The organism is uncultured Thiodictyon sp., from assembly GCF_903946935.1.
Taxonomy (GTDB): domain Bacteria; phylum Pseudomonadota; class Gammaproteobacteria; order Chromatiales; family Chromatiaceae; genus Thiodictyon.
This window is the reverse complement of record NZ_CAJAXH010000222.1, coordinates 1-57671: the sequence shown is the minus strand read 5'-3', so window position 1 is coordinate 57671 and position 57671 is coordinate 1. Positions and strand designations below refer to the sequence as shown.

Annotated in this window: 57 protein-coding genes (1 of these 57 running past the window's edge); 29 read left to right on the top strand and 28 right to left on the bottom strand. The window is 62.8% G+C overall.

The genetic code is table 11. The annotated features are described in order from the left end of the window. The 4 genes in view from QZX93_RS19710 to QZX93_RS19695 are tightly spaced (at most 15 nt apart) and all read right to left on the bottom strand, a layout consistent with a single transcriptional unit that may run on beyond the window. Positions 1–148 carry the 5' portion of an antibiotic biosynthesis monooxygenase gene (locus QZX93_RS19710; protein WP_295393351.1) on the bottom strand. 146 nt of this gene lie to the left of the window's left edge, so 148 of the gene's 294 nt are visible here — the first part of the coding sequence; the start codon lies at positions 146–148; the stop codon falls past the left edge of the window. Positions 149–161: 13 nt separating this feature from the next. Then, the gene (locus QZX93_RS19705; RefSeq protein WP_295393350.1) at positions 162–737 is read right to left on the bottom strand and encodes a CDP-alcohol phosphatidyltransferase family protein; all 576 of its coding nucleotides are present in this window, start codon (positions 735–737) and stop codon (positions 162–164) included. 15 nt (positions 738–752) lie between these two features. Then, positions 753–1190, bottom strand: coding sequence for a DUF29 domain-containing protein (locus tag QZX93_RS19700; RefSeq protein ID WP_295393349.1), 438 nt, complete (start codon positions 1188–1190; stop codon positions 753–755). 2 nt (positions 1191–1192) lie between these two features. After that, on the bottom strand, positions 1193–2443 hold the full coding sequence (locus QZX93_RS19695) for a S1 RNA-binding domain-containing protein (protein ID WP_295393348.1): 1251 nt from the start codon (positions 2441–2443) through the stop codon (positions 1193–1195). Between the two features lie 181 nt (positions 2444–2624). Between QZX93_RS19695 and QZX93_RS19690 the strand changes: the two genes are divergently transcribed. The 6 genes from QZX93_RS19690 (at position 2625) to QZX93_RS19665 (ending at position 7501) form a co-directional block, all read left to right on the top strand. Beyond that, positions 2625–3212, top strand: a complete 588-nt coding sequence (locus QZX93_RS19690; protein ID WP_295393347.1) for a DJ-1/PfpI family protein — start codon at positions 2625–2627, stop codon at positions 3210–3212. A gap of 9 nt (positions 3213–3221) precedes the next feature. Further along, positions 3222–3653 carry a gamma-glutamylcyclotransferase family protein gene (locus tag QZX93_RS19685; protein ID WP_295393346.1) on the top strand — a complete coding sequence of 144 codons (432 nt, stop codon included), beginning with the start codon at positions 3222–3224 and terminating at the stop codon, positions 3651–3653. Positions 3654–3684: 31 nt separating this feature from the next. After that, entirely contained in the window at positions 3685–4146 is a 462-nt protein-coding gene (locus tag QZX93_RS19680) for an OsmC family protein (RefSeq protein ID WP_295393345.1), read from the top strand. A 3-nt stretch (positions 4147–4149) separates the two neighbouring features. After that, a complete protein-coding gene (locus QZX93_RS19675; protein WP_295393344.1) occupies positions 4150–5874 on the top strand; it encodes a RyR domain-containing protein in 1725 nt (574 codons plus the stop codon). A 59-nt stretch (positions 5875–5933) separates the two neighbouring features. Beyond that, positions 5934–6836 (top strand): polysaccharide deacetylase family protein, encoded by a 903-nt coding sequence (locus QZX93_RS19670; protein ID WP_366760778.1) that lies wholly within the window; start codon positions 5934–5936, stop codon positions 6834–6836. A 455-nt stretch (positions 6837–7291) separates the two neighbouring features. Further along, complete coding sequence (locus tag QZX93_RS19665) at positions 7292–7501, top strand: cold-shock protein (RefSeq protein WP_295393342.1); 210 nt, start codon at positions 7292–7294, stop codon at positions 7499–7501. Between the two features lie 240 nt (positions 7502–7741). Here QZX93_RS19665 and QZX93_RS19660 read toward each other — a convergent pair whose 3' ends face one another. Both QZX93_RS19660 and QZX93_RS19655 read right to left on the bottom strand, forming a co-directional pair. After that, complete coding sequence (locus tag QZX93_RS19660; protein WP_295393341.1) at positions 7742–8299, bottom strand: cache domain-containing protein; 558 nt, start codon at positions 8297–8299, stop codon at positions 7742–7744. Between the two features lie 53 nt (positions 8300–8352). Next, the gene (locus QZX93_RS19655) at positions 8353–8916 is read right to left on the bottom strand and encodes an acetate uptake transporter (RefSeq protein WP_295393340.1); all 564 of its coding nucleotides are present in this window, start codon (positions 8914–8916) and stop codon (positions 8353–8355) included. Between the two features lie 245 nt (positions 8917–9161). On the opposite strand from QZX93_RS19655, the gene QZX93_RS19650 reads away from it, so the two are divergent. Then, a complete protein-coding gene (locus QZX93_RS19650) occupies positions 9162–9974 on the top strand; it encodes an ABC transporter permease (protein ID WP_295393339.1) in 813 nt (270 codons plus the stop codon). Positions 9975–9976: 2 nt separating this feature from the next. Continuing rightward, on the top strand, positions 9977–10714 hold the full coding sequence (locus QZX93_RS19645) for an ABC transporter ATP-binding protein (RefSeq protein ID WP_295393338.1): 738 nt from the start codon (positions 9977–9979) through the stop codon (positions 10712–10714). A gap of 103 nt (positions 10715–10817) precedes the next feature. On the opposite strand, the gene QZX93_RS19640 is transcribed toward QZX93_RS19645, so the two are convergent. After that, positions 10818–12002, bottom strand: coding sequence for an acetyl-CoA C-acyltransferase family protein (locus tag QZX93_RS19640; RefSeq protein ID WP_295393337.1), 1185 nt, complete (start codon positions 12000–12002; stop codon positions 10818–10820). A gap of 279 nt (positions 12003–12281) precedes the next feature. On the opposite strand from QZX93_RS19640, the gene phaP reads away from it, so the two are divergent. Further along, positions 12282–12710 carry a TIGR01841 family phasin gene (phaP, locus tag QZX93_RS19635; protein ID WP_295393336.1) on the top strand — a complete coding sequence of 143 codons (429 nt, stop codon included), beginning with the start codon at positions 12282–12284 and terminating at the stop codon, positions 12708–12710. Positions 12711–12750: 40 nt separating this feature from the next. On the opposite strand, the gene QZX93_RS19630 is transcribed toward phaP, so the two are convergent. Next, entirely contained in the window at positions 12751–14730 is a 1980-nt protein-coding gene (locus QZX93_RS19630; RefSeq protein WP_295393335.1) for an acyl CoA:acetate/3-ketoacid CoA transferase, read from the bottom strand. 208 nt (positions 14731–14938) lie between these two features. Between QZX93_RS19630 and QZX93_RS19625 the strand changes: the two genes are divergently transcribed. The 15 genes from QZX93_RS19625 to QZX93_RS19555 all read left to right on the top strand — a co-directional run bounded on the left by QZX93_RS19625 (position 14939) and on the right by QZX93_RS19555 (position 28565). Beyond that, on the top strand, positions 14939–16021 hold the full coding sequence (locus QZX93_RS19625) for a mammalian cell entry protein (RefSeq protein WP_295393334.1): 1083 nt from the start codon (positions 14939–14941) through the stop codon (positions 16019–16021). After that, positions 16018–16794, top strand: a complete 777-nt coding sequence (locus tag QZX93_RS19620; RefSeq protein WP_295393387.1) for an ABC-type transport auxiliary lipoprotein family protein — start codon at positions 16018–16020, stop codon at positions 16792–16794. Before QZX93_RS19625 ends, QZX93_RS19620 begins: the two co-directional genes overlap by 4 nt. 170 nt (positions 16795–16964) lie before the next feature. Next, positions 16965–17222, top strand: a complete 258-nt coding sequence (locus QZX93_RS19615; protein ID WP_295393333.1) for a plasmid stabilization protein — start codon at positions 16965–16967, stop codon at positions 17220–17222. Beyond that, positions 17219–17659, top strand: coding sequence for a type II toxin-antitoxin system VapC family toxin (locus tag QZX93_RS19610; protein WP_295393332.1), 441 nt, complete (start codon positions 17219–17221; stop codon positions 17657–17659). The genes QZX93_RS19615 and QZX93_RS19610 overlap by 4 nt, the downstream gene beginning before the upstream one ends. A gap of 118 nt (positions 17660–17777) precedes the next feature. After that, on the top strand, positions 17778–18833 hold the full coding sequence (locus QZX93_RS19605) for a Gfo/Idh/MocA family oxidoreductase (RefSeq protein ID WP_295393331.1): 1056 nt from the start codon (positions 17778–17780) through the stop codon (positions 18831–18833). Between the two features lie 199 nt (positions 18834–19032). After that, positions 19033–19644, top strand: coding sequence for an acyltransferase (locus tag QZX93_RS19600; RefSeq protein WP_295393386.1), 612 nt, complete (start codon positions 19033–19035; stop codon positions 19642–19644). A gap of 390 nt (positions 19645–20034) precedes the next feature. Continuing rightward, positions 20035–20454, top strand: coding sequence for a pilin (locus QZX93_RS19595; RefSeq protein ID WP_295393330.1), 420 nt, complete (start codon positions 20035–20037; stop codon positions 20452–20454). A 522-nt stretch (positions 20455–20976) separates the two neighbouring features. Then, the gene (locus QZX93_RS19590) at positions 20977–21453 is read left to right on the top strand and encodes a transposase (protein ID WP_295394871.1); all 477 of its coding nucleotides are present in this window, start codon (positions 20977–20979) and stop codon (positions 21451–21453) included. Beyond that, positions 21450–21914 (top strand): IS1595 family transposase, encoded by a 465-nt coding sequence (locus QZX93_RS19585; protein ID WP_366760790.1) that lies wholly within the window; start codon positions 21450–21452, stop codon positions 21912–21914. The genes QZX93_RS19590 and QZX93_RS19585 overlap by 4 nt, the downstream gene beginning before the upstream one ends. A gap of 622 nt (positions 21915–22536) precedes the next feature. Beyond that, positions 22537–22956, top strand: a complete 420-nt coding sequence (locus tag QZX93_RS19580; RefSeq protein WP_295393299.1) for a pilin — start codon at positions 22537–22539, stop codon at positions 22954–22956. A gap of 128 nt (positions 22957–23084) precedes the next feature. Beyond that, a complete protein-coding gene (locus QZX93_RS19575; RefSeq protein ID WP_295394868.1) occupies positions 23085–25070 on the top strand; it encodes a hypothetical protein in 1986 nt (661 codons plus the stop codon). A gap of 526 nt (positions 25071–25596) precedes the next feature. Next, complete coding sequence (locus QZX93_RS19570; RefSeq protein WP_295393301.1) at positions 25597–25752, top strand: hypothetical protein; 156 nt, start codon at positions 25597–25599, stop codon at positions 25750–25752. 341 nt (positions 25753–26093) lie between these two features. Beyond that, positions 26094–27047 carry a glycosyltransferase family 2 protein gene (locus tag QZX93_RS19565; RefSeq protein WP_295393302.1) on the top strand — a complete coding sequence of 318 codons (954 nt, stop codon included), beginning with the start codon at positions 26094–26096 and terminating at the stop codon, positions 27045–27047. A gap of 67 nt (positions 27048–27114) precedes the next feature. Then, entirely contained in the window at positions 27115–28011 is an 897-nt protein-coding gene (locus QZX93_RS19560) for a hypothetical protein (RefSeq protein ID WP_295393303.1), read from the top strand. Continuing rightward, positions 27993–28565, top strand: coding sequence for a class I SAM-dependent methyltransferase (locus tag QZX93_RS19555; protein ID WP_295393304.1), 573 nt, complete (start codon positions 27993–27995; stop codon positions 28563–28565). The genes QZX93_RS19560 and QZX93_RS19555 overlap by 19 nt, the downstream gene beginning before the upstream one ends. A 32-nt stretch (positions 28566–28597) precedes the next feature. Here QZX93_RS19555 and asnB read toward each other — a convergent pair whose 3' ends face one another. The 9 genes from asnB to QZX93_RS19510 all read right to left on the bottom strand — a co-directional run bounded on the left by asnB (position 28598) and on the right by QZX93_RS19510 (position 37783). Beyond that, positions 28598–30448, bottom strand: coding sequence for an asparagine synthase (glutamine-hydrolyzing) (gene asnB, locus QZX93_RS19550; RefSeq protein WP_295393305.1), 1851 nt, complete (start codon positions 30446–30448; stop codon positions 28598–28600). Then, positions 30436–31650, bottom strand: a complete 1215-nt coding sequence (locus tag QZX93_RS19545) for a glycosyltransferase family 4 protein (RefSeq protein WP_295393306.1) — start codon at positions 31648–31650, stop codon at positions 30436–30438. Before QZX93_RS19545 ends, asnB begins: the two co-directional genes overlap by 13 nt. Positions 31651–31783: 133 nt before the next feature. Further along, on the bottom strand, positions 31784–32365 hold the full coding sequence (locus QZX93_RS19540) for an acyltransferase (RefSeq protein ID WP_295393307.1): 582 nt from the start codon (positions 32363–32365) through the stop codon (positions 31784–31786). Between the two features lie 15 nt (positions 32366–32380). Then, entirely contained in the window at positions 32381–33172 is a 792-nt protein-coding gene (locus QZX93_RS19535; RefSeq protein ID WP_295393308.1) for a hypothetical protein, read from the bottom strand. Further along, positions 33169–34368, bottom strand: coding sequence for an acyl-CoA reductase (locus QZX93_RS19530; RefSeq protein WP_295393309.1), 1200 nt, complete (start codon positions 34366–34368; stop codon positions 33169–33171). Before QZX93_RS19530 ends, QZX93_RS19535 begins: the two co-directional genes overlap by 4 nt. Beyond that, positions 34361–35407, bottom strand: a complete 1047-nt coding sequence (locus QZX93_RS19525) for a hypothetical protein (RefSeq protein WP_295393310.1) — start codon at positions 35405–35407, stop codon at positions 34361–34363. Before QZX93_RS19525 ends, QZX93_RS19530 begins: the two co-directional genes overlap by 8 nt. Further along, complete coding sequence (locus QZX93_RS19520) at positions 35404–36321, bottom strand: iron-containing alcohol dehydrogenase (protein WP_295394864.1); 918 nt, start codon at positions 36319–36321, stop codon at positions 35404–35406. Before QZX93_RS19520 ends, QZX93_RS19525 begins: the two co-directional genes overlap by 4 nt. A 34-nt stretch (positions 36322–36355) precedes the next feature. Continuing rightward, entirely contained in the window at positions 36356–36601 is a 246-nt protein-coding gene (locus QZX93_RS19515) for an acyl carrier protein (RefSeq protein ID WP_295393312.1), read from the bottom strand. Continuing rightward, a complete protein-coding gene (locus QZX93_RS19510; protein WP_295393313.1) occupies positions 36602–37783 on the bottom strand; it encodes a class I adenylate-forming enzyme family protein in 1182 nt (393 codons plus the stop codon). A gap of 199 nt (positions 37784–37982) precedes the next feature. Here QZX93_RS19510 and QZX93_RS19505 point away from each other — a divergent pair, with 199 nt between their 5' ends. The 4 genes from QZX93_RS19505 (at position 37983) to QZX93_RS19490 (ending at position 43554) form a co-directional block, all read left to right on the top strand. Further along, positions 37983–39893 (top strand): hypothetical protein, encoded by a 1911-nt coding sequence (locus QZX93_RS19505; protein ID WP_295393314.1) that lies wholly within the window; start codon positions 37983–37985, stop codon positions 39891–39893. A 195-nt stretch (positions 39894–40088) separates the two neighbouring features. Then, on the top strand, positions 40089–42071 hold the full coding sequence (locus QZX93_RS19500; RefSeq protein WP_295393315.1) for a hypothetical protein: 1983 nt from the start codon (positions 40089–40091) through the stop codon (positions 42069–42071). Further along, positions 42072–43307, top strand: coding sequence for a glycosyltransferase (locus QZX93_RS19495; RefSeq protein WP_295393316.1), 1236 nt, complete (start codon positions 42072–42074; stop codon positions 43305–43307). It begins immediately after the preceding gene. A gap of 79 nt (positions 43308–43386) precedes the next feature. After that, positions 43387–43554, top strand: coding sequence for a hypothetical protein (locus QZX93_RS19490; RefSeq protein WP_295393329.1), 168 nt, complete (start codon positions 43387–43389; stop codon positions 43552–43554). Positions 43555–43580: 26 nt separating this feature from the next. On the opposite strand, the gene QZX93_RS19485 is transcribed toward QZX93_RS19490, so the two are convergent. Beyond that, positions 43581–44696, bottom strand: coding sequence for a glycosyltransferase (locus QZX93_RS19485; protein WP_295393317.1), 1116 nt, complete (start codon positions 44694–44696; stop codon positions 43581–43583). A gap of 402 nt (positions 44697–45098) precedes the next feature. Between QZX93_RS19485 and QZX93_RS19480 the strand changes: the two genes are divergently transcribed. Next, a complete protein-coding gene (locus QZX93_RS19480; protein WP_295393318.1) occupies positions 45099–46520 on the top strand; it encodes an FAD-dependent oxidoreductase in 1422 nt (473 codons plus the stop codon). A 218-nt stretch (positions 46521–46738) separates the two neighbouring features. Here QZX93_RS19480 and QZX93_RS19475 read toward each other — a convergent pair whose 3' ends face one another. The 10 genes from QZX93_RS19475 to QZX93_RS19430 form a co-directional block, all read right to left on the bottom strand. After that, entirely contained in the window at positions 46739–47665 is a 927-nt protein-coding gene (locus QZX93_RS19475; RefSeq protein ID WP_295393319.1) for a glycosyltransferase, read from the bottom strand. A 1-nt stretch (position 47666) separates the two neighbouring features. Next, positions 47667–48764 carry a UDP-galactopyranose mutase gene (gene glf, locus QZX93_RS19470; RefSeq protein WP_295393320.1) on the bottom strand — a complete coding sequence of 366 codons (1098 nt, stop codon included), beginning with the start codon at positions 48762–48764 and terminating at the stop codon, positions 47667–47669. Positions 48765–48810: 46 nt separating this feature from the next. Beyond that, the gene (locus QZX93_RS19465) at positions 48811–49824 is read right to left on the bottom strand and encodes a hypothetical protein (protein WP_295393321.1); all 1014 of its coding nucleotides are present in this window, start codon (positions 49822–49824) and stop codon (positions 48811–48813) included. Between the two features lie 181 nt (positions 49825–50005). Further along, positions 50006–51250, bottom strand: a complete 1245-nt coding sequence (locus QZX93_RS19460) for a glycosyltransferase family 4 protein (RefSeq protein ID WP_295393322.1) — start codon at positions 51248–51250, stop codon at positions 50006–50008. Positions 51251–51304: 54 nt separating this feature from the next. Next, complete coding sequence (locus QZX93_RS19455) at positions 51305–52552, bottom strand: radical SAM protein (RefSeq protein WP_295393328.1); 1248 nt, start codon at positions 52550–52552, stop codon at positions 51305–51307. Between the two features lie 114 nt (positions 52553–52666). Next, positions 52667–53962 carry an ABC transporter ATP-binding protein gene (locus QZX93_RS19450; protein ID WP_295393323.1) on the bottom strand — a complete coding sequence of 432 codons (1296 nt, stop codon included), beginning with the start codon at positions 53960–53962 and terminating at the stop codon, positions 52667–52669. Further along, a complete protein-coding gene (locus QZX93_RS19445) occupies positions 53962–54759 on the bottom strand; it encodes an ABC transporter permease (protein ID WP_295393324.1) in 798 nt (265 codons plus the stop codon). The genes QZX93_RS19450 and QZX93_RS19445 overlap by 1 nt, the downstream gene beginning before the upstream one ends. A 46-nt stretch (positions 54760–54805) precedes the next feature. Beyond that, complete coding sequence (locus QZX93_RS19440) at positions 54806–55723, bottom strand: class I SAM-dependent methyltransferase (RefSeq protein WP_295393325.1); 918 nt, start codon at positions 55721–55723, stop codon at positions 54806–54808. A gap of 129 nt (positions 55724–55852) precedes the next feature. Further along, positions 55853–56878: a UDP-glucose 4-epimerase GalE gene (galE, locus tag QZX93_RS19435; protein WP_295393326.1), complete on the bottom strand. Its 1026-nt coding sequence runs from the start codon at positions 56876–56878 to the stop codon at positions 55853–55855. A 344-nt stretch (positions 56879–57222) separates the two neighbouring features. Continuing rightward, a complete protein-coding gene (locus tag QZX93_RS19430; RefSeq protein ID WP_295393327.1) occupies positions 57223–57411 on the bottom strand; it encodes a hypothetical protein in 189 nt (62 codons plus the stop codon). Positions 57412–57671 lie beyond the last annotated feature (260 nt).

The following is a 57671-nucleotide window of genomic DNA, read 5'->3' as shown; positions in this document are numbered from 1 at the left end:
CGGGCGCCCAACGGGTCGGGCGGCCAACCGTGACCGACACCAGACCAGGCTGAGACCTGACGGCCGGAATGGAGACCGACAGGAATTTGCCCTCGAATTCCAGATGCAGCGCACGCGGCACCGTGACGCGAAAAACACGAACAATCATCTCTGTCCTCCGCTCACCCGGCGCCGGCGCAACTCCGTAAGCGCCAAGCGTGAAAAACCGTCGGCACATCGATGCGTGACTCCCGCAATACCAGCGAGACGGCCAGATCTTCCAAGCCCGCCAGGATACCGAGCGAGAGCACCAGCGTGATCCAGACCCCGTCGGACTGCAAGACCAGCAGCGAATAGAACGCAAGGAACAGCGCGAATCCCCACACCTTCGACGACCACAGGTGATAGCTCGCCTCGCGGCCGAATTTGGCATAGGCGAAGCCATACCGAGCAACCCCCAGCCCGACCAGCACCGCGATGAGTCCCGCATGCCGGATGATCACCTGCGGGTACAGCCACCAGAGCGCAAACAGTGCAGCCAGATGGAACAGCAAGTCCACCAGTGAATCGAGTCGCCGCAAGCCCGGCGTGACGATGTCCAGGCGCCGGGCAATGGCCCCGTCGAAATAATCTGACACCGCGGCGACGGCCAGACAGGCGGCGAAGGCGACCGGTACCGGAGCAAAGAGCGCCAGCAGGACGATAACCGGCGCCAGCCCCGCGCGCAGCAGGGTGAGCAGGAGAGGGATCTGGGTCACAATCAGCAATCGATCTTAAGTGTCTGGATAATAATCCGCATCAAGCAATTGCTGAATCGAATAGCCGCAGGTCGGCGGGAAGTCACTTTCATCCATGCCGGTCTCATCCGCCGCCCAGCGCAGCGCACTGTCGTAGGCATCCGCCAAGAGTTCGGGCAGCTTGGGCCGCAGGCTGGGGCTGTCGTCCAGGAGCCGGCCGATCCGTTTGCGTTGCTCGATCAGGGTGCGCCGCCAGCTCTTGGAGCGCTGTTCCGGCTGGTGCTGCCACTTGAGCAGGTGCTCCAGGAGCACCACCAGCCGACTCTCCAGGCTACGCAGTTCAGTCTTGCCCATGGACTCCAATTCCTCGGCAAGATTGACGGCGTCGATCTCGGAAAACCGCCGCTCGCGCACCAGCCGGGCGGTCTGCGTGGCCCAGCCGTAGAGGTCCTGGTCGTAGAGTGACTGCTGCATGCTCACCGCCGCTTATTCATGCTCTCCTGCAACAAGGCACCGAAGCTGCCCATGGTCGGCTCGGGCGCCGCGTCGGCGGGCTTGGCCGCGCCGGTGCCGGGCCCCTTCTTGGCGCCCGGCTTGGGCGCGGCGTAGTTGCTCACATCCGGGATGTCGGAGGGCTGTTTGGAGGCATCCAGGGTCAGGCTGATCCGGCGCCGCTCCATGTCGACACCCAGCACCGTCGCCTCCACGCTGTCACCGATGTTCAGCACCTCGCTCGGGTGGTTGATCCGCCGCCCGGCGGCCAGTTCGCTGATATGCGCCAGCCCATCCACCCCGGGGGCCAACTCCACGAAGGCGCCGAAGGGCTGGAGGCGGCTGACGGTGCCGGTGACCCGCGTGCCGGCCGGGAAGCTCTCCACGGCGTCCGCCCAGGGGTCGCGCGACAGTGCGCGGATGGACAGCGCAATCTTGTCGCGCCCCTTGCCGTCCTTGGACGGTTCGATGCGCAAGATCGCCACCTCCACCGCCTGGCCCTGGGTCAGGAGTTCGCTCGGGTGCTTGATGTGGCCGAAGGCGAGCTCGCTGATATGGATCATGCCCTCGATCCCGCCGATGTCAACGAAGGCACCGTAATCCTTGATGCTGGTGACGATTCCCGGAAGTGTCGCACCCTCTTTGAGCTGAGCACGGGTCTCGGCGGCGCGCTGGCGTTGTTCCTCCTCGAGGATGGCGCGGCGCGAGACCACCAGATTGGGCCGGCGACCGCCCTCGATCTTGGTGATACGGAAGTCGAGCCGTTGACCCACGAACTCGGACAGGTCCTCGACAAAGCGAATATCGATCTGGGAGCCCGGGCAAAAGCCGCGTGTCCCCGCAATCAGGACCTCCACCCCGCCCTTCACGGCCGCGGTCACCTGACCCTGCACCGGCAGGCCCTGGTGGTAGGCCTGGCGTACCTCCTCCATACCGTGGTATTTGTGGCCGTGCTGGCTGCCGAGCAGGAGAAAACCGGCGTCCGCGTCCTTGCCGGTCACCGCCGCCTCGATTGCGTCGCCCACGGCGACCTTGAGCTCACCCTCGGGTGTGCGCAGGGCCGCCAAGTCCATCCGCCCCTCGGTCTTGCCGCCTAAGTCGATGAATGCACAGTCCTCGCCGATGGCCACGACGGTGCCGCGCACCTTCTCGCCCACCTTGGGCTCGGCCTGCTTCGCCGGCTGGCCCTGGTTGAACTGCTTCAAGAGGTCTTCAAAACTATCGGAACTGGACATCACTGTGCTCTGGACGATGGGCAGGGATGCGCGCTGCGGCCCGGGCTGGGCCGCCAGGCGTGCGGTTGCGCCCAGTATACCCGCACAATCGCATCGGCTCTGAATGCGTGACCCCAACTCTTCGCACCGCCGGTGCTATAGTTTGCCACCTCACTGACATCATCACCGGTAGGTCCACCCCATGGCAGCAAAAACAATCCTGATGCTGGTCGGCGACTTCGTCGAAGACTATGAGGCGATGGTCCCGTTGCAGATGTTGCAGATGGTCGGACACACCGTCCACACGGTCTGTCCGGACAAGGTCCCCGGGGACTGCGTGCGCACCGCCATCCACGACTTCGAGGGCGACCAGACCTACAGCGAGAAGCCCGGGCACCTGTTCGCCATCAACACCGACTTCGCCCTGGTTGATCCGGCCGCGTACGACGCACTGGTCATCCCGGGCGGGCGCGCCCCCGAGTACCTGCGGCTCAACCCGCGGGTGCTCGAGATCGTGCAGCAGTTTGCCGCCGGCGCCAAGCCCATCGCCTCGATCTGTCACGGCCAGCAGATCCTGGCCGCCGCCGGGGTGTTGGACGGCCGGCACGCCACCGCCTACCCGGCCGTGCGCCCGGAGGTGGAGCGCGCCGGCGCACACTGGTGCGAGGTCAACGAGGACGCATCCAACGCCTACACCGACGGCAACCTGGTCACCGCCCCGGCCTGGCCCGCGCACCCGGACTGGATGCGCCAGTTCCTTCATGTGCTCGGCAGCCGCATCGAGGCGTGACCGGCGTCGATGCAACACCAGGTGTTCGTCTATGGCACCCTCCTGCGCGGTGAGGTCAACCACCACCTGCTGGCCGGGGCGCAGTTTCTGGGAGACCACCGGACCGCTCCCTGCTTCAGCCTGGTGCTGCTGGGCGCCTACCCCGGAGCGGTGCAGACCGGCATGACGGCGCTCGTCGGCGAGGTCTTTGCGCTCAACACGGGCGGCCTCAGGCGGCTGGATCGGCTGGAGGAATACCCCAAGCTCTACACCCGCCGGCAGTTGCCGACCCCCTATGGCCGCGCCTGGGTCTATCTCTACCGCGGGCAGCGGGGGGACCGGGCGCGGCTGCCGGGCGGCGACTGGCGCGCCTTGGTCGCGGACCCGGATTCCTGCCGCGCCGCCGGGGTGCGCCATACCCGCGATCCCAAGAACCGTCCGCGTCGAGCGCCGACGTGGTGAAATGATTCGTCCGCACGAGGGGGAGGTTCGCATGTCCGAAGACGGCCGCTTTACTATCCAACTGGAGCAGCAGGAAGGCTTCCAGATCACTGCCAAGTTCGACTGGAAGCGGGTTCCCGACCTGCTCATGGATGAGGGCCCGCCCTTGGGCGAACAGGCCGGGCCCAACGCCTCGCGGATGCTCGCGGCGGCGGCGGCCAACTGCCTTGCGGCCAGCCTGTTGTTCTGCGTCTTCAAGGAGGAGCCCCCGGCCCACTGTCTGCGGGCGGAGGCCACCTGCAGCGTGGCGCGCAATGACAAAAAGCGCCTACGCGTCACCCGGATCGAGGTCCGCTTGATCGTCGCCGACGTGGTCAAAGAGGCCCCGCGCTTTGCGCGCTGCAAGGACCTGTTCGAGGACTTCTGCGTGGTCTCCGCGAGCATCCGCCAGGGCATCCCGATGCTAGTCACCATTGAGGACCAGTCCGGCGAGGTCCTGCATCGGTCAGCATAACCCGTGCTGTTCGGTAAGCCGCCGATCTGGGTCGCCGGGGCCGAACCCCTGGTGCGGCGGATCGTTGCCGGCCTGACCCCACTGGGCCGACGCGTGCGGGTACAGCCAGTCGAGGGACTCGGCGACCTGCGGACCTGCCGGACCCTGGTCCTGGCCGATCCCCCGCAGCCGGCTGAACTGCTCGCCAGGCTGCTCGCTCAATTGAGCGGCACCCGGGTCGCGCCGCTGCGCCTGATCCTGATGCACCGAGCGGACCCGCCACCGCCCCTGCCGGACCTGGACCCGGGCGGCCCCATCGCCCTGGAGACCTTTGCACTCGAAGATCGGGCGGCGCGGGTGCTGCTGCGACGCTGGCCGCTGCACTGCGGTCTGGACCCGGTCTTCGGCCAGGTCCCCCACCTGCTACTCGTCGGCTTCGCCCCTCCGGCGCGCGCACTGTTGGCGCAGGCCCTGCGCCTGATTCCCTATGGCGAGTGGCGGCCCCGGGTCACCATCGCGGGCGGCGCGGCGCAGGTCGAGGCCGGCTTCACACTGGCCTACCCCCACGCGGGCGAGGTGGCCGAGCTCCGGTGGGTCGGGCCAGACCTGCCCGACCTGTCCCAGGCACCGCCCGTCACCCTGGTCCTGGTGTGCCCGGACCTGCCGGTCGCCGCGGCCAGCGTGGTGGCGCAGATCCGGCAACGCCTGGCCGCGCAGCAGGGTGTCTCGCCACCGATCCTGCTGGAGGTGGGGGACGCGGTCCCGTCCGGCACCCTGGCCGACTGGGATGGCCAGACCTTCCCCTTTTCCTATCTGGACGAGGCCTGCCGGCCGGCGGTGCTGTTCGATGGCCTGGGCGATGAACTGGCCAGGACCATCCACGAAAGCTACACCGACAGTATCGCCGCCCAAGGCCGCGACCCGGAACGCGAGCCGGCCGGGCGCCCCTGGTCGCGCCTATCCGCCTCCTATCGCGACGCCAATCGGCACCAGGCGGACCACCTGTGGGCCAAGCTCGCGGCGATGGACTGCCGGGCGATCCAGGAAGAGCGGGTGGATTCATTCACCTTCGCCCCCTTGGAGGCCGAGCGCCTGGCGGTGATCGAGCACCTGCGCTGGGCCGCGGATCGTCATCTGGACGGCTGGAGTTATGCCCCGGTGCGCGACAACGCCCGCCGACACCACCCCCAACTGATCCCCTATCCGGAGTTGAGCGAGCCGATGAAGGACCTGGACCGTTTCGCCGTGCGTGGCGTGCCCAACCTGCTCGCCCGCTCGGGGCTCGGGGTGGTGCGGATGCTGATCCTGGGTCTGCCGCCGCCAGTCGCGGACTGTCCCGCCGACGCGCGCCTGCAGCGGCTCGCCACGCAGGTCTGCGAGCGACTGGTCGCACGCTACCCCGACCGCTCACTGATCATCGCCGGCACCCTGGCCGATCCGGCCGCGCGCCTGGTCGCCCGCATCGCACTGGAGCGGGCCGGGGCCGGGCTCTTTCTACTCTGCCCGCGGCCGCTCGCCGAAACACTGGCGGCACAGCCGGATGAGGCCTCGCGTCGCGATCTGCTCGGGCTCCTGACCCAGGCCGAGCGACGTATTGCGCTGCCGGGGGCGGGCGAGTTGGAGCGCTGGTTCACCACCCGCGCCGAGATCGGGATCTGCCTGGGCACCGCCCCCACACCGGCGCAGACGGCCAAACAGGTGATACTGGACCCGCTCGCCGAACAGGTGGAGTGGGGATTTGAATACTGAGAGGCCAGGGCACCGTCGGCAGGCGGCAAAATTGCTGATAATGACGCCCACTAGGACCAATGATGATAAGACCCTCGACTTCATCGCGACGCGCCGCCGGGTATCGGAGACTGCGCCGGGCGTTTTTTGTCATTAACAGCCTGCTGCTGACCTTGACTGCGCCACTGACGCTCGCGGCGACCGGCCACCCGACAATCGTATCCTTGACCTTCGATGACGGTCTCATGCAGTCGGCCGCCATCGCGCCGCTGCTCGACACCGGACTCAAGGCCACCTTCTACATCAACTCCAACGCGATACGGCCGTCCGGGTCACCGGACAACAATGATTTTCTGACCAAGCAGGAACTCGATACCCTGTTTTACCGCGGCTACGACATCGGCGGGCACACCATCGACCACGTCGATCTGGCCACCCTGAGCGAGACGGCCCAGCGCCGCGCCATTTGCGATGATCTAAAGACGCTGCGCCAGTGGTATGGCGAGGCAGTGTATTCATTCGCCTACCCGTTCGCCTCCACCGGTCCCGCCACCCGCGACATTGTCGCTGGCGGCTGTCCCGGCACCTATGGCCCATTACATCGACCGCTCGGGAAATATGAGAGCGCGCGCAGCGTGGGCGCTTCAGGGGACTGCTCGACCTGTCCACCGGCAGAGGCTCTGCCCCCATCGGACCCCTATTTCCTGTACAGCAACGACAGCGTGATCGCGACCGACAGTCTGGCCACCTTGCAACGCCATGTGACGACGGCCGAGGCCCACGGCGGTTGGGTAACGCTGGTCTTTCATAAGGTCTGTGACGACTGCGACCTTTATTCAGTGAAACAGGACACCCTGGTGCGCTTCCTGTTCTGGCTGAAAGGACGCGCGGCGCGCGGCACCGCGGTGAGGACCATTCACCAGGTCATGGTGGGGGACTACCCCGGTGCCGCCCCGACCGCAGCGCCGTCGGCGCGGCCTTGATTGTTGTCCCGATCGCCGACAGAGCGTCGGCACCCGTGACATCGCGTCCGCAATCGCTTCTAGGCCCCGTGCGCCCACACCGGATCAGCCATCACAACGACACCTGAGGACCACCGCGCTCGGAAAGCGCGGCGACACACTGGGGTCTGACGCCAGACGTCTGCGCCCCTACCGTTAACCCTAAATCCGGCAGATGCTCACGCCAAGGCGCCAAGACGCCAAGAAGAAACAAAGAGATGTGCGCAGCATCTGCATCACCCTGCGGGTGAGTCGCCGAACGCCAATAACATTTTGAAAACCTTGGCGAGCTTGGCGCCTTGGCGTGAGAACGGCTCTTTCTAGGTTAACAAGCAGCGGCCGCCAAGGCGAGTTCTTGACGACACGGCCGGATGCCCAGATACTATGCCGCACCCGGTTGGGTTTTCTAATCTGTTCTCCCCTCAGAGGTCGCAAAGATGGCTAAAATGCGTGGTCAGGTCAAGTTCTTCAACGAAGCGAAAGGCTTTGGTTTCATTGCGCCGGAAGATGGTTCCAAGGACGTTTTCGTCCACTTCTCGGCGATTGCCGGCAGTGGCTTTAAGACGCTGGCCGAGGGGCAGCATGTGGAATTCGAAATCAAGAATGATCCCAAAGGCCCGAGCGCCGTCAATGTGACTGCGGTTTGAAGCAAATGCACCACCCCTAAGCCAGCGGGGACCGACCAGGCAGTCCCCATGCCCGGCTGCGTAGCGCCCCCGGCGTATGGCCCAGATAGAAGCAATGGTCGCGGCGACCGCGACCTGACGGCGAGGCGCGTTGGATGATCGTTCCGGCTGGCCTTGATCGTAATCCCGGTCGACGGCCGCGGGGCGCATAGCGCCCAACAGATGCGTGACACCGCAGGAGCGGTGTCACGAGAGGCAATGTCAGGGCACCGCCTTCTGCGGCTTGGCGGAGTCCTCGACGATCCTGCTCAGATCCGCCGGGGTCAGCTGATCGTCATAGATCCCGGCGCCGACCTGGATGTCCGACTTGAACGAGACCGGGGCGCTGTGGACATAGGAGATCTTGCGCGAGGCCTTGGCCTCACCCGGCTTCGGCCACCAATACTCGACCCAGCCACCGTTCGGATTGGCGGCCGCCTTGCACATATCCTGAAACAGTGCGTGGTCCTTGTCATCGCGCATCTGCAGGATGGGCTTACCCACCAGATCGGGGCGCAACGGGTGGGCGATCATCACATCGTCGCGGCAGCTATAGACGAACACATAGCTGTCTTTCCACACCCAGCGGGCGTCCTTGTTGTTGTTGAAATCGGAGAAACCGGCCAAGCCCTTAGCGTTGAGGTATTGGACGGCCTCCCGCACCTTGGCGACCACCTCCTGGGCGGAGGCAGACGCGGCGGGGTCCGCGGCCCAGGTCAGGGCGGGGAGGCCGCCCAGCGTCAGGACCAGGCCGGCCAGGGCACACTGCGTTTTTCCCATTGTCGAGTCCTCTTGAATCGAATCGTTCAGGATTAAGCCGAGGGGCGCCGGGCTCACACCCAGGGCTTGCCAGCGGGCAGGAGTTCGCGCCCGTAGACCTCGTTCAGGATGATGCGGGCCATCATATACCAGGCGCTCAGGGCACAGGCAATCAGGGTATAGCCGGCCACGACCGTCATTTGCGGATAGCCGAAGTGCGCCAAGTCTAACAGGATAAAGCCGGCCAACAGCAAGGTAAAGGTCATTGCCATGGCACCATGGATGCGCAATGAACCGACCCACAGGATCGCCGTGAAGAGGGTCCAGGCGACCAGGAACCAGCCCACATCCTCCGTGCTCGCCTTGTAGAGATCGTACTTATTGGCGATCAGCATGAGCGCCAGCGCGATCCAGAAGGCGCCGTACGAGGTGAAGGCACAATAACCGAAGTTATTGCCGGTCTTCTGCTCCTGCAGGCCGGCGGCGAGTTGTGCCATACCGCCGAAGATGAGCCCGAGCCACACCACCGGCCCAATACTGGGCATCCAGCCCACGTTATGGAATTGCAGCACCAAGGTGGTGAGACCGAAGCCGGCGAGACCGACCACGGCCGGATTGCCGAGTTTTTGTTCTGCCATTATTTCATGCCCAAATACTTAAAAGAGGAAAAACCCTCCTGCGCCGACGGCAGGCGAGCGGATGTTAACCGATATTCAACCGCTCGCCTTACTCTTCTCTTGCGCAACCGCCCAGGGCGACCCGCGCGGTTGCAGCGGACGCCTTGGCCGTTCCCCCACCCCGCCCTCCCCCACAAGGGGGGAGGGGGAATTGGAGCGCGCTCCCGGCGCGACTTTCGCTTGAAAGGCGATAAACTGGTACGGCCATGAACCAACCCCATCCGCTCCCCGCCGCCGCGCAACCGTCGCCACCCTTCACCGGGCCCGCGGGCTGGGTCGCGGGCCTGGGGCTGGCGGCCATCGTCCTGGTCAACTGCCTGGGCCTGTATCTGCGCATCCTGGCCGGGCGGGCGCGGCTCGACGTGCCGGCCTTCGCCGCCGCACTGCGCCAGTCGGGGCTATCCATCCTGCCCGCGATGACCCTGGTCGCACTCGCGGTGGGCGCCATCCTGGGGCACCAGACCGGCTCGCTCCTGCGGCGCTTCGACGTGCCCCAGTTGGTGCTCCTGTCCACCACCTACGCGGTCGTCATGGAGCTGGTCCCGATCCTGGTCGGCATCCTGGTCGCCGGCCGTGCCGGGGTGAATCTGGCGGTGCGTCAGGCCACCCTGTCGGTCAGCGGCGAGGTCGATGGGCTCCTGGCCATGGGCATCGATCCCATCGAATACACCTTGGGGCCGACCCTGCTCGCCATGCTGATCATGAGCTTCGCCTTTGCGATCTGGGCCAGCCTCATGACCTTCCTCGCCGCCTTCCTGTGGCTGTCGATGGTGGCGGCGGTACCGCCGGCCCTGTTCCTGGATGCATTCACCAGCGTCATCACACCCGTGGACCTGCTGGAGGCAATCGGCAAGCCCATGCTCTTCGCGCTGCTGATCGCGCTCATCGCCACCGTCAACGGCACTGCCGCCGGGCGCGACCCGCAGGGTATCGGCGCGGCGGCCACCCGCACCATGGTGGGGGCGGTCGCCGCCATCCTGGTCGCGGACCTGGTCGTCATCCTGCTGACCCGGCCCTGAGCATGACCGCGGCCTTGGAACTGACCGGGGTCTTCCAGCACGTCGGGCAACGCTGCGCCCTGGCGGGGATCGACCTGCGGGTACCGGAAGGGGCCTGGCTACTGCTCGTCGGCCGTAATGGGGCGGGTAAGAGCCTCCTCACCCGGCTCATCCTGGGACTCGACACGCCGTCCGCGGGAGGCGTCCGTATCCTTGGCCAGGACTTGCAGTCCCTGGACAGCCGCGCCCTGGCGACCCTGCGGCGACGCCTCGGGGTGGTGTTGCAAGGTGGCTCGCTGCTGGAGGACCGCAGCGTGATCGAAAATCTGGTCCTGCCGCTGCGCGGTCGGCTCGGCGGGCGGCCACAGATGGCGCGGGCCGCGCGGCTGGTAATCGCCTCGCTGCGCCTCGACGGGCTGGAGAATCTACTGCCGCGCTCGCTCTCACTGGGGCAGCGGCGCCAGGTGGAGCTGGCCCGGGCACTGATCCATCGGCCGGACCTGCTGGTCTGGGACGGGTTGAGCGACGGGCTGGACCCGGCCGCCATCTTCGACACCCTGGCGGTCCTGCGGGCGCAGCGAGTCAATCGCCCATTGACCCTGATCGCCACCGACAACCGGGCCGATGCCCTGGGCGACGGCTGCGATCAGGTGGGGGTGCTGGAGCGCGGGCGGCTGATCTTCCACGGCCCACCAAAGGCACTCGATGCGGCGCTGCCGCAACGGCTCGATCTGCGCTATGTGCTCACTGGGCGGCCGTAGGGCGGTGCGCCAGTCGCGGAAAAAACATTCCGGACGGGGCGAATGCCCCCGTCCCGCAGGAAACAGTCGGGCCGGGGCCCGACCGCCGCGGCAGCGCGTGAGATCAGCCCAGGCGCTCGAAGATGGCCGCGATACCCTGACCGCCACCGATGCACATGGTCACCAGGCAATACTTGCCGCCGACACGTTGCAGCTCGTACAGGGCCTTGGTGGCGATGAAGGCGCCGGTGCAACCGATCGGATGGCCCAGGGCGATGGCACCGCCGTTCGGATTGGTCTTGACCGGGTCGAGCTCCAGGACCTTGGCGACCGTCAACGCCTGGGAGGCGAAGGCCTCGTTGGACTCGATGACATCCATCTGGTCGAGGCTGAGGCCGGCCTTCTTCAACGCCATACGGGTGGCCGGGATCGGACCCTCGCCCATGACCTCGTTGGGCACACCGGCAACGGCATAGGAGACCAGACGGGCCATCGGCGTGTGGCCGGCCTGGGCGGCAACATCGGCGGCGGCCAACACGAAGAAGGCGGCGCCGTCGTTGATGCCGGAGGCATTACCGGCGGTGACGGTCCCGTCCTTCTTGAAGGCCGGCCGCATTTTGGCCAGGGTTTCCATGGTGGTCCCTGGGCGCGGATGCTCGTCGGTATCGAACACCACCTCGCCCTTACGGGTCTTTTTGACGATCGGCAGGATCTGCGACTTGAAGCGACCTTCGGCGATGGCCGCCGCGGCGCGGCGCTGCGACTCGACGGCGCAGGCGTCCTGCTCCTCGCGCGAGAAACCGTACTTAACGGCCAGGTTCTCGGCGGTGATACCCATGTGGCCGACGCCGAAGGGGTCGGTCAGGATGGAAACCATGGCGTCGATCGCCGTGGTGTCACCCATGCGCGCGCCCGAACGCAGGGCCGGCAGCAGGTAGGCACCCTTGGACATGACCTCGACGCCGCCGCCGATGCCGTAGTCGGCATCGCCCAGCATGATGTTCTGGGCGGTGGTCACGATGCCCTGCAGGCCGGAGGCGCACAGCCGCGACACCTGCATGGCGACCGACTCCATCGGCAGCCCGGCCTGGATGGACGCCACGCGCGAGACATAGGCATAGCGCGAATCGGTCGGGATGGTAGTGCCGACGGTCACATAGTTGATCAGCGCCGGATCGACCCCGGAGCGCGCCACCGCCTCCTTCATCACGAGGCCGGCCAGTTCGCTGGAATCGAACTCGGCCAGGCCACCGCCGAAGGCGCCGATGGGGGAGCGAACCGCACTTAGAACGACAACATCTCTGCTCACGTAGTGAATCTCCTCGGGTGAATAATTCTGAAAGTTGTGGTATTTGTCAGGCCGCCCCGGGGCACGGGGACGGCGGTCGTTTTCTGGGGAGAGGATCGTAAAGCCTACGCACGCAGCCGCCAAGCGCCACCGCTTCCCGCGACCCCGGGCGGGTTCCCGGCGGGTCGGTGTGCGGCCGCGGCTCGATTCCGATTTGACCCTGATCCCGCCCCTCACCTAAAGTGGGCAATTGCCGCTATTGTACGCGGCGCGCCAAGCGATCATGAGGAGAACTTTACGATGAGCGAGATCAAGAACCCCTTCACCGATTTCGAGGCCCTGTTCAAGCAGATGCAGGTGCCCGGCGTCGACATGGAGGCGATGACCGCCACCTACCGCAAGAACGTGGAGGCCGTGACCGCGGCCACCCAGGCGGCCGCCGAGGGCGCACAGGCGCTGATCAAGCACCAGACCGAGATCGTCAGGGACGCACTCGAGCAGATGCGTCTGGCAACCTCCGAGCTGTCCGCGGTCAAGGACGCCAAGGAACTCACTGAAAAACAGGCAGAACTGGCCAAGCAGGCGTTCGAGAAGGCCTTCACTAACGTAAAGGAACTGGCCGATGTCATGACCAAGTCCAACACCGACTCGCTGGAAATCATCCAGGCGCGGATGAACGAAGGCCTCGCCGAACTGCAAGATATGATGAAAAAGGTCACCAAGACCTGATCGTCACACCAGGCGGGTACACCCACCCGCCTGGTTTCATTTATTTCAATACAAAGGATTGATCGGCGCCCGACGACCGCTGCGCCGCTTCCTCACTCGCGTAGATCGGCGGGACCACGGGCCGCTCGGCCAATGTCCTTCCCAGTTTCACGCGCGCAAAGGTGCGCGCGGTATAGCGGGTGACCCCGGCGTAATAGCGCCCAGCCAGCTCCCGCACCATCGTGCTGTAGGCCTCCTCCAGGTCCGGGCGGATGCTTAAGTGATCATCGTTGAGGATCACGTCGACCTTGCCGCCCACGGACCCGAGCTTGGCGCAGACACTCGCATGCACGGCCGCGATGTCCTCCGCGGTCGCGATGGCGAGACGCTCGAAGTTGACGAAGAAGCGGTTGACTTGCGGGTCGTAGGTCAGGCGCTCGTTCAAGGGGATGTCCAGCAGTTGCGCGCGCAGCCCCATCGCCGGATGCCGGAAGATGCGCGCGTCCATCAGCCGCGGCGGGGCCTCCATGATCGGCCGGAAGTCCATGCGCGCGAGGATGTCGCGCGCGAGATCCACCCCGGGGGCGATCTCGATCAACTCCAGCCCCTCGGGGCGCAGCCGAAACACACAGCGCTCAGTCACATAGAACACCGGCTGGCCCTTGGCGGCGGCCAATGGGCCGCTGTAGGTGCGCTGTTCCACCTGCTCCACAAACTTGGCCGCGGCCCCGTCCTGGTGGATCTCCAGGCGGCCGTCCACCACCGCGATCCGGGACTGACCGGCGGTGAAGGTGCCGACGAAGACCAGCGTTTTGGCGCTCTGGCTGATATTGATGAAGCCACCGGCCCCAGCCAGCTTGGCACCGAACTTGCTGACGTTGACGTTACCCTCGCGGTCGACCTGGGCCATGCCGAGACACGCCAGGTCCAGGCCCCCACCGTCGTAGAAGTCGAACTGGGCCGGCTGGTCGATGATCGCCTGGGTGTTGCGGGCGGCGCCGAAGTTGAGCCCACCGGCCGGCAGACCGCCGATGGTCCCGGGCTCGGTCGTCAGCGTCAGGAGCTCCAGGATGTGCTCCTCGTGGGCCACGTTGGCCACCCCCTCCGGCATCCCGATCCCCAGATTCACCACGCTGTTGGGCCGCAGTTCACAGGCGGCGCGCCGCGCGATGAGCTTACGCGGGCACAGCGGCATGGGGGCGATCGAGCGCATCGGCACCCGGACCTCGCTCGCAAAGCCGGCGTCATAGGGGGTCGCGAAGGTCTGCCAATGATGCTCCGGCGCCTGCGCCACCACCACGCAGTCCACCAGCACCCCAGGGATCTTCACCGACTTGGCCGGCAGGGTGCCACGCTCGGCGAGGCGCTCCACCTGCACGATCACCAGTCCCCCGCAATTGTGTGCCGCGGTGGCGATGGCCAGGGCCTCCAGGAACAGGGCCTCCCGCTCCATAGTGATATTGCCGTCCGGGTCCCCGGTGGTCCCGCGCAGGAAGGCCACATCCAACCGACGACTGGGGTAGAACAGATAGTCCTCTCCGCGCAGGGTCACCAGCTCCACGATCTCCTCGGTGGTGCGCGCATTGAGCTTGCCGCCGCCGTGGCGCGGGTCGACGAAGGTCCCGAGCCCGATCCGGGAGAGGACCCCCGGACGCTTGGCCGCCACCTCGCGAAACCAGTGTGAGATCACCCCCTGGGGCAGGTTGTAGGCCTCGATCCGATTGGTCGTCGCCAAGCGGCCGAGCTTGGGGGCCAAGCCCCAGTGACCGCCGACGATGCGCCTGATCAGCCCCTCGTGGGCCAGATGGTTCAGGCCCCGCTCACCACCGTCGCCCTGGCCGGCGGCATACATCAGGGTGAGATCGCGCGGCTCGCCAGTCTCCTTAAAGCGCTCCTCCAAGGCGATAGCCAGACCCTCGGCGAAGCCGATCCCGACGAATCCGCCAGTCGCCAGGGTGTCGCCGCGCTTGATCAGGCGCACCGCATCGCGCGCCGTGACGACCTTACCCAGGCTGTCCAGTGAGGGGTGTGGCTTGCTCATGACTCAAGTCTCCGCGCAAGGGATCGAACAGGATGCCGAGAGGGCCGGACTGCGCCCCACCCCGGGGCTCGGTGTCCCGGGATGGACGCAGCATGGTGCGGGACACGCCGGCTGTCCAGGGCGCGCCGCGCGGTGAAACAGTGCCGGTTCTGCTTTACACTCTCGTTGGACCGCGCTCCCGGCGCGACTTTCACGGTAACGCGCCCCCATGAGCGGCTTGGAACGACTCTATTCACCCCCCGAGATCGGCGCCCCGGGTAAGCGGGAGGCGCATCGGCGCCGCCGCGACCTGCTCTACTCAGGGCTCTTTGTGCTGGCCATGGGCGCCGTCGCCATCGCCGCCCTGGCCATCGTCATGCCCGGGCTGTTCGGCGGGGCCTATCGGCTGCAAGCCTATTTCCTGGAGGCCGCAGGACTCACCGAGGGCATCCAGGTGATCCAGGAGGGTTATGTGATCGGCCTCGTCGAGCGCGTGACACCGCTCTTTCCAGGGCGCGACGCGGAGACGAACCGCTGTCCGCCGAGCGCCGCGGCGCGCTCACCCGCCCTGCCCTGCTTCCGCGCCACCCTGCGCATCAAGAACCGTTGGCCGGTACCGACCGATAGCGTGGCCCAACTCGGCGCGGCCGGCCTGCTCCAAGGCGACGCGATCAGGATCCACCCAGGCGCCGCCCCGACCCTGCTCGCCCATGGGACGCAGATCGCGGCCGTCGGGCGTGAACCGGACCTGCTGGCCAAGCTCACTGGATTGACCGAATCGATAGACGACGTCGTCAAGCAGACCATCGCCCCGGCCCTGGCAAGCATCAAGACGCAGATCGAAACGATCCAGGCGCTGCTCGGCACCGGCAGCGACCAGGCCGGCAACCGCGACCGGCTGGCCGGGGCCTTCGAGAGCCTACAAAAATTGACCGCCAACCTGGAGTCCTCGATCGATCCCCAGAAGGTGACCGCCATCCTAAACTCGGTGCAGACCCTGTCCAAGACCCTGGCTGAGGACTCGGCAAAGATCGGCAGCGGCACCGATGAGATCAAGGGCGCGGCCCGCCAATACGGCGACTTGGCGCGCGAGTTGCGCGTACTGGTCCGCGACAACAAACCGGCCCTGCAACGCTCCCTGGACGACACCCAACACCTGTTACAAGAGGTCACCGCCGCCCTGTCGCCGATCCTCGTCAATCTCGATGACGCCACCCGCAACCTCTCCGCCCTCTCCCGCGACCTGCGCAAAGACCCGGCGGTCATCATCAAAGGCCGCAAGGCCCAGGAGCAGTCACCGTGGTTCAAATGACCCGTGGCGGGCGCTCTCCCGAGCGGGACGGGGTATCCACCCCGTCCCGAACATTTTCCCTCGCCCCGCCAGGCGATCGCTCACCCGCTCAAAGGCCGCCGCCAGAGGTTCCAAACCGGGCGAATGCCCCGCCCGGCCGCAAGCAGCGACCCGAACCCGCCGCTCTGCTCGCACTCATCGCCCTGATGCTCACCGCCTGCGGGTCTGCCCCAGCGCTGCCGCCCGACCGCTTCTACCGCCTGGAGCCGGTGCCGCAGGTCGGCCCGGCCGGCCCCCCAGCCGCGGCCGCCCTGCTGGTCAACGACCTGGCCGGGCGCAACTTCCTCGGCGGCAACCGGATCGTCTTTCGCACCCGCGAAGAACCGCTGGCCACCCAACGCTACGAGGCCCTGCTCTGGGAAGAGCCGCCCACCCAATCGCTCGCCAAGGCCCTGGTGAGCGCACTGCGCGCGGCGCAGGTGTTCCAATTCGTCGTGGTCGCGGCGGAGCGGGCCGGCTCGGACTATCTGTTGAGCGGCGAGTTACAGCGCTTCGAGCACCGCCCCACCGACCAACCCCCGCGGGTCGTCGCCACCCTGCACCTGACCCTGGTGCAGGCGGACAACCGGCGCACACTCGCCAGCCGGGACTACAGCGGCGAGGAGTTGGTGGATGGCGCCACCCCTGACGCCATGGTCGCGGCCTTCACCCGGCTCAGCGCCCGCCTGATCGGCGAGGCCGTGCGAGACCTCCAGACCCACCAGCGGCAGTTCAAGGCGAGCGCGCGGCCATAAGCCCGCGGGAGCGGCTTGCCGCCACGGCACAGAACGGCAACGGCAACGGCATCCGTGCCCGACCTGCATGTCCAACCGCTGCCCGACCACACTCGCCGGGTACGCGCCTTGCCCAGGGCGCTGGCATTGCCTAAAATGCAATCAATGCAGTCATTTTTAGGGGCACACCCATGGCCATGATCACCATCCGAAATATCGATGACTCACTCAAGAGCCGACTGCGGATCGCCGCCGCGCAACACGGTTGCTCGATGGAGGAAGAGGCGCGGCGAATCCTGCGCGAAGCGCTGGTATCGCCCGCCGCCGGGACCTCTCTGGGGACCCGCCTGCATCAGCGCATGCTGGAAGTCTCGGGAGGCGCCGAGCTACCGCCCACGGCCCGCACCCAGCCCCGCGCGGCCCCCACATTCGCAGACGACGAGCCATGATCCTGCTCGACACCAACGTCATCTCCGAATGGATGAAGCGGGAGCCCGAACTGAACGTGATTGCCTGGCTCGACCGCCAGGCCGCCGCCCATTTATTCATATCCGCCGTCACACGGGCAGAGATTGAAGTCGGGATCGGTCTACTGCCCAAGGGTCGGCGCAAGAGCGCACTGACGGCCGCCGCGCAGATCGTGCTACGGGACTTCGAGCAACGTTGCCTGGCGTTCGACTGCCATTGCGCAACAGGGTACGGGGCCATCCTCACCGAGTCCCGACGCTTAGGGCGACCAATGTCGGTCGAAGACGCCCAGATTGCCGCCGTGGCCTTGCGTCACGGCTTCCAATTGGCGACTCGCAACGTCTCCGACTTCGATTTTCTGAGCAGCCTGAAGCTCGTCAATCCCTGGACACAGACCAGACCCACCAGCGCTCACTAGACGGTTTCGATCGTCATTTTGGTCGCCCTTGAGAGAGACCTGATGCAGCGCGCGCCTCACCGCCCTGCTGCAAGATCGAACTTAGCCTGCCCCTTCACTGCACCGACCGGAGCCAGTCATGCTACCCATCATCCCCGCCAACCGTCGCATCAAGCTTGCCGTCGTGGGCTGTGGGCGCATCGCCCAACGCCACCTCGAGGCCGCCGCACACCATGCCGAGCACATCGCGGTCGCCGCCGTTTGTGACGAGGACCCCGCCGCCCTGCAACAGGCCATGGCGACCACCGGCGCGCCGGGATTCACTGATCTCAAGGCGCTCCTGGAGGGCTGCGACGCGGACCTGGTGGCCATCTGCACCCCCAGCGGCCAACACGCCACCCAAACCATCCTCTGCGCCCAAGCCGGCCGCCATGTGATGACCGAGAAACCAATGGCTACCCATTGGCGCGACGGCAAGCGCATGGTGGAGGAATGCGATGCCGCTAACGTGCGCCTCTTCGTGGTCAAGCAAAACCGCCACAACCCGACCCTGCAACTACTCAAAAGGACCGTGCGCAAGGGCCGCTTCGGGCGCATCTATATGATCCAGGTCAACGTCTTTTGGAGCCGCCCCCAGGACTACTATGACAGCGCCCCCTGGCGCGGCACCTGGGAATTCGACGGCGGCGCATTGATGAACCAGGCGAGCCACTATGTCGATCTGCTGGACTGGCTGCTCGGACCGGTGCAGAGCGTCCAGGCCATGACCGCCACCCTGGCGCGGCGTATCGAGGTGGAAGACACCGCCGTCATGAACCTGGAATGGCGCTCCGGCGCCCTGGGCACCATGAGCGTCACCATGCTCACCTATCCGCGCAACCTGGAGGGCTCCATCACCATCCTCGGCGAGACCGGCACGGTGCGCCTGTCCGGGGTTGCCGTGAACCGTTTCGACCACTGGGCCTTCGCACAACCCGACCCGGACGATGCGCAGGTGGAGGCAGCCAATTACCAGACCACCTCGGTCTATGGCCACGGCCATCTCCCCTATTACGAAAACGTTATTCAGACGCTGCGCGGCGCGGCCAGTGCCGAGACCGACGGCCGTGAAGGCCTGCGCTCTTTAGAACTCCTGATCGCCGCCTACCTCTCCGCCCGCGATGGGCACAAGGTGTCGCTGCCGCTTGAGTATTAACACTTCAGACGATCGTCTGAACACCCTTGATCATCGTTGCGGCCACCAGTAGACAGGAGGTCGAGGCTTTAGGTGATTTCCGGAAAAGACGTTACCGAGTTTCCGTTCGTCCTGAGCGTGTCGAAGGATGAACGGAAAATCGCGCTCTGAGGCTGGACCGATGATCAAGCCCTACCCACCAACCCCGGAGCCATTCATCATGGATTACAGCATCCACCCCACCGCCATCGCCGATGAGGGCGCCCAGATCGGCGCCGACACCCGTATCTGGCACTGGACCCACATCTGTGCCGGGGCGCGTATCGGACGCGGGTGCAGCCTGGGCCAGGGCGTCTATGTCGGCAACCGGGTACGCATCGGTGACCGCGTCAAGATCCAAAACAACGTCTCGGTCTATGACAACGTCACCCTGGAAGACGATGTCTTCTGCGGACCGAGCATGGTCTTCACCAACGTCTACAACCCACGCTCGGCCATCAGCCGCAAGGACGACTACCGCAATACGCTGGTGCGCCGCGGCGCCACCCTGGGCGCCAACTGCACCATCGTCTGCGGTATCGAGATCGGTGCCCACGCCTTCATCGGCGCCGGCGCCCTCGTCAATCGCGACTGCCCTCCCTTCGCCCTCATGCTCGGCGTCCCGGCCCGCCAAGTGGGCTGGATGAGTCGCTTTGGCGAACGCTTGGTGCTGCCGCTCACAGGCGACGGCGAGTGCGTCTGTCCCCATACCGGCGAACACTACCGACTGGGCGATGGCGCCCTGGCCCTGCTTGAAACCTCAGACACGAAGGAACTGCGCAAAGACGATTAGGAATCCGACTCACCGCCTCCCTAACGCCGCTCACCGCTCCGTCGATCGGATGGGTCGGCAAACCAGCCCCGAGCGCCCCCCGAGACGCCCACCCACTGGACGCGGGACCGCACTGATCGCGTCATTTACTGACAATTTTTGTCACTATCGTCCCCCGATTGAATGAGGTTCATGCTCAACCCCTTGCCAACCAACTCGGCCGACACCGAAATCAGGTCCGTAGCAACAACCGATTTAGACAAACCGGGGGCGCCGCTAGGTGTAAAAAATTTGCAGTGGCCCGAATCCTGCTTTGTTTCCGAGCGGGAGACAACTCAGGACGCGGCCGCCCAACGGCCGCGACGGCCTCCCGGCCCAGCCGCATCATCACCCAAACTTCAGAGCTTCACCATGAATAAACAGATCCAACAAGGCTTTACCTTGATCGAACTAATGATCGTCGTCGCGATCATCGGTATCCTGGCGGCCATCGCCATCCCGTCGTATCAAGACTTCACCACCCGCAGTAAAGTGGCAGAGGGTATCAGCCTGGTCGCCTCGCCTCAGCTGTCGGTTGCAGAATTCGCACTTAACAACCTGACATTCCCAGCCGACAACGCCGCCGTCGGCTATTCATCCCCGGCCACCAGGTATGTCTCGCAAATCGTCGTCACGCCACACCTGCTCACCATCACCTATAGGGTCGCCGCCGGCGTGCCTAGCGCAAGCAACACCCTCGTCTTCCGGGCGACCACCAACCAAGGCGGCGTATCGTGGTCCTGCACCGGCGGCACCCTCGGCAAGAAACTTCGGCCGTCCAACTGCCGTTAATACTCAGGAGATCGCTTATGTGCTGTATCAAACCCCAGGGATCGCCCTGGGGCTTTTCGTTTTCGAGGCCCAATCGCCGTCGTCCGCTGCAACCGCGGCCGAACCCAGACCGGGGAGCCCGATAGCAATCGACAAGTCAGCGCGTACATTCGCTTTCCTGCATGGACTCGCCCGTCCGCTCCACCCCACCAACCCCGCCCCATGCAGACTGGATAGCATTGGCAGGGACCGCACTCCGGCTGCCGCACCTGCTCAACCCGACACCGGTCATGATGATTATCCAGCGGAGGATCGCGCTGGTTGACTCCGTCACCTGGAGTTCGGCCGGTACCTGGGACAATGAAGCGTTGATCGCCATCCCCTGGTCCGCGGAGCGTCCCGCCCTCCCAGCACGCCCAAGTAGGGTGCCATCAACGAGGCTCTTCCTGCGTTTCAGACGGCTGCTAAGTTTTTGTAATATCCTGAAAAGAGGCTTATGATCGCCAGCCGCCAGGAAGGTTTGCAGGTTTCGGAGTTATGCTGATGATCCCCCTTACAACGCTGCTGGACGACGTCAAGTGTTACGACGTCCTGCGTCGCTTGCACTGGCCCGAAGGGGTGACGTGTCCGCACTGCCAGTCGTCGCAGGTGAGCAAACAAGGGCGAGACTCCACCCAGCCAGCGCGTCGCAAGTATCGTTGCGGGGGCTGTGGGCGCCACTTCGACGACTTGACTGGGACGATCTTCGCCGGTCGGCATCAGTCGTTGATGGCCTGGATCGGCTGTCTGTACCTGATGGGCTTGAACCTCTCCAACCTTCAGATTGCCCACGAGTTGGGTCTGAACGAGGATGACGTGCAGCGGATGACCGAGCAACTGCGCGCGGGGATCGTCGCCAGCCAGCCGACACCGATGTTGTCGGGCGAGGTCGAGTGTGACGAGGTCTACGTGGTAGCCGGTCACAAAGGTCATCCTGATGCTGTGAAAAAAAAGGGCGCAAGGGGCGCTGCCGTCGGCTGAAGGGGGCGCCCGGTCGCGGGACGCTGGAAAAAGAGAAGCCACCGATCTTTGGCATGATCGAGCGCGGCGGACAGGTGGTGATTCGGATGCTTGAAAATGTTCAACAAAAGACCATTCGTCCGTTGATTTTGGCGGTCATTGCCCCGGGCACCCAGGTCTACACCGACGAGTACGACATCTATGCCCGACTGCCGGAGTGGGGTTATGGTCATAAGACGGTCTGCCACAGTCTGGGCGAGTACGCCCGTGATGAGGACGGCGACGGCTTCCACGAGGTCCATGTCAACACCATGGAGGGCTTCTGGTCACTGTTGCGCTCTTGGCTGCGTCCCCATCGCGGGATCTCCCAGGAGAAATTGCCGCTCTACCTGGGGTTCTTTCAGTTCACACACAACGTCCGCCGGCGCGGCCGGGGGCTGCTCCAGCCCATGCTCTCGGCCTTGCTGACCAGAGCCGTCTGAAACGCAGGAAGAGCCATCAACGATTGGGCCAACCAAGGGGATGTGAGCCGGTTGCGCACCCAATTCGGTCAGGCCGCCGCAGCGCCCTGATCGCCATTCCGGCCGGGACGCCGGAATCCAGGCCAGGAGCGGCAACCTCTCGGCGGCCGCGGACTCACAGAATATAGCGGACTGGCAGGAACGGCGATCAAGTTCGCCCCGACCAACCCCACCAACCGATCTGACCTATTTCCTGATGACCGCAGAACGCTGGGGCGATGCGGTGCGCTTGATCGATCGGATGGCTCGGCAAACCCGCCCCGGAGACACCCGATACCGACCCATCGGGCATCACTAATCGCGTCATTTACTGACAATTTCTGTCACTATCTTCCCTCAATCGCCCCCGGCTCAGGCTCGCCCCCAGGCTAGCCCCCAACCGCGCAACCCGGTCAACGTCGCGATCAGGTGCCTACTGACAAGCGGTTAACCGAATATCGGGCTATCGCCCCGTGCGAAAATGGCCCGGTGGCCCGAATCCTGCTTATCTTACGAGCGGGAGACACTCAGGACGCGGCTGCACATCGGCCGCGACGGCCTCCCGGCCCAGCCGCATCCATCACCCAAATTTCAGAGGTTCATCATGAACAAAAAGATCCAACAAGGCTTCACCTTGATCGAACTCATGATCGTCGTCGCGATCATCGGCATACTGGCGGCCATCGCCATTCCGTCCTATCAGGACTTTACCACCCGCAGTAAAGTGGCAGAGGGTATCAGTCTGGTCGCCTCGCCCCAGATGTCGCTTGCAGAATTCGCGCTTAACAACCTGACATTCCCGGCGAATAACGCCGCCCTCGGCTATTCGTCCCCCAACACCAGATATGTCTCGGGCATCGCCGTCACGCCACACCTGCTCACCATCACCTATAAGGTCGCCGCCGGCGTGCCTTCTGCAAGCAACACACTGGTCTTCAGGGCCACGACCAGCGCTGCTGGCGTACAGTGGTCCTGCACTGGCGGTAGCCTCGGCAAGAAGCTTCGGCCGTCCAACTGCCGTTAAAGTTCAGCCGCTAGCTTAAGTGCTGAATCAAACCCCAGGGTTAGCCTTGGGGTTTTTTCGTTTTCGAGACTCAATCGCCGTCGTCCGCTGCGACCGCGGCCGGACCCAGACAGGGGAACCCGATGGCAATGGACAAGTCAGTGCGCACGCCGTTATTGGTCGCGTGCTCGTTAGCGCTGCTGCTCGCGATCGGCTGGTTTGCCTTTGCGCCTGGTTTGTCCGGCCCATTCTTCTTCGACGACCAAGGCCACCTGCCTAAACTCGCCGGCTCGGGTCACGGCATTCAGACCCAAGAGGACGTGATCCGGCTGATCCTGCCGGACGAAGGAGGCTCCGGTCGTTCGCTGTCTTTTCTATCGCTCCTGCTGGACGACACCGGCTGGCCCAGCCCACCCGCAGGATTCAAGCGTACCAATCTACTCATCCATTTATTCAATGGCGTCCTGGTATTCGTCTTCCTGCGCGGACTCACCCGCCTGATCCGCCCCGTCAGCCCCGCCCCGCCCCATGCGGACTGGGTGGCATTGGCAGGGACCGCACTCTGGCTACTGCACCCCATCAATCTGTCGCCGGTCATGATGGTGATCCAGCGGATGACCCTGCTCGGCGGCACCTTCTCGCTGCTGGCGCTCATCGCCTATCTGCACGGCCGGCGCATTGCACCCCAACGCCCCTGGATAGCCCTATTCTGGCTCGCGCCCGTCTTCGGGTCCTGTATCGTACTCGGCATCCTGAGTAAAGAGACGGCGTTCATGACCCTGGCCTATGTCACGGTCCTGGAGCTCACCGTACTCGGCGCAGACCGACCGCCGCGCCCCGCCTGGTGGCGCGCCTGGTCCGTCCTCTTCCTAGTCCTGCCCCTGGCCTTATTGGGGATCTATCTCGCGCTGGTCTTCGGTATCATGGCCGACGCCTATGATGCGCGCGTATTCACCCTGTCCGAGCGGCTGATGACCGAGGGCCGGGTCCTGATGCAGTACCTGAGGGTCATCTTACTACCCTCACTCAGCGAGTCCACCCCCTACCGGGACGACTTCACGGTCTCCCATGGACTATTCGACCCGCCCCAGACGCTCGCTGCGCTGGGAACGATTGCGCTGCTGCTGGCACTGGCGATCCGGCAACGGCGCGCCTGGCCATTGTTCGCACTGGCGGTCCTCTGGTTCTTTCTTGGACACTTGCTCGAAGGGACGGTCCTGCCGCTCGAGCTCTATTTCGAACATCGCAATTACCTGCCCATGCTCGGCCCCATCTTCGTCCTGTGCTATGGCGCGCTGTCGATCCCCGTAGCTTATCGACGCCTGATTGGCGCTGGCCTCATCGGCATGATCGCGCTGGTTGGCACCATCACCTGGAGTTCAGCCGGCGTCTGGGGCAATGAAGCGTCGATCGCCATCCTCTGGTCAGCGGAGCATCCCGCCTCCCAGCGGGCCCAGGGGGGCGCGCTCAACTATTGGGCCAACCAAGGGGATGGGGGGCGGCTACGCGCCCAATTCGATCGGGCCACCGCGGCTGACCCCACCAACGCCCATCTCCCGCTCTACCGCTTTGCCATCGAACACTGCGCTGACACACGCCTACCAAGACTCGGCGCCAGCATGGAGGAGATCGAACGCGTGGTACCGACGGCCCCAGCGGACTTTGCCAGTGTCGCAACGATCGAATGGATGATGGAAAAGAGTCGAAAAGGGCGTTGCCGAGTCGCACCGCAGGACATGCAACGGGTCTTCGAGCTCTATCTGTCAAACCCAAAATTCATCGCCAACCGCCGAACCCATCGGCAGTTGGAAACGCTACTCGCAGACTATCGCCGACACCAGGGCGACCTGGATGGCACCATCCGCGCTCTCGACCGCGCCTATGCCGCATCCCCATCCTTCACGATTGCACTCGATCAGGCCTATTTCCTGATGACCGCGGGACTCTGGGACGACGCTGCTCACTATATCGAGATCGCCGCCAAGACCCCGCCGGCTGGCCTGTATGAATGGCTGAGGCGGGATCAAAGAGTGGCCGCCTTTCGGGAGGATTTTCTCAAGCAACGGGCAGCTGCCGCCCAGACAAAGGCATCGGCCGATCGACAGGACCAGCCGCAAACGCCTCAGGTACACTGAGAGGCGCTTCATCAAGATTGACTGGGATTGATGTCATTTGTCGCGGCCTGGGGGCCGCTCCTACCCCTTAGGAGTGGCCCCCAGGCCGCGACGGGTAACTTGAAGGCGAACAATGATGGTCCATGAAACGGCACCGCGGCTCTATCGGTAGCACGCCCCTCGCACGGACATACCGTTGGCCGCCGATTCGATCACGAGTGGTGTGATCAGCAAAATCGCCCGCGTAGGGTGGATAAGGCGCGCGGCACAACGCCGCGGGTCGAGGACGGCGTAACGCGCCGCATCCACCAGCCAAGACATCGGCGGCGTTGGCAAATGCGCTGCGCTTATCCAACCTACGCCGCCTCCGCAACCACATCAGCTTTACTCGCACCCATTGGCCGCTTGCGTGCTTCAACTACCTGGCACATAATCAATCTACACCGGAGTCTGCGATAAAATTACAGTTAGCCAAGTGGGGCAAAAGTCTGGCCATCCGGCTGCCGATCGAGTGCGTGCGAGCGGCGGGTCTAAAGGAGGGGATGAATTGGATGCGGAGGTAACGAGCACCCGAGAGATCCGGCTGGTGCCCACACAGGTCTTCGATAAGCTTCAGTTCTTAGGACGCGTCCGGGAACTGCGCGCCCGGATGCCCATGACCCGACCGGTCGTCGAGACCATGCGGCAGGAGGATCGCTATTGACGCTTCGAATGAATTCGAGCTCTTCTGCGGCACCGGTTTACGACTGGTGCAAGTGAGTCGTAGCGCCTTCATGCAGGCAGCCCGCCTGGGACTGCGCAAACACGGCACAGAGTTTCGCCGCTTACCGGGATGCTGCTGACGATCTTGATCGTCGTTCCGACCCCGAGGAGACAGGGGGTCGAGGCTTTAGCCGGCTAAACTCACATGTCAGCGGACCGGCTCTGGCTAAAGCCTCGACCTCCAGTTTGGAGCGCCGGGGCGAAGGCCGTCATTCCGGCCGGGACCCCGGAATCCAGGCCAGGGATGGCAACCTCGCAAACGACCGCCGAGTTTCAACGCTAATGACCATGATCAATGACCAACGTATTGCAGTCGTCGTCCCCTGCTACAACGAGTCGACCCAGATCCTACGGGTACTCCAGACCATGCCCGCGGAGGTGGACCGGGTCTATGTTATCGACGATGCCAGCCCGGACGATACGGCCGCCGTCGTCCGTGCCTACCAACCGTGCGATCCGCGTATCGAATTGCTGGTACATCCGGTCAACCAGGGGGTCGGTGGGGCCATTGCCAGCGGTTACAAGGCGGCACTCGCAGAGCGCATGGACGTGACCGTGGTCATGGCCGGCGACGGGCAAATGGACCCAACCGACTTTCCGGCTATCGTGGAACCGGTACTCTCCGGCCACTACGACTACGCCAAAGGCAACCGACTGTTTAGTGGTGAGGCATGGAACATGATTCCACGCGTGCGCTATCTCGGCAATGCCATGCTCTCGCTGCTGACCAAGATCGCCTCCGGCTACTGGCACATTGCCGACTCCCAATCGGGCTATACCGCCATCAGCCTGCACGGCCTGGAGGCGATCAACTGGGACCTCATGTATAAGCGTTACGGGCAGCCCAATGATTTGTTGGTACGACTCAATATCGCCGATATGCGCGTGACCGACGTACCCATTCGCCCAGTCTACGGCATCGGCGAGAAGTCCGGTATCCGCCCGCTGCGCATGATCCCCCAACTCTCCTGGCTTATCTTTCGGCTCTTCTTTTACCGATTGCTGCATAAGTACGTCATCCAGGATTTTCACCCACTCGTATTCTTCTACGCCTTCGGCCTGACCCTCTTTCCGCCAGGCTTCGTATTCGGCATCTATCTGTTGGGTCTTCGGCTATTCTTTGGTCCAATCGCCGGCACCAGCGCGATGTTTGCCACCCTATTGACCCTGATGGGGTTGCAATTTTTGCTGTTTGCGATGCTGTTCGACCAGGAACAGAACAAGCACCTGAAATGACATGACGGCGACGCCCTTGCATGCTCGATGGCGGACGCGATTCCGGGGGCTGATGCGCCAGTCACGCATGATCTATACCCCGCTGGCCCTGGCCTTCCTGGCCTATCTGTTCTGGCGCGACCACGAGCGCCTCGTTGCGAACCTCTCGGAAGTCGCGCCCGGACTGGTTGGGGTGATCTTCTTATTGGTTGCGCTAGGCCATCTCTGCATCGGCCTCTCCAGCCATTTACTCTTGCGCTCACTTGACCACAAACCAGGACTGGGGCTAGTGTTATCGATCCACATCAATCGCCTGCCCGCCCGATACCTGCCCGGCGGTATCTGGCAGACAGTGACGCGGGCATTAGATTTTTCCGCCAAAGGACTACCAAAAGCAACGATCCTGCGCTTAGTGCTGCTGGAGATGGGCATTTCCGTCTGTCTGGCGGCCGTGATCGGAGGCGCCGTGCTGCTCTGGATGAGCGGCAATGGAACCGCCCCAGTTTTCGGGTTGGTCGCTCTGATCGGAGCAGTGGGGCTTATCGTCGGTCCGCGCCTGACAGGAATGCTTGGTAAAGACGTAACCTCAATGTCTGGCGCTACCTACCTTGCTTCCGTGGGCAGCTTCTCCTTAGTCTGGGTGCTGTACGGTAGTGCGTTTGCCTTGTTCGCCGCACAGATGGTTCCAGGGATTGATTGGGCGCGAGCCATCGGAATCTATTTGATCTCCTGGCTCGCCGGATTTCTCGCCTTCTTCGCCCCGCAGGGGATTGGTGTCTTTGAGGTGACATCCAGCTATCTGCTCACCGGCACTCTGGCCTCAGGCCTCGTTACGTCAATGTTCGCATTCCGGGCCTTGACCATCGTCGCCGACCTCTGCGTTTGGCTCATCTTCCGCGTCTGGCGGTGGCTGACCTGCACCCGCTCGGGAGACACCGATCAACCACAACCCAGCAAGGGCAATCAATGCAACGAGAAGATTTAATCGTACCCCTGATCTCGGGCCAACGTGTCCTGGATATCGGAAGCCTCGGGCAGTCCTCGGTCTATTGCCTGTGGAACGTACTCAATGAGCATAGCGCCAGCCTGACGGGGGTCGATCTGCCAGATGCCGAGCAGACCGCGCGCGAAATCCTCAAGGTCACAGCGGATGGATTGCGCCACAAGAATGATCCGCGGATCACTTACGGCAACATGGAGACCCTGGACTTGGGGGCGACCTTCGATGTGGTGACGGCTGGCGATGTGATCGAGCATGTGAGTAACCAGGGACTATTCCTTGACAACATCCGCCGACATCTGATGCCAGGGGGCAGATTGATCTTGACCACCCCAAATGCCAAATGGCCTACGGTCCTATTCCGCCCCAACGCCACCCATGTCCTGTGGCACGATGCCTTTACGCTACGCCAATTACTGGAGCGCCACGGCTTTCGGGTAGAAACCATCCGCTACTACCGCGGCAACAAGCCGCACTATCCTTGGTGGGTGCGTCCGCTCCTGCTTCGCCAGCAGATCTTTGTAGTCGCACGAAACTGAACTCGGCACCCCAGGGCGCCGCTTCCGACCCCCTACTCACTCCGCCCCTGCCGCCACAGGCAGTAGATATAGATCTGCCACAGGCGATGCCCATAGTCGCGCCGCCCGCTGCGATGGGCAGCGAGCAGGTCGCTTACGACCGCTGGCACGAACGGTAGTGCGGGATCGGCAAGTCGTGCCTCCAGTGCATCTCCCAACGCGCCCGCGAACCACCGATGCACCGGCACCGCGAACCCCTGTTTGCGCCGCGCCCAGATCGCCGGCGGGAGCAGCGGCTTAAATGACTCCGCCAGCATTTGCTTGCCGCCGAGACCGGCGAGATGCCACCGCCTCGGCAGGGAGAAGGCCAGTTCAACCACCTCCCGATCCAGAAAAGGGGCGCGTGCCTCCAACGACGCGGCCATTGAGGCACGGTCGACCTTGAGCAGGATATCCTGGGGCAGATAGATGATGGCGTCCGACACCATCATCCGCCACACGTCATCCGCATCACAGACGGCCGGGATGCCGGGTGGCGGGTGTCCGCGTCCGGCCAGGTCCGGGGCCAGGGCCGCCAACTCATCCGGACGATAGATCAAGGGTGCCACATAGGGCGTCTCCGCCACCGCACGGCCGACGAGATCGACAAACAGGTGTGCCTTTTTCAATAGGCTGCGACTATGGTGAGCCATCGGCTCAGGCAGGGCGCGGATCGCCCGTTCGGCACCCGCCCGTAAGGGCCGCGGCAGGCGGGTATACCAGCGCAATAACGCAGGCCCCAGATAGCGCTGATAACCGCCAAACAGCTCATCTCCACCGTCGCCGGACAAGGCCACCTTGACATGGCGAGCGGCCAGATTGGAGACCAAGGCCGTCGGCAGCAATGACGAATCGGCGAATGGCTGGCCAACGTGCTGCAAGACCAGGTGCTCTAGCGCTTGCGGCTCGTAAACACCCAGCACCTCCTCATAATGATCGGTACCCAACCGATGGGCGACCTCACGGGCATAAATGCGTTCATCAAAGGCGGCCTCAGTGAAGCCGATGGTGAAGGTCTTGGGCGGACTGCCGGAGACCTGGGCGGCCAATGCGACCATCAGCGAGGAGTCCACACCGCCGGAAAGAAAGGCCCCAACCTCCACATCCGCCACCAGCCGTCGCTGGACCGCCGCGGCCAGTGTCTCACGCAAACGCTCATGCGCTTGCGCCCGGTTGCCGCGGAAGCCACCCACCCGCAATTGCCAATATGCCCCAGTCGCGCAACCCGCAGCCGGCGACCAGCTCAACCAATGACCGGGAAGCACCTCCCGCACCCCCTGGTAGGCCGTGGTGCCGGGCAGGTAATAGCCATAACGCAGATAATCGGCCGTACTATCCAGGTCCTCAGGGGGGCGCACCGGCAATAGGGCGAGGAGCGCAGGCAACTCGGATGCCGCACAGAAGCGCCCGTGGTCGGTCCAATAATACAGCGGCTTCTTGCCCATTCGGTCGCGGGCCAGCAGCAGGGTATGGGCCGCGCGGTCCCACAGGCTCAAGGCCCACATCCCCTCGGCATGGTCCAGAAAGGCCGTACCTTCGAGGACCAACCCAGCCAGCAGAACCTCGGTGTCGCCCTGGGTGCGCAGGGTCCAGCGGCCGGCGAGCCGCTCGCGCAGTGCGCGATAGTTATAGACCTCGCCGTTGTACGCCAGGACATAGCGTCGGAGCGCGTCTTCCATCGGCTGGGCACTGGCGGCAAGGTCGATGATCGACAGGCGCCGGTGCCCGATCACGAGCCCGGGGGCGCAGACCAGCCCCTCGGCATCCGGGCCGCGGTGGGCAAGGGCACGCAGCGCCCGCCCAGCCGCCGCGACCAGGGCCGGTTGCGCACGCGACGGATCGTAGCCGAAGATCAGCCCGCACATGGGCGCCGCCGCGCGGCCAAAACCTCCCGGTAGAGATTGGCGTAGTTCATCCCGGTGCGCTCCCAGGTCAATCCCTGCACCCCGGCTCGCCCGGCCTCGCCCAATCGTTCCACGAGCCCAGGCTCGTTGATCAGGCGGCGTAACTGGGCAGCCAGAGCAGCAGGCTCATCCGGTTCAAATAGCAGGCCGTTTTCCCCGTCACGAACGAGTTCCAAGACCCCGGGGATGGCGGAGGCCACCACCGCCCGGCCGGCCGCCATCGCCTCCACGACCACGTTCGGCCGCCCCTCGGAGCGGCTGGCAAACACCAGTACATCGTGGCGCGCCAGCACACCGGGAATCTCCGCCGGCGCCAACGTGCCGACAAAATGCACACGCCCAGCCAGCGACGGAGCGGCGCCCAGGGCCTCCAGTCGGGGGCGCTCGGGTCCGTCTCCCACCAGGGTCAGCTCGACCCCCAGAGCCGGTTCCAGTTGGGCAAACGCGGCCAAGATACTGGCGACACCCTTACCCGGAATCAGCACGCCGATGCAGATCAGTCGCAAGCACTGGCCCGGGGCGATCGAGGGAACCGCGAAGAAGGCCGGAGCGACCCCGTTGGGTATCACAGCGATCCGCCCGGGTGCGACCCGCAGGATACCAGCCACCTGGTCACGCAGCGCTTCGCCGACGGTGACCAAGCGCTGATTCAGGAGTAGACAGGTCTTGAGCAAGAAACGCCAGAGGCGGCTGCCCTCGGCAAGCCTCACATCTGTTCCACGCAGGGTAGTCACCACCGGCGTCCCAGTCAGGCTCCCGGCAAGCCCCGCGATCACCCCGGGGGCCGACCAGTTGGCGTGGATCAGATCCGCCTGTCGAGCCGCCCGCAGCACGGCCACGAAAAATGCCGGTAGAAAGAGAACGAGCACGATCGGCAGCCCCCCGCTACGCCTGAGCGCCTCGGGCAGCCCGCCGGGTTGATAGGCCAGAGTCTGCCAGCGGCGCGGCCCATAACGGAAGCAGCGCACCAGCACTCGATCCCCGGCCTGCCACTGGACATCCTCCTGAGCACAGGGGGTGACGATCTGCACGCGGATGTTGGGTGGAAGGTGGGCGACCATCTGGCCGACAAAAATGCCGCTCAAAGGGGGAAACCCGGTCGTCACCACCACCACGCGCAGCGGCCGTAGCGCACCGGGCCCCTGTTGGTCGATTTGACGCACTAGCGAATCCCCGGTATTGAACGAAGGCGCAATCGAGTCCGTCCGAACGACGGACCCGAGCATAGATTCCAGCCGAGCCACGACCAGCAGCAGAGTGTCGAACGGCAGCAGCTAAGGCCCGATCCAAGGCTGTTCATCGGTCTCCCGTCGAGTGCTGCGTGGGGCGGACTACCGGCTCATGCCGCCCGCCGAGGCGCGCCGGCACGCCGGCTGCCACCACATTCGCGGGGATGTCATGATTGACCACCGATCCGGCGGCAATGATGGCATTCTCACCGATCGTCACGCCCGGCAGGATCGTGCAATTGACCGTCACCCAGGCGCCCCGCTTGATCGTCACCTTCTTGAATGACCTTGAGTCCGGACCGAGGATCTCGCGCAGGGGCGCCGGGGGGGAGGCATGGGTGAGCACCGTCACCCGCCCGGCGAGCGAGCAGTCGTCCTCGATCTCCACCAGGTCAGGACGGGCGTTGTCGATCCAGCACCCGGGCCCGAGGAAGACATTCTTGCCGATACGCACCCCGCGGGCCCGCTGAAGGGCGACCCGAACGCCGGAGGGGATCGGCAGGAAGCTCATGGCCACCCATTGGAGTATCCGGCTCCAGATACCCCAGAGCATCGCACCCAGGGTCTGCGACTCGAATACGGCCGAGCCGTTCAGACGTTGCGCCAAGGCCAAGAGCCGGCGCGAGAACCAAGACGAAGTTGCGGGCATTATGCCACTCCTATATCAACGGGTACGGATCGCATAGCTTTTGCGGATCAGCACTTTGGCCCAATTGAATGCGAGATCTTTGAGCCCAGCCAGGGCCCAGCCGCCCGGGCTGACTGGCCAACGTTCCGGGTGGGCAACCAGATAGAGGTTACGTCCTTCCCGGGCGATCAGGTCGATCAGATCATCGGTCGTCCGCACCACCGGCGCACCCGTGATCCGCGACTGTCCATCCGGGATATGGTCGCGTATATTGAATCGTCCCTCCTGCCAGGTCCGCCCGGTGTCGCTATAGTAAAGAACCGTGCGATAATCCATATCCAGGTAGGCCTCACCCAATAGACCATCGTCTATCCCGGAACGGGAGCGCCACAGGTCACGGTTGTCGATGCGGCTGGCCGGGCTGCCGTGCATGGAGACCGTCTTGACCTCACAGAGGGTGCGCAGTTGGGCGAGGTCATCGGCGAAGCCCTGCCGGGCGCGCACCAGTTCCCCGCGGGACTTGGAGAGGTTCTCGTAATGGAAGCCGACCTCATGCCCCAACTCGGCCAGCGTCCGGATCACCGCAGGATTAAAGGTCGCCGGGACACGGACATGGTAAGTGGCCCGCAGTCCCAGTTCCCGCTCGATCCGTGCCAGCGGGATCGCCATGCCGGGGAAGCGGTCGATGTCGTGCCGCAGAATGACCCGTCGCGCCTCCAGCGGCAACCCGCCGGACTGGAAATAATCCGCCAGCGTCAGGCTCTGGTATCCCGCGTCCACCAGTGCGACGCACAGCCGTCGATATTTCGCCGCACAGAAGTCTCTCATGGCGTCACCCCCGGGTCCAAAACGACCTCGTCGAACAATTGTCGCCAGAAGGCCCAACCATCCCAGACTGGTCCGAAGTGGTGCATCCGGGCGACCGGAACGAATCGGCGCACGCGGGTGTGGGCAAGCAACTCCAGCCACCGCGGGTGCGCTGCATCGGTCAAGGCGTGCCCGATGGTCTGGATATTCGCGGGCAGCGCCGCCTCCGCCTGGGCCAGGGTGGCGGCAACCACCATCAGCAGCATGGGGGCTGGACAGGGTTCCAGGTCCAGATCGCCGACCGCGAATACCGCCCCCTGCCCACCCGCCACCACGGCCTCCCAACCCAGGGCAGCGGCCCACTGGCGGGCCATCTGGTTGCCGCTGGCGATGTGTACCGGTGGCGGCCTGGGGTGGGCCCGGGGCCACAGGGCCGTCAGGCGGTTGCACAATTGACTGGCATCCGCCGGAGTCCCGCCGAGCAGCACGACCCGTCGGGGCGAGGTACACCCGGTCTGGCCATAGATACCAAAGACCCGTAATAGGCTCAACAGCAGGTCATCATCCACCCGCGACGGTTCCAGCCAGGCCTCGGAACGCCGGTCGGTGAAGGCGAATCCGCTACTCTCCAGTGGGTGCGGAAGCTCATCGATCGACCGCGCGGCCGCATCCCCGCCGAAAACCAGACGGACCTGGGCATCCTCGGCCAGACGCCGGTTACGGGGGTCGCCGCGATCGAATGCCGCGCAGGCGACGCTCGCCAGATAGTCGCCGAGCGGCACCCCAGCCAAGCGGGGGCGGGCATACTCCAGGAAGGCGGTGGTCAGATCGTCGCTACGCGACCCGGCCTTGATGCGCAGCGGCGATCCCACCAGCGAGACCAACACCACCAGGAGCGGGCCGAGCAGCGAGACATTGTTCGGAAGCCACAGGGCGATGGCACCGCGCGGGCGCAGCAGGGCAGTCACGCGCCCGGCCACCGGACCCAGCGGGTCGCCGAAGGTGCTGAGGAACGGCCAACGCAAGTTGACCGGGTCCAGGAAGGCGATCAGGAAAGCCCACTCGTCACGAGTGAAGGCATCCGCCCGCTCGCGGATCATGTGGCCACGCAGACCCGACCAAGCGCCGACGGTCTGCTCCGGGTCCAGGGCCAGTGCGACCGCGCTCACCCCGCTTGGACCGCGATAGGCATACAGACCAAGCGGCACGTCACGCATTGGCACACCCCCGTAATTCGGCCTTTGGCACCCGCCCCAGGAGCTCGAAACGGGGGCCGCTACGCCCGCACGGGCAGTCCCCGGCACGGATGATACCCAGGTCCTCGGTAAGCACACTGTGACAGGGCACGCCGCGGGCCAGGGTGTTGAGCAACTGGAGTTGGCCCGGCGCCTCCAGCAGCGGACGCAAATTGAAGGGGTCACGCACCAGCACGCCTGCCCAGACCGGGACATGCCGGAAGCCATGGGCGCACAGCGGGTAGATCACCCCCACCTGCTCGACCAGCCCGTAATAGTCAATGACGGCGGAACCGGGACCAAGCCCACGCAGCAGTGCGCCATCGAAGGCGGCGCGATCCACCCGCAGTGCGTCGAGACGCTTCCAGCCGCCACTGTGAACGAAGGTGATGCGCTTGCCATTCAGCCGCGCACTGACGGCCTCCGGAATGCTCGCGGCGCCCCAGGCCAGCCAGAGCATCCAGGTGAAGCCATAGACCAGCAGGTCATCGTGGCGATCCAGCAAATCGCCCAGCAAGTCCCAACGCAGCGTGGCCGGATCGGTCGAATCGGTGAGCAGAAAATGGATCTCGGAGGCCATTGGCTTGAGACTCAAAGCAGCGGCAATCCGTGCCGACACCGCCCCGCGCATCCGCAACGAGGCAGCACTATCCAGCACCAGCAAGGGGCGCTGTCCGCCCCCGATGAAGTCGCGCAGGATAGCCCCGGTGCTGCGCGCCTGGAGCGCCGAGCTGGTCTGGTCCAGGGCGATCTGACTGGGCCGGTTGCCGGTCGTGGAGGATGAGTTGAGGGTACGTTCGAACTGTACGCCTGGAAACGTAGTTTTCAGATTCAGGTACTTGAATAATCCGACATGCAGCCAGGGCAGTTCAGCGAGGCGCCGAGCCCCAACCCAGCCAGGCCAGACCCGGCGATACTCCGGGCAACCCTCCAGATGATGGTGGGAGAGCTGGGAGAGCTCGGACAGCAGCGCCGACTCGTCTCTCGGACCATAGGGTGCGCACTCCAGCAAGGCACTCACGCAAAGACTCGGCGATCGAAATAGTCGAGTGCGCCCGGGCGCACCAGTACACTGTTGAGCCTGGTGCTGGGGTCGCGCAGGGTCTCAGCCCAATGCCGCCGCAGTTCGGGCAGTGCGCGGTCATAACCGACGGGGTCGAAGAGTGTCGACAGGTGCGCCAGGAGCCCGTCGGCATCGAGACCGAACGCGGCGGCCAAGGTCGCGAACCGGTCGGAACCCTGCCGGTTGAAGCACATGACCGGGTAAATAAAGAGTGAACACAAGGCGGCGTGCCCCCAGTTCCCGTCCGCCTGGTTGGCCCGCAACGGGGCCTCCAATTGATGGGCGATGCCGTGAACCAGACCCACGCTGGAACGGGCCTGGGCGGCGCACGCCAACGCCGAGTATTCGAACCAACGGGGATCGCGGCCGATCGGTAGGCCCAGCAGGTCGCCGATCAGCGCGGCGAGTTCCTCCCGCAGCGGGCGATCGGCGAGGGGGGAGAGAAAGCCCTCGAGTGCATGGGTCCAGACATCGCCGCAACCGGATCGCGCCAGCGACAGCGGAATCTCTTGCGCAAACTCGGGAAAGGTGCAGCGCACGTCCGGCAGGTACTGCTCACCCAGGTGGATCTCCTTCACCCCGTCATGGTCGAGGACCGCGATCGGGGAGTTCTCCGCCCCGCTGCCCCAGATCGTGGCAATGGCCACCAGACGCAGCCCCGGGCGATGCTGCACGCGCCACCACTTGGCCTGATCGATACGCCGACCGCCGCCGACCACGACCAGCGTATCCAGGTCCTGGGGTAGCTGGTTGAGATCGGCCACCCAGGGACAGCGCAGCGACCCGGCGATGCGCGGGGCCCGCGGCGGCGAACCCACAACAACCACCGCACCCAGGTCCGCATCGGCCAGTTCCCGCGGGGACCAACACAAGGGACGCCGGGCCGCCGCAGTGCGGCTGTCTGCTTCAGTCACTGAAAGACAGCCCGCGCGACTCAAGAAAGGCCACGATATCGGCGACGCTCTTAAGCCCAGTGGCCTCATCCGGGCTCGGGTGCTGGCCAAAGGTCTCATCCAATCCGACGGCAATTGAAACCACCGCGAGTGAGTCCCAGGTTGGCACATCGCCACGCCCCAAACCCAGTGAATACTCACCGGGTTCCAGGAGCAGGATGTCTTGTATCAGTTCACGCAACTTGTCGTAATTGGTCATCTAGATCCTCTGTTTCCAGACGATGGCCCGGCGCTCCAGAGCCGCCAGGCGCAAATTGTCGATCTTGCCGCTCGGCAGTCTCGGCAAGACGTCGGCCCCCTCGATCCGCAAGGGCCAATGGGGCCGGGGATACTCGGCACGCAAGGCGCTCAGCACGCGTCGCAGTTCATCCGCCGAGGGCGACGGAGCGAGCACCAAGACGGCCCCCTGCTCCCCCTGGCGATCCGTTTCACGGTAGAAGGCCGCCTCACCAACCCAGACCAGGCGCACGCTGCCGATCAACTGGGCAAGCGAAACCTTCTCCCCATAGCGCTTGAAGACCTCGTTGGACCGCCCGCTGAGCACCCAACTCCCGTCCGCCGTCGGCACGGCCAAGTCGCCGCTTTCAACCCATTCGTCCGGACTGAACGCGTGAATACCCGCCGCATCCACGACCCCGACGGCCGCGAAGGGACTGCGAAACAGGAGCCGGCCATCGGCGCCCGCGGTCAATGCGATGCCCGGCAAGGGCCAGCCGATGTTGGCGCCCTGCTCAGACGCCGCGGCACCTCGCAGAGTCAGGCGAGGCATCGCCTCCGCGCAGCCGTAATTGTTGAAGATCAGTGCGTTCGGGAACCGGTCAGACAGAAAATCGAGGTGCTCCTGCGGAAAGGCCCCGCCCGCGAAATGCAACCGCACCACCCCCGGAAACACGGCGTCCGGCATACCGCGGCGCAACAGCGGAACCTGCGCACCCACCAGACAGAGCATCGTGTCCCGCGCCTGCGCGAGGACCACGCGCAATGACTCAGGCTCGCCGAAGCCCTGGGTCAGGATCAGCCTCCGACCCAGGACCCTGGACCATAGCCACTGGTTGACAAAGGCATAGCAGTAGGTCAAAGGCAGTGCGACCACGGTCGCCGCTGCTGCTGCCCCCGATTGCACCTGATCCAACAACCGCGCGAGCGCCTCTGCCCGCTGCCGCAAACCGACGATCAATTTCGGCTGCCCGGTACTGCCCGAGGTGAGCAGGGCGAAATGTCCTTGCCGCCAAGGCTCGGGCAGACGCCTCAAGGCATCCATGACCCACTCTCGGGGCACCGAACTGCGCGCCGGGACTAAGGCAAAGGTGGCATCCGCCGCCCACGCACGGTCGAGACAACCGATGTCTTGGGATAACTCGACGTCTGTGAGGGTTAACATGCCCATCGGGTGGAGGGGATCGGTTCAGGAGCTCAGGGCGACATTGTGCCATCAAAACGGCACTCACCATCGAACCCTTACCGCAAAAGTTAGCCCGGGATCCTGTGGGAGCGGCTTCAGCCGCGACGAAGCCAGGACAGTTTGCGAGATTTCAGGCTAGGATGCACGCGTCCGATCCCTCCCGCCGCTGGAACCGCCGATGTCCCTAACCCCTGCTGAACATGCCGACACGGCGCCGACCGCCTGGGCGGCGCGCCCACTGCCGGCGCTGGCCGCCCTATGGTTGCTGGGCCTGTTGGCCTTCTGGCCCGCCCTCTCGGGGCCCTGGCTGCTCGATGACAGCAAGCTCCAGGACGCCATCCTGGCGATCCACACGGGCGGTCTGGCCGAGCTGGGGGCGCACTGGCAGGAGCACCTGTTCATCGGCGCCGGGGGCGTGGGCCGCCCGCTGGCGATGGCGACCCTGGCGGGCAATGCACTGATCTCGGCCGATCCGTTCGCCTTTAAGGCGGTGAACCTGGTCCTGCACTTGATCGCCGGGTCCTTGATCTGGGCCCTGGTGAGACTGCTGGCACGCACCCGCTACCCGCGCGGCGCGGCGGACCTGCTGGCCCTGGCGGTGGCACTGGCCTGGACCCTGCACCCGCTCCAGGTGAGTACGGTGGCCTATGTGGTCCAGCGCATGGCCATCCTCTCGGCCCTGTTCTGCGTCTGGGCGCTGCTGCTCTATGCCCGGTTGCGCCTGAGGGAAATCGCGACTGGGCAGCCCACGCCGGCGGCGGCCTGGGCGCTGCCCTTGCTGATCCTCCCGGCCCTGGCGGTGCTCTGCAAAGAGAACGGGGCATTGTTACCGGTGCTGCTCGCGACCCTGGAGATCGCCCTCTTGCGGCTGCGCGGGGGCAAGGCCACCCGGCGCCTGCTCGCGGGCTATTTCGGATCGGTCCTGCTCCTCGGTCTGGGGGCCACACTCTGGCTGCTGCTGGTGCCGCAGGCGACGGCGATCGGGTACGCCGGGCGTGACTTCGACATGGGCCAGCGGCTGCTCACCGAGACGCGGGTGGTGACACTCTATGTCGGACAAATCCTGCTGCCGCGCCTGGGGGTCATGCCCTTCCTCTACGACCGGCTGCCCCATTCGACCGGCTGGCTGCAACCGCCCACCACCCTGCCCGCAGCACTCTTCCTGCTCGCCTTGTTGGCACTCGGCCTGGGTTTGCTGCGCCGACGCCCGCTCGCGGCCTTTGGCATCCTGTTCTTTTTCGCCGGGCACCTGATGGAGTCGACCCTGCTCCCGTTGGAGTTGGCCTTCGAGCATCGCAACTACCTACCGAGCCTGGGGCTGATCCTGGCGGCGGCGGACCTGATCGGGTCGGCCACCGGCACGCTGGCCCGCTTCCGCCCGGCCATCGCCACACTTGCGCTGGTCGCCTTGTTCGGCCTGGGTCTGGCCCGCGCCTGGACCTGGGGCAGCGCCGAGGGGATCTATCTGAGCGCGCTCGTCAGTCCCTGGCCTTCGACCCGGGCGCGGGCCGAACTGGCGCAGGTCCTGACCGAGCGCGGACAATTCGCTGCCGCCCACCGGCTGCTGGCGCCCGCCCAGGGGGTCGGCCCTCGCCTGCAAGAGGGTTATCTGGACTGCCGGGAAACCGGCCGCCTGCAACCGGAGCGCATCACCCAGGCGCGCGCCCAGCTTGGCACTGCGCTGAACGACTATGACACCACGGCCTTGATCACACTGGTCAACCTGTCGCTGGATCGCGGTTGCGACCTGGCTGAACGTCCGCTGCTCACACTGCTGGAAGATGCGTCGGCGGTGCGCGCCATGCAGCCCTCCAGCCGACAAAAGCTCCTGATGTATGTCGGGCATCTGCGTCATGACCTGGGCGACGGCACGGGGGCCATGGCGGCACTGGAGGCCGCCTTCGCGGCACTCCCGGCCAACCCGCTGCCACTGCTCCTGGCCGCTAACTGGCGGCTGGATGCAGGCCAGGTGGACGCGGCCCGCGCACTCTATGACCGTGCCCGGGCGGTTGGTGCGCCCGGGCGCCTGGACTTGGCGCCCCGGTTTGCGGAGGTCGCGGATCGATTGGCGCGGACACCTGCCCAGTGACGGACCCCGCCACCCAACACCCCGGCCCCCGTGGGAGCGGCCTCCGGCTGCGATGCCGCGCCGCGGGAACCTGCGAGGTTTCGTCGCGGCCAGAGGCCGCTCCCACGGGGGCCGGCATGACTTTCACGATAACGGCCATGTACTGCCCTGGACACCACGGCGCAATGAAGATGTTCCCCAACCATGACGCAGCACGTGAGCACGATTTTGATACCCCTTTCTAACCACCGGCCGGCCCCGCCGCAGCGCACCGACCGTTTACTAACGCTCGGTGCGGCGGCCCTGATGCTGGCAGTCCTCGCACTCACCTATCTCGTCTATCGCCCGGGGCTCGCCGGTCCCTTTCTACTGGACGACGAAACCAATATCGCGGCCACCCGGGTCGAGCATTTGACTTCTGCGAGCTTACGGGGTCAATTGCTCGATGGCGACGAATTTGGCGGCCTGTCGCGCGGGATGACGCGCCTGAGCTTCACGCTCACCCAATATTTCAGCGGCAACGAACCCTACGTATTCAAGTACCAGAACCTGCTGCTCCATCTGCTCAACGCCCTCTTGGTCTTCTGGCTGCTTTATCTGCTCGCCCGCCAGGCAACGCGCGCGCCCGACACTGCCGCGCCGGCCTGGTTCGCCCTGGCCGCGGCCGGCCTCTGGGTGCTGCACCCATTGCAGGTGAGCACCGTACTCTATGCCGTGCAGCGGCTGGTCCTCTTGGCGAGCCTATTCACGCTCGGCGCCAGTATCTTCTATGTCAAGGGCCGCCTGTTGAGCGCCACCCGACCACTCGCCGGCGCACTCCTGATCCTCTTTGGCGTCGGCGGCTGCTGGGTGCTTGGTCTCTTGAGCAAGGAGAGTGCAGCCATCCTGCCGCTGCTGCTGGCAGTCATCGAGGGTATTTTCTTTCGCTTTCGCACCCAAGGGATGCGGCAGCGCTGGACCTTGCCGCTCTTATGGCTATTGCTCATCGTCCTGCCCTTGGTACTGGGCGCGGTCTATCTCGTCCCCCGCCTGCCCGATCTATTGGGCTGGCATGCCGGACGCGGCTATAGCGGGGTGCAGCGTCTGATGACCCAGGCGCATGTCATTGCACTCTATATCAAGCTCTTCTTTTTGCCGATCCCGGGGACCATGTCGCTGTTTCACGACGCCTTCCCCATCACCCGACAGATGGATGTTGCTACTGCGATGTTGGCCGGTTTTTATGCGGCGTTGGGACTCTCTGCATTGATTTTTTCCCGCCCCGCACCGTGGTTTAGTTTCGGCATCCTCTGGTTCTTCGCCTGCCATGTGATCGAATCCACGGTGATTCCGCTCGAGATGGTCTTCGAGCACCGCAACTATCTCGCCACGGTCGGGCTCGCCGCACTCCTGGTCTATGCCGTGACAGCCATGTTTTCGTCAATCGACCGCGGACGCCTGGCCGCGCCGGTGATCGTCACACTCGCACTACTCATCGCGTTCAACACGGCCACCCGGGCGAGGGTCTGGGCCGACTATGACGCCATGCTGGCCATGGACTACCGCTATCGCCCAGACTCACCGCGCGTATTGGGTGAGCTGATAACCAGAGAGAGCACGCAGGGCCATCAAGCGACGGCCGTCGCACTCCTGCAGCGGCTGGTGAATATGGAAACCGAGGACGCCACACCCGCCTTGCTCGCGCTACAGCTGTACTGTCACGAAGCAGTCATGCCGACACTGCTGTATCGCCGCGCACTCGACAGATTGACAAAGGGCCTCATCACCCCCGAGACGGTAACCACCCTGGCAACCTTCAGTAACATCGTCTTGCAAGGCCGCTGCTCCGCACTCGCGGCGGAGCAACTCGATGCACTCACCCACAGCGCATTCGCCAATCCGCGGGCGCGGGTCGCCGATGAGCGCTGTCTGGCCGGCGAGGTCAGAACCCGGGTATTGATTGCGCTGTCGCGCTGGGAAGAGGCGCAAACCGACCTCGCACAGACGCTTGATTACTGCGCATCGGCCAAGCCGCGCAACCGGCGCTTTGTCATCGACAATCTCTTGCGCTTCGCCGCCGACTATGGCGCATCCGCCCAGACCGAAGCGATGTTACGAACCCTCACCCGGGAACCGGCGCGCCGCGCCGCGCTGGATCGCGCCTTCGCCGCAGAGGGTGGTTTCAACCTCCAATTGGCCGTCGAGCGGGCGAGCAAATAGATGATTGACCAGCCCAAGCCGCGTCTGCTGGTCTTGACCTCGACCTTTCCGCGCTGGCGTAACGACACCCAGCCGCCGTTTGTTTTCGAGCTTAGTCGGCGCCTGACTGATCGCTTCGACATCACCGTGCTGGCCCCACGCGCCCCCGGCAGCCTGGAACAGGAAGAGATGGACGGCCTGAACATCGTTCGCTTTCCCTACTTCTTCAAGCGCTTGGAACAACTTGCCACGCACGGCGGTGGTATCCTCAGTCGACTCAAGGCCAACCCGCTGTTTTACTTTCTGGTGCCGTTCTTTGTGCTCGGCCAATTATGGGCGTTGACCCGCTTATTGCGCCGCCAGCCATACGCGATCATACAGGCACACTGGCTGATCCCGCAGGGCTTGATCACGGTACTGGCCCGCTGGCTGACCCGCCGCCCGACCCCGCTCGTCTGCACCTCGCATGGGGCTGACCTGTTTGCCCTACGCGGCGCCTGGCTACGCCGCCTAAAGCGGGCGGTGATCGATGAGAGTACGATGGTCACGGTGGTGAGCTCGGCAATGCACAGTGAATGCCTGGCGCTCGGCGGCCACTCACGCAGGGTCGAGATCATTCCCATGGGAGTCGACCTGCAAAGCAATTTCACCCCCGATCCGCGGATCATACGCAGCGACGATGAACTGCTGTTCGTGGGCCGCTTGGTCGAAAAAAAGGGGCTGCTGCCCTTATTGCAAGCCATGCCGCGGATAGTGGCGAGTCACCCCAAGGCCCGCTTGAGCATTGTCGGCAGCGGCCCGTTGGAAACCGCCTTACGTCGACAGGTCGCTGCACTGGGTATCGGCGAGCAGGTCGCCTTTCTAGGCATGGCCGCACAGTCCGAATTACCGAACATCTACCGTCGCGCCGCCCTGTTGGTCGCACCCTTCATCGTTGCAGACAGTGGCGACCAAGAGGGTCTCGGACTGGTCATGGTCGAGGCCGCCGGCTGCGGCTGTCCGGTGGTCGGCGGTGACGTAGCCGCCGTCACCGATGTGATTCAAAACGGCGAGACTGGGCTCATTGTCGATTGCGGCGATCCGTCGGCCTTGGCCAATGCGATTATCGACCTGCTCGCCGACCCGCAACGCCGCCGCCGGCTGGCCGCCAATGCCCGTCAATACTGCCGGGAGACGTTCGACTGGGAATCGGTCGCGGAGCGCTATGCCAGTCTGTTGCAAGCCTCGCTAACTCACACTTGGCCTGGATCAGATTGATCGCGGCCGGGGGCCGCTCCTACCGACGTAGGAGCGGCCCCCGGCCGCGACGGGCTGCCGCGAGACTTGCACGGCCGCCGTGATGATCAAAGCCGGGCTAATGCGCCGTGGGCGGGTCGTGGCGCAACTGGTGCCGGATGCCCCGCGCATGGCTGCCGACGCATTCAGGTCCCTCTGGGCCGAGCGGGACGACATCGACCTGGTGGTGCCGGCGGATCGACCGCCCGACTCGCTCGAACCGCTCTAGGGTGCGCTACCCGATCGCCTTGATGCTCAAGGCCCCCGCATCATCCCCGCATAGCACGCCGTCAGCATCTGCGCTTGCTCGGCCCAGTCCGGCACATCGAGCACCGGACGCACCGGGTAATCGAGCTGACGCCGCAGGCAGGCGGCCAATGCCGGCGCATCGTCCGCGTCATAAAGCGCTTGCTGGTCTTTGAGGAACATCGACTCCATTGCACCAACCCGCGCCACCGCCAACGCCAGGCCGCACGCGGACATCTCCAGCGCCTTCTGTGGAAAGCTATGGCGGCCATAGGGCGTATCGCGCACATAGACCACGCCCACATCCAGTGCGCCAAACAACTCCGCGGTACGGGCGTGCGGCAGTTGGCCAAGATAGTGTATACGCGGATGTCGCGGCGGCGGGCAGCCAGCATCGAGCACACCGGCCAGTACCAGATGGAGCCGTCGATCGTCCCGCGCCAGCGCGATGAAGGCCGAGTACAAGGGTGCAATACCCTTTTTCCGTGACAGCCCCCCCGCGGTGCCAATCAGCCGCGCATCCAGCGGCAGGCCGAATTGCCGGCGGCACTCAACCTGATGGCGCGGAAAAAACACTGTGCGATCGATGGTGCTGGGTAAGGCCAGCACCGCGCCCCGCGCGCCATAGCCGATTCGCACCAGATCGGCCAGCGGTTGCGATACACAACTCACCACCGCGGCCGAGCGTAGCGCCCGCCGATAAAGCACCTTCACACCGGGCAGACGCGATAGCCCAAAGCTCTCGAAATGGTCATAGAGGTCGGCCGCGAAGGGGATGCCAAGGCGTCGCGCCAACCATCCACCCAGAATGACATGAGGCGCATCGGAGGCTGCCACCAATAGGTCGGGGCGGAATTTTCGCAGCACCGCCAACGAGCGTTGCGGGTACGCCGCGAGTCCAAGGCGATTCGCGCCCCCCGGCGCCAGCCCCACCCAGCGCAGACGACCAGACCCATCCCCGTGAAGCTCGTCGCGTTCATCCGTCGGCCGGTAGCTCAGGCACAACCCCAGCACCTCATGACCCAACAAGGCCAATTGCCGCGGCTGCTCGTATAGACGCGCATAACGGTCCCGAATGACATCGAAACCCATATAGTGGCGCTTGCAGAGATAGGCGATACGCATCGCTCCAGTATCCATGGTAGTCAACGAGCCAGTCAAAAAGGTCTTGGCGCCATCACGACACACGCGCCCGATGAGCACCCCGCCGGCCGCCAGACCATCCGCTATCACGGCACCGGCATTGCACGTCGGCGGGGCCGTGATCGTCGCTCCGGCCAGGGACAATCGATCCGCACAGCGGCGCCCGCGGGCTTGCGCCGTGCCCGTAGGGTCCGCTGTGCGGACCAACGACCTCGCGATTAATGCCGTGGACGGGATTATGGCCAAGGCCGACGGCGCCTGCGGACCTGATCGCGGTCGGTTGCTGTATTGGGTATTCTACCCCTGTGTGGAGAATATCAACCGCCCCAACAGACCGCACAACCCCTTTGCGACCGCACAACCTCCGAGCAGCGACCCAATCCAATGCCCACGCCAGCCCAGCCACACCATCGCTTCGTCATCATCGGCGCCGGCCCCACCGGGCTCGGCGCCGCGCTGCGGTTGCTGGAACTCGGCGAAACCGATTTCCTGCTGATCGAGGCCGCGCCCACCGCCGGCGGGCTAGCCGCCTCCGTTGTCGATGAGCGGGGCTTCACCTGGGACCTCGGCGGTCATGTCCAGTTCTCGCACTACCAGACCTTCGACGACTACATGGCCCTGGCACTCGGCGAGGAAGGCTGGATCGCCCACCAGCGCGAGAGCTGGGTCTGGATGCGCGAGCGCTTCGTCCCCTATCCCTTCCAGTACAACCTGCATCGCCTGCCCAAGGATGACACGTGGCGCTGCGTGCAGGGGTTGCTTGAGGTTGCCGGAGCGCCAGTCGAAAAGCCCACTGACTTCGCAGACTGGATTCTGCGCACCTTCGGCCGCGGCATCGCGGAGGTTTTCCTGCTGCCCTACAACTTCAAGGTCTGGGCCTATCCCCCAAGTGCGATGAACGCCCGCTGGGTCGGCGAGCGGGTCGCGGTCCCCGATCTACAGACCGTCATCAAGGGCCTCTGTCTTGGCAAAGACCACCTGAGCTGGGGACCCAACAACACCTTCCGGTTCCCCCGCCGGGGCGGGACCGGCGCCGTTTGGACTCAGCTGGCCGAGCGCATCCCTTCGGCTAACACGCGGTTCAACGATGCAGTCGTCGCAATCGATGCGGCCAACCGGACCCTGACCACCGCCAGCGGTATCCGTTGCGGCTATGAGCACCTGATCAGCACCCTACCCCTTGACCGGCTGGCCGTCATGGTCGGCGATCCGGCCCTGATTGAGGAGACCGCGCGCCTGCTGTACTCCAGCGTCCATGTCGTCGGCATCGGGCTGCGCGGCCAACCGCCGGCGGCCCTGCGCACCAAGTGCTGGATGTACTTCCCGGAAGATGATTGCCCGTTCTACCGCGTGACCGTGTTCAGCAACTACAGCCCCAATAACACCCCCGAGCCGGGTAGCACCTGGTCATTGATGGCGGAGGTCTCCGAGAGCCCGCAAAAGCCGGTCGACGCCGAGCGGGTGGTCGAGGATGTCATTCGCGGCATGTATGCCACCCAACTGATCCAATCGGACGCGGAAATACTTACCCGCTGGCACCGGCGCCTGGAATACGGCTACCCCACCCCCTCGCGCGAACGCGACGCCATTCTCGAGCAGACCCTACCTGCCTTGGAGGCACTCAATATCTACTCGCGCGGCCGCTTCGGCGCCTGGCGCTATGAGGTAAGCAACCAGGACCATTCCCTGATGCAGGGCGTGGAGGTGGTTGAGCGGTTAGTGAAACTGCGACAGGAAGTGACATTGAATCAGTCCGAACTGGTGAATGGACGCTACAATCCGAGTCCCTATCCGGAGTGGCAATAGGGCCCGTGCTTTCTGAGCCCCAAGCCAGCCGCGGCGCTGAGTAAGCGTCCGGTCAACTAGGGGATTGACCCTGCCGCTGCAAGCCGTCCAATGGCACATTGAACGACAGCAGTGCCGCGACCGCGGCCGGCGTCTGGGTCCCCGGCAGGTACTCGAACATGTTCGCGTTGCCCTCCTGCCGTCCGGTGCGATCGACGTTTCTGAATAGCCGTCAGCGGTCAGGGTGGTGGCCAACGTATGCCGAGCCGCTCGGCTAGACCGTCGACGATACCTCGCGCGAACGCGCGCGATTGCGCCAGCCGATCGGGCTGGAACGCAAGCGTGATCAGCCAGCGCAGCAGGGTTCCGGGTAACGCGCGGGTCCAAAGCTGCACGCCATGATATCTTCTCGCGATGATTAAGCGATTCCGGATTTCGTAGTAGCGTTTCCATGCCGGGTGTTCCAATACCTGAATCTCCACCCCAAAGACCTTGACAGACCGGCGCCGTGGCAGCGGATGGCACACGCAACTGGATTTGATAAGCAGGATTTTCGCCCCGTGCTTGCGCATGCGATAGGAATACTCCGCATCATCGCCGCTAATGAAAAAACCCTTGTCGGGAAATCCGATGGCCTCGACTAGAGAGCGATGGATGAGCATTCCCAGGAAGCTGCTGAACTCAACTTCTCCAACATCGGGTAACTCGCGGAGAAAGTGAGCAGGACGAGACCAGATATGGCCACGACGAAACGCAACAGGCCAACAAAGCACAGGGTCATCACCCCCGGGGCCGATTGCTGCGGAGCAATAGACGTAGAGCGGACTCTTGATCTGAGCAGTCAGATGTTCCAGCGCGTCCGGTGCCGGTGTCGCATCGTCATCGAGCAACCAGAACCACTCGCAATCAGATCGGAGAAGCTGCTCCAACGCGACCGCAAAGCCCGCCGAGCAGCCCAGGTTGTCGGTCAATCGACAGTAGTCCAGGGTTGCCCCACCATTGGGTGCATGTTGGCGGGCGAGATCGCCGGTTGCATCGGTGGATGCATTGTCGATCAGGACCAATCGGGACAAAGGGTGCGTCTGCGTCAGCGCCGCGCCCAAGGTCAACCTGAGCGCCGCAGCGCGGTTATGGGTAACGATGGCACCACCAATCTTCGGCAGCATTTCAACGTCCCAGGAGTCGATCAGCCGCGGCGAGCGCCGCACCAATCACCTGATCCATGTTGTAATAGCGGTATTGCGCCAACCGTCCGACGAAGGTGACAGAGGTTTCCCGTTCCGCGAGCGCCTTGTACTGGCGATACAGCGCCTCGTTCTCAGGCCTCGGGATCGGGTAATAGGGATCGCCCGTCCCACTCGGATATTCGCGAGTGATTGTGGTCCCGGTGTGCGTTTGCCCGGTGATATGCTTGCTCTCCAAAATGCGCGTGAAGGCAAAGTTCCGCTCATCGGGATAGTTCACAAGCGCGGTAGACTGATGAAATGGACAGTTCGGCAGATGCTCGGACTCGAAGCGCAGTGAGCGATAAGGAAGCGAGCCGAAACATTCGCCGAAATACTGATCGATCCGCCCCGTGAAGACCAGATGGTCGTAGCGCAGTCGGTCTTTCACGGCGAAAAAGTCCACCCCCAAGTCTACTTGAATATTCGGGTGATCGAGAAGATTCCGGAACATGGATGCGTAACCGTCCGCCGGCACGCACTGGTAAATATCCTGGAAATAGCGGTCGTCCCGATTATGGTGAACCGGAATTCGTGCAGCGACCGAGGCACTCAGTTCGCTTGGCTCTAGCCCCCACTGCTTGCGGGTATAGCCGAGATAGAACTTCTCGTAGAGATCACGCCCCACCGACGCCAGCACCACATCCTCGCTGGTTCTGATCGGGTCCCGAGGTTCGCGAACAGAGTCCAGATAGCGCGCGATTCCTGCCTCATCGAGATCCAACCCATACAACTGGTTAATCGTGTCGCGATTGATCGGGATCGGGAAGAGTTTCCCGTCAACACAGGCCCGCACCCGAAGTTCGAAGTGTCGCCATGCCGTAAAGCGCTGCAAATACAAAACGATCCGCTCTGAATTCGTATGAAAGCAGTGCGGGCCATAGCGATGGATCAGTACCCCATGCTCATCATGCTCATCGTAGGCATTGCCGGCGATGTGGCCGCGTCGGTCCAGGACCAGCACGGAAGCGCCGGCTTCGGCCACCTCGCGAGCGATAACGGACCCGGCGAAGCCGGCGCCCACCACGACGAACTTCATCATTACCAAGCCTGCCTAACGCAAAAGATACATCAAAATCGACGCGGGATTAACTCGCTCCCAAAAAAACTCTATCAAATATTGTTTCATATTGCGCGCCGATCTTTTCGATCGAAAAATTTTCAAGTGCAAACTGTTTCGCATTGGCGGAAATCACTTCTCGCTTCTTATCGTCGCCAATTAAGTCAGTGAGGTACGTGAACCAATCTTCATCTTGAGTGATTTTGAAGCCATTAAAACCATCTTGCACAACCAGCTCGTCCGATGGACTCGGATGACAAATAACAGGTAGGCCAGCCGCCATGTAAGATAAAACCTTGTTTGAGGGCTTTCTAGCCTGGTAAAAATCGCTGCGATTCTTGATGACGATCCCGATATCCATGCTGCTAAGCACTTGCTTCCAATCGCAAATATGCCATGGCCAAATCTCGTAACAGTCGCCGCGAGAAAAGCGCGCGTTGGTATGATAGATGACTTGAATGTTTCTGCCCGTTTCCGCCGCTACACGCTTTAGAATTGGATGGATCGAAAACATATCACCAATATTATGACTATACCCCTGCCACACCAATCTAATTCGGCTCCTCGTTTGTTGCAACGGCGCGCTAGTAGCCAAATTGATTACTGGATGGGGAATTAACGTAATTGGGACGTCGATATTCTCCATATCCTTAATATGCAACGGGCTTGAGGCGATAATAAAATCCATCATGCCCATGAATTCAGGCGAATCATGATATACCCGAGTCGGGCGATAATTGCAAGGGTTGTCGACGATATCATAGATAATCTTCTTACCTTGCCGCTTTAATGACCGGATCTGGCTATACTCGAAAACATCAAACAACTTGACCAATACAATCAGGTCAAAGTTTCCGATATCATCAGCCCCCCAAAAAAAGCCTGCCGTATATCTTGATGACGACTGATTAATGTAGTCAACAATAGGATCGATGCGGTACTTTCTGACTCCGACTGTGCTCTCGTCCTCGGCCAGCGAGCTGAGAGGCCCAAAACCAATACGGATTCTATCTGGACGCTTAAGATGCTGTTCAACGTCCACGAGCCAATTCTTGCTCACTAGGCCGTTGATCAAAAGGTGCCTGCGCAGATGTCTTGCTGTAACACTTAGAACTCTATTATGGCCTTCCCGGCGCGTCAGCAAGAATCTCTCGTACAATGCACATTTCCCAATAAATCGTCTCATGCGAACAGCCCCTGTGTAACAAGAATCGATGAGCTATCTACAGACTGTTATACAGTTCGAGGTAGCGATCAGCTTGCAATCTATATGCAAATTCAGCTTCAATTTTCCTTACTGACTGAGTTGAGGCATCAGCAAGCATGGTATCGTCTCTTAACATTTGTACGATACATTCTTTCAAATCATCCGAGTCACGGTACTTGGCTAGACAACCGGTCTTGCCGTGTTCAATCATATCAGATAATCCCCCGATATCGAAGCTCACCACCGGTGTCCCGCAGGCCATGCACTCCAGTACAACATTGGGTAGATTATCCGCAAGTGTCGGAAAAACCAACAGATCCGCTGCGGAATAGATCATAGCCAGCAACCAGGAATGCGAAATGTACCCAAAAGAGTGCACTGGATAGTCTCGTGCTATACGGTGCGCGCTTCCCCCCCGCCCAAGCAACAATACAGTGGTGTCGCCAAGATGTCGCCGTGCACGTTCCAAGCCTTCCTGAAAGTATCTAAATCCTTTCCTTTGGTCAAGTAAATCATGCGCTACGGTAAGAATCACCTTGTGGCCTTCCGGTATCCCCAACCAGCGGCGTGCGAGAATTTTGTCACGGGGGAAAAAAACATCGGTGTCAATCCCATATGGAATGTATAAAACATGCTTATCTTGAAACAGTGGACTCTGTTTGGCTAATTCGCATAGCCAGCGCGATGGACACACAACCGTAAAGCTCGAGTCCTGATATACCTTCTTCTTTAGTGAAAAATTCACCGTGGTGGTATCAAGAATCAAAGGAACGAAGCACTTCAAATCAGGGCACCTATTGCATTTCGTCTTCCATTTCTGACATTCGTAAGCATAAGTACAGTGTCCTGTGAAGGCCCACATGTCATGAAGAGTCCAAACCAACTTAGCGCGGCTGGATAGTTCCGGCAGAAGCCCGTAAGGAAAATATAGCTTATGGCCATGTATCGCGTGCAGATTGATGATTCTAGGTGACAAATCGCATATGCATCTTAGGAAAGTTCGGCTGGTAATCGAGCCATAGTTTTGCGGAAGCAAATAATTTCCCAAGAAATCCGCCTTTCCTGATAGAAACCGCCCTTTACGTGATAACCATGATACAGGCGGCGGCTCGTATGCGATAATCGATGAATCATCTGTTAGCTTTTCCTTGACTAATAGAGTCGAGTCGCAGCCAATAGATCGTAAAGCATCGTGCAGCCGAACAGCTGATACGCCGGCGCCATGCCCCACATCGGAAGTCGAAATGTGCAATATTTTCATTATAATGGTGCTCGTAATGCTTTTTGACGACAAATCAACGTATTCAGTCATTTGTTAGAGAAGTATTCTTCGCGCAAGGCGAATCGCTTTTTCAGCCGCAGCAAGGAGATGCCCCCCTTTAATGAGTTCGATGACACTTCCCTTTCGCATAGCCTCGCCCGACATCCGGAACTTACGGGCCAAGGCAGCCTTCCATTCACGCGCGGCGGCGCCCATATTTCCCTCTCTGAGGGTCTTACCTGGCGTGTTGATTTCTCTTGTTCCGAGAATGACTTGCGTAACATCACCACGTCTCTTTTGCTCAATTATATGAGCGAGCTGCCCCCGAAAGGCCTGCGATTTTACCGGACCGTCGTCGCCATACTGTTTTGAGATCCGGTCTAGCGAGGCGGCCAGACGATACATCTCCTTTAAGGAGAGATTCGACACCGATTGATCCCTAGAAAAATCCGGTGAGAAATAGGCCTTGAAGAGCACGTTGAGACTGATATCCATGCCTTCGGCGACAACCCTGTCAATCGTCTCCGCCAAATGATCACAGTTTGCTCTCATGACAGCACAGAGGATGGTAACGCTAGGCTCCTGGAGACCCGCCGCGTTGCGCTCCCGCACCAATGACCTGGCATTATCCCAAACCTTTTCGAAGCTTGCACCTCTTCGAAGATACTCGAATATGTCCGGCCGCAGGGTATCCATCGATATGCCGATGCCGGAAATGGGTGCCTGCAATAGTAACCTTCTTACATCGTGGTTAAGGTAGATACCATTGGTTTGAATGTCGAATCGGCCTTGGCTCTCTCGCTGGCCGCTATTTGCCAACTCCCTGAAAGTCTCTAACAGGCCAAATTTCGGAAGAAATGGCTCCCCTCCGGTGAGCAAAACGTTACTCCCTCGCAATACCAGATCACGTGCTAGATTGATTGCAGCAGGACTGCAAGTCTTGTAGTTAATGTGAAAATGCTTAGGCTCAAGGCAATAGCGGCAGGTCAGATTGCAGTCAGGGCCCAATGACAACCATATTCGCCGGACTCGGTATCTTCCGTCGTTGCCGAGATAATCATCGGAACGATAAGATCTTCCGCCCTCTCGCCAAGTCTGATACCAGTAGCATTGCGGTGAACAACCGGCTCCATGTAGATAGTCTCCGTTTAGAAAAGCTTCGCGCCTTATTTTCAACGACTTGTGGTCGTTTAATAGAGCATCTAGCTCTGTAATTCCTTTTCTGAACAATTCCTTTTGGTCTCTTATTAATACGGATTGATGATATGGGCAAAAGCGCAAATCGAGATGCTCGCGCGGCACAAGATACAATTGGCCAAATGGGGCATAGCAGGGGTGGTCAGACGGGTCGGTTCTCAAAATCGATAAACTCCAATTCGTTAGCAATTGTGCGCGATTCGGGTTTAAATTATTAACTCACGCTATAGGCGCATATGCTTTGACGAGGTAGGGCCAGGCGATAACGCCCAGAAAGTCCTTTGCATTTGGTGGCGAGGACTTGAGTATGCCGAAATTATCGCACCAGCGGAGCTGGGTGTGATCATCGTGCTCGCCAAGCGCGATGGCTGGAGCGAGAAAGAAATCCGACGGGTAAAGTCGCGGCATTGTGAAACGGAAGCTAAACCTGCAATTGCCATGCTGGGCTGCGTCGATCAGATGGCCAGACAGGAAGGTATTGAAGGCCATGATTTCGATCCGACGTCGATCCTCCAGCCGTAAGCCGACAATAATATTTTCTCGTACTCGTTGTTCGCGGGCGATGCGCAGCACGTCATCGACGTCCCAATCGACGACAAGCTCTATCTCGACCGCCTCGCCTCCCACAAAGACGTTGCCTTGGCGAAGACCATGCACGGCCAGGTAGCGTATACGCGCACCACCGTTTCCGTAGCAAAGGCATTCGGAATTTTCATAGAAAACGCAGTCTCCGCTCGGTTCAATCGTATCGCTGATCTCCCGCTTGGGGATCTCGGCCTTTTGTTGAAATAGCTCGGTCCGATATTCATTAACCACGGCATCGGTCGCGCCGAATGCGGCTAGTCTGCCGCCTCGCAGGTACAATGCGCGCTCGGTATTGCTCTTGATAAGGTCGAGGTCGTGAGAAACGAGCAGTATGGTGCAGCCGCTGTCGCGCAGCTCGGCAAAGCGCTTCAAGCATTTTCGTTGAAACAAGCCGTCGCCGACGCTCAGCGCCTCATCAATGATCAAGACATCGGGGTCGACGTTCATCGTGGTGGCGAACGCCAGCCGGGCGAACATGCCGGAGCTGAAGTGCTTCATTGGCTGGGTGATGAAGTCGCCGAGATCGGCGAACGCCAGAATGGCGTCCAGTTTGGCCTCAATGTCGCGGCGGCGCAGTCCCATCAGGGTGCCGTAAAGAAAAATATTCTCGATGCCGGTCATCAGCGGATTGAATCCCGCACCAAGCTCCAGGATGGAACTGACGGTTCCGTTGACTTCAATCTCGCCGGTCGTGGGGGTCAGAACACCGCAGATGACCTTCAGCAGGGTCGACTTGCCGGAACCATTGCGACCGATGATGCCAACGGTCTCTGCCTTGCCGATCTCGAAGCTGACGCTGTCCAACGCCATGAAGTCATGGTGACGTTTCCCGGCGAACGGGAACAAGGCTTCGATCGCACGGTCCCGGCGACGCTCGTAGAGCAAATAACGTTTGCTTAGGTCCTGGGCACGCAGTGCGATCTCACTCATTACAGAACGTCCGCAAAATGTCGACGGAGCCGATCGAAGACCGTCGAGCCGACCAGCAACAGCAGCAACACCAAGCTCCAAAAGTAGAATAGCGCGACGGGCTCTTCCCAGAACCACTGATTGCCGATGACGGCCTTCCGATAGCCAGCGATGACATAGGCCATGGGATTCAGGTCGATAACCCAGCGATAGCCGTTTGGCAGACTATCGGCCGACCAAAATACGGGAGTAAGCCAAAAGCCGAATTGGACCAGCATGGCTGCGATCTCGCCGATATCACGGAAGAAAACCGCGGCGGCGCTCGTCAGCCAGCTGATACCCAGCGCGAGCAGGTAGGCCCCCAACATGTAATAGAAGACTTGGAGCCAATACCAGGAGGGGGCATAACTGGTGACCATGACAACGATCAGCAGCCCGACCAGTAAGACGCCGTGGATCAGCAATGCGCTATTCAGCTTGATGAGCGGTAGCAAACCGACCGGAAACACCAGTTTCTTTACCAGGAAGTCGTTCTCGAGAATACTGCGGGTGCCACCGAGCACCGCATCGGCGAAGAAGAACCAGGGTAACATCCCGAGGGTGAGCCAGAGGACGAACGGCTTGTCGCTGACCGGCCCGATCTTGAACCCGACCTGGAAGACGAACCAGAGGATGGCAATGCTCGTGGCAGGCTGGATGAAGGCCCAAGCGATCCCCAGGACATTGCCGACATAGCGACGCCGTAGTTCGCTTGCCGTCAAGGCATAAACGAGTGTCAGCCGGGCGAGAGCCAAATGCGCTGTCAGCTGTTCGGTCATATGAAGAACCAACTTCGATGTCGCAATGCCCGCCATGGTCTGTTGATCACCCCCAAGGCGTTCCGCGCCTTGCGATGACTCGACGTGCGACCCAGCGCCAGGTCCTCGTCTTGCTGATATGGGAAAACCAACGATCCAGTTCGTGCAAACGCTGCTGAGCCGAGCCCAGTTGGTCGGCAAGTGCCGTGTTCTGATCGGTTCGATTCAATAGCTTAACCAATTGCTCACTGATGACCTCGAACCGAACTGAGGTGGCCAAGCTGACCGGATCTTGACTCGATACTGCTAGTCGCGCCGGATCCCAGTCCAATGGTTTGCGCAGCAGCCACTTTCCATCGTCGACCTCAGGCTGAAGGCCGAGTTGGCGGGTAAAACGCGCTACCGCGGAGCGCACACCAGGCCAGTATTCATCGTGATCGTCGCCGAGTAGGACCCCACCGGGGGCCACCAGCGGCCAGAAATCGAGCAGATCCGAGAGAACTTCTTCCTCTTCATGACTCGCGTCGATATAGATCAGTTCTGCTTGAACGCCATGCACGGTCAGCCATCGCGCCCCGATTCTCGCGGTCTGCGGGAATGGTGTGATTAGGGCCTGCATCCCGGTCTTCAGCACGTTTGCCAAGAATTGATAATATACGCTTGGGTAGCCGTTGCGCAGGTTCAGTGAAAGATATCGGTCGGGGTCCTGCTTGTCCTTCCAGAACTCCAGCGATCCGAGCCAGGTGTCGATGCACACGATCTCGGCTTCAATCCCTAGGCGACGCAAGCACTCGGCCATGTGTAACGCGGAAGCGCCTTTCCAGGTACCAACCTCAATGACGCGCCGGGGTCGCAACTCGGCGAGGAGTCGCTCGAAGATTGGATGTTGGCTACCCCAGCCCTGGAGATCGGGCGGATAGGCGTCGGCATCGAAGTCCGCGTAGGGATTGCTGGAAAACAACTGGTCACGCAACAGATCGGGCATTCTGGACTCTTTTTGCATGGGTACGGTAGCAATCCGGTCTGTCTATTGCAGCCCGGTCAACTTCGCTGCTCGCCGCATGCCCGACACTCTCATTCGGCTTGAAGCACCTATCGTATTCCGGGACGCGGTTCAGATGGGTAATGCTGTTCGGGATTCGCTCGTGGGTGGTGCTGGTGCGTGCCATTGATGCCACCGCCAGGCCGACGCGATGATCTCGTCCAGCGACGGGTAGCGGGGCTGCCAGCCGAGAACCTCCTGTGCCTGGCTCGCGTCCGCAACCAGTCGCGGTGGATCGCCGGGGCGTCTTGGGCCGAGGACAACCGGGATGTCCCTGCCGGTAATCTCCCCTGCGTGCGCAATCACTTCCCGCACGGAAAAGCCCTGGCCGTTGCCAAGATTATAGGCGACGCTCGGTCCTCCACTCTGCAATGACCGTAACGCGAGGACGTGGGCGTCGGACAGGTCCGACACATGGATATAGTCGCGGATGCAGGTGCCGTCCGGTGTGTCATAGTCATCGCCGTAAACCGTGATGGACGGGCGTATGCCTGCTGCGGCGTCGAGCACGAGGGGGATCAAGTGGGTCTCCGGATCGTGTCGCTCGCCGATCTCGGCATCCGGATCGGCACCGGCGGCATTGAAGTAGCGCAGGGCAATCCAGTTCAGCCCGTGCGCGGTTGCAAAGTCCCCAAGCATCCGCTCGATCATCAGCTTGGAGGCGCCGTAGGGATTGATCGGGCGCTGCACATGGCCTTCGTCGATCGGTACCCGCTGCGGCTCTCCGTAGGTCGCGCAGGTGCTGGAGAAGACGAGCTGCCCGATACCGTGGTCGCGCATCGCCTCCAGCAGCGTGAGGCTTCCGACAACATTGTTGCGGTAGTATTTGCCGGGATTGAGGACCGATTCGCCGACATAGGCATAGGCGGCAAAGTGCATCACGGCGGCGGGTCGGTACTGCGCGATCACGGCGTCCAGACGGGCGCGGTCGCCGATGTCGCCCTCCTCCAACGGTCCCCAACGCACCGCCCAGCGGTGGCCATAGACCAGGTTGTCGTAGCTGACGGGTGTGAAGCCGGCGTGGGCGAGGGCCTTGCAGGCATGGCTGCCGATGTAGCCGGCGCCGCCGGTGACCAGAATGGTGTTGCTCGAAGCCATCTGAATTTCGGTTAAACCCCGTTGATTTAAGGCGCTGCAAGCAACTGCTTGAAATAGGCGACGGTCGGCTTCGGCCCCTCGCGCAGCGACGCTAGAATCCATTGCCTTGCGGACGAAAAATTCTCTCTTCGGTGCGATCCGGGATTTGCCCCTCTTTGAGGATATGCATCCGTGTTCGAACCAATCAATAGCTCCAAGGATCCCTGTACCTAAGAGGCCATTATAGGGGAAGGCTGAACCAGACTCAATTTCTCTCTGCCAGCCTTGATCATAACTCCGGCCACCGTCCTTGCGACGACCCGTCGCGGCCGGACGGCCGGAAAAACGATCATGACCGACGACCATCATTCCTCCACCACGTCGCGCTGCACGATGGCTCGTCCCTGGAACATGTCGCGGGTCTTGCGCGCCAGGTTGCGGGCGTTGCGGGCGAGCACATCGCGCAGCGCAGTATACCGCTCCGTCTGGGCGGCGTGGTGGCCGACCAGGTAGGACTTACTAAGGTTTTCGACTGAGATGGCAATGTCTGACATAGGGGAAGGTGGGGACTAAAGGCTCAATGTGGTGCGCAAGGTGTTGTCAAGGCTGGCAGTTTGCATTGAAATAATTATCTATCATAGACTTAGATTGGACGCAACCGTTCAGCCCCCTACCCCCAGGGCGGAACCGTTCTAGCCAGGACTCTCTGTTGCAACCGGCGGTTGTCCGCAACACTGGACAACGCCAGGTGGCCCGGGTATAAAGCACGTCGGTCCCCTTACTGTCCGAGGCCCCGTGCGTGAACCTTCGTGAG

Excerpts from the sequence above, each read along its gene's own strand:
- QZX93_RS19650 (WP_295393339.1), top strand. The coding sequence starts at position 9,162 with ATGAACCAACCCCATCCGCTCCCCGCCGCCGCGCAACCGTCGCCACCC.
- QZX93_RS19555 (WP_295393304.1), top strand. The coding sequence starts at position 27,993 with ATGCAACGAGAAGATTTAATCGTACCCCTGATCTCGGGCCAACGTGTC.
- QZX93_RS19590 (WP_295394871.1), top strand. The coding sequence starts at position 20,977 with ATGATCCCCCTTACAACGCTGCTGGACGACGTCAAGTGTTACGACGTC.
- QZX93_RS19505 (WP_295393314.1), top strand. The coding sequence starts at position 37,983 with ATGTCCCTAACCCCTGCTGAACATGCCGACACGGCGCCGACCGCCTGG.
- QZX93_RS19565 (WP_295393302.1), top strand. The coding sequence starts at position 26,094 with ATGACCATGATCAATGACCAACGTATTGCAGTCGTCGTCCCCTGCTAC.
- QZX93_RS19515 (WP_295393312.1), bottom strand. The coding sequence starts at position 36,601 with ATGACCAATTACGACAAGTTGCGTGAACTGATACAAGACATCCTGCTC.
- QZX93_RS19575 (WP_295394868.1), top strand. The coding sequence starts at position 23,085 with ATGGACAAGTCAGTGCGCACGCCGTTATTGGTCGCGTGCTCGTTAGCG.
- QZX93_RS19630 (WP_295393335.1), bottom strand. The coding sequence starts at position 14,730 with ATGAGCAAGCCACACCCCTCACTGGACAGCCTGGGTAAGGTCGTCACG.
- QZX93_RS19530 (WP_295393309.1), bottom strand. The coding sequence starts at position 34,368 with ATGCGTGACGTGCCGCTTGGTCTGTATGCCTATCGCGGTCCAAGCGGG.
- asnB (WP_295393305.1), bottom strand. The coding sequence starts at position 30,448 with ATGTGCGGGCTGATCTTCGGCTACGATCCGTCGCGTGCGCAACCGGCC.
- QZX93_RS19560 (WP_295393303.1), top strand. The coding sequence starts at position 27,115 with ATGATCTATACCCCGCTGGCCCTGGCCTTCCTGGCCTATCTGTTCTGG.
- QZX93_RS19620 (WP_295393387.1), top strand. The coding sequence starts at position 16,018 with ATGACCCGTGGCGGGCGCTCTCCCGAGCGGGACGGGGTATCCACCCCG.
- QZX93_RS19660 (WP_295393341.1), bottom strand. The coding sequence starts at position 8,299 with ATGGGAAAAACGCAGTGTGCCCTGGCCGGCCTGGTCCTGACGCTGGGC.
- QZX93_RS19695 (WP_295393348.1), bottom strand. The coding sequence starts at position 2,443 with ATGTCCAGTTCCGATAGTTTTGAAGACCTCTTGAAGCAGTTCAACCAG.
- QZX93_RS19690 (WP_295393347.1), top strand. The coding sequence starts at position 2,625 with ATGGCAGCAAAAACAATCCTGATGCTGGTCGGCGACTTCGTCGAAGAC.
- QZX93_RS19665 (WP_295393342.1), top strand. The coding sequence starts at position 7,292 with ATGGCTAAAATGCGTGGTCAGGTCAAGTTCTTCAACGAAGCGAAAGGC.
- QZX93_RS19615 (WP_295393333.1), top strand. The coding sequence starts at position 16,965 with ATGGCCATGATCACCATCCGAAATATCGATGACTCACTCAAGAGCCGA.
- QZX93_RS19485 (WP_295393317.1), bottom strand. The coding sequence starts at position 44,696 with ATGCGTATCGCCTATCTCTGCAAGCGCCACTATATGGGTTTCGATGTC.
- QZX93_RS19495 (WP_295393316.1), top strand. The coding sequence starts at position 42,072 with ATGATTGACCAGCCCAAGCCGCGTCTGCTGGTCTTGACCTCGACCTTT.
- QZX93_RS19655 (WP_295393340.1), bottom strand. The coding sequence starts at position 8,916 with ATGGCAGAACAAAAACTCGGCAATCCGGCCGTGGTCGGTCTCGCCGGC.
- QZX93_RS19680 (WP_295393345.1), top strand. The coding sequence starts at position 3,685 with ATGTCCGAAGACGGCCGCTTTACTATCCAACTGGAGCAGCAGGAAGGC.
- QZX93_RS19480 (WP_295393318.1), top strand. The coding sequence starts at position 45,099 with ATGCCCACGCCAGCCCAGCCACACCATCGCTTCGTCATCATCGGCGCC.
- QZX93_RS19535 (WP_295393308.1), bottom strand. The coding sequence starts at position 33,172 with ATGAGAGACTTCTGTGCGGCGAAATATCGACGGCTGTGCGTCGCACTG.
- QZX93_RS19440 (WP_295393325.1), bottom strand. The coding sequence starts at position 55,723 with ATGCCCGATCTGTTGCGTGACCAGTTGTTTTCCAGCAATCCCTACGCG.
- QZX93_RS19625 (WP_295393334.1), top strand. The coding sequence starts at position 14,939 with ATGAGCGGCTTGGAACGACTCTATTCACCCCCCGAGATCGGCGCCCCG.
- QZX93_RS19670 (WP_366760778.1), top strand. The coding sequence starts at position 5,934 with ATGATGATAAGACCCTCGACTTCATCGCGACGCGCCGCCGGGTATCGG.
- QZX93_RS19610 (WP_295393332.1), top strand. The coding sequence starts at position 17,219 with ATGATCCTGCTCGACACCAACGTCATCTCCGAATGGATGAAGCGGGAG.
- phaP (WP_295393336.1), top strand. The coding sequence starts at position 12,282 with ATGAGCGAGATCAAGAACCCCTTCACCGATTTCGAGGCCCTGTTCAAG.
- QZX93_RS19445 (WP_295393324.1), bottom strand. The coding sequence starts at position 54,759 with ATGACCGAACAGCTGACAGCGCATTTGGCTCTCGCCCGGCTGACACTC.
- QZX93_RS19595 (WP_295393330.1), top strand. The coding sequence starts at position 20,035 with ATGAATAAACAGATCCAACAAGGCTTTACCTTGATCGAACTAATGATC.
- QZX93_RS19450 (WP_295393323.1), bottom strand. The coding sequence starts at position 53,962 with ATGAGTGAGATCGCACTGCGTGCCCAGGACCTAAGCAAACGTTATTTG.
- QZX93_RS19460 (WP_295393322.1), bottom strand. The coding sequence starts at position 51,250 with ATGAAAATATTGCACATTTCGACTTCCGATGTGGGGCATGGCGCCGGC.
- galE (WP_295393326.1), bottom strand. The coding sequence starts at position 56,878 with ATGGCTTCGAGCAACACCATTCTGGTCACCGGCGGCGCCGGCTACATC.
- QZX93_RS19685 (WP_295393346.1), top strand. The coding sequence starts at position 3,222 with ATGCAACACCAGGTGTTCGTCTATGGCACCCTCCTGCGCGGTGAGGTC.
- glf (WP_295393320.1), bottom strand. The coding sequence starts at position 48,764 with ATGATGAAGTTCGTCGTGGTGGGCGCCGGCTTCGCCGGGTCCGTTATC.
- QZX93_RS19605 (WP_295393331.1), top strand. The coding sequence starts at position 17,778 with ATGCTACCCATCATCCCCGCCAACCGTCGCATCAAGCTTGCCGTCGTG.
- QZX93_RS19600 (WP_295393386.1), top strand. The coding sequence starts at position 19,033 with ATGGATTACAGCATCCACCCCACCGCCATCGCCGATGAGGGCGCCCAG.
- QZX93_RS19510 (WP_295393313.1), bottom strand. The coding sequence starts at position 37,783 with ATGTTAACCCTCACAGACGTCGAGTTATCCCAAGACATCGGTTGTCTC.
- QZX93_RS19475 (WP_295393319.1), bottom strand. The coding sequence starts at position 47,665 with ATGCTGCCGAAGATTGGTGGTGCCATCGTTACCCATAACCGCGCTGCG.
- QZX93_RS19645 (WP_295393338.1), top strand. The coding sequence starts at position 9,977 with ATGACCGCGGCCTTGGAACTGACCGGGGTCTTCCAGCACGTCGGGCAA.
- QZX93_RS19540 (WP_295393307.1), bottom strand. The coding sequence starts at position 32,365 with ATGCCCGCAACTTCGTCTTGGTTCTCGCGCCGGCTCTTGGCCTTGGCG.
- QZX93_RS19700 (WP_295393349.1), bottom strand. The coding sequence starts at position 1,190 with ATGCAGCAGTCACTCTACGACCAGGACCTCTACGGCTGGGCCACGCAG.
- QZX93_RS19580 (WP_295393299.1), top strand. The coding sequence starts at position 22,537 with ATGAACAAAAAGATCCAACAAGGCTTCACCTTGATCGAACTCATGATC.
- QZX93_RS19430 (WP_295393327.1), bottom strand. The coding sequence starts at position 57,411 with ATGTCAGACATTGCCATCTCAGTCGAAAACCTTAGTAAGTCCTACCTG.